41 protein-coding genes and 1 pseudogene (2 of these 42 running past the window's edge) are annotated in these 57,671 nt (G+C 60.2%); 19 read left to right on the top strand and 23 right to left on the bottom strand.

The genetic code is table 11. The annotated features are described in order from the left end of the window. Positions 1 to 1,512 carry the 5' portion of a RagB/SusD family nutrient uptake outer membrane protein gene (locus CLV84_RS10450; protein ID WP_104419741.1) on the bottom strand. The gene continues 168 nt to the left of window position 1, outside the view, so only the first 1,512 of its 1,680 coding nucleotides appear in the window; it begins with the start codon at positions 1,510 to 1,512; its stop codon lies off the left edge, out of view. Between the two features lie 21 nt (positions 1,513 to 1,533). Then, positions 1,534 to 4,818, bottom strand: coding sequence for a SusC/RagA family TonB-linked outer membrane protein (locus CLV84_RS10445; protein ID WP_146088778.1), 3,285 nt, complete (start codon positions 4,816 to 4,818; stop codon positions 1,534 to 1,536). A gap of 650 nt (positions 4,819 to 5,468) precedes the next feature. Here CLV84_RS10445 and CLV84_RS10440 point away from each other — a divergent pair. From CLV84_RS10440 to CLV84_RS10435, 3 genes are read left to right on the top strand one after another with little or no spacing between them, the layout of a single operon-like run. Continuing rightward, positions 5,469 to 6,509, top strand: coding sequence for an aldose epimerase family protein (locus CLV84_RS10440; RefSeq protein ID WP_104419739.1), 1,041 nt, complete (start codon positions 5,469 to 5,471; stop codon positions 6,507 to 6,509). A 15-nt stretch (positions 6,510 to 6,524) separates the two neighbouring features. Further along, a complete protein-coding gene (locus CLV84_RS21840) occupies positions 6,525 to 6,854 on the top strand; it encodes a hypothetical protein (protein WP_170067664.1) in 330 nt (109 codons plus the stop codon). Next, positions 6,769 to 7,443, top strand: a complete 675-nt coding sequence (locus CLV84_RS10435) for a TIGR04283 family arsenosugar biosynthesis glycosyltransferase (protein ID WP_170067663.1) — start codon at positions 6,769 to 6,771, stop codon at positions 7,441 to 7,443. Before CLV84_RS21840 ends, CLV84_RS10435 begins: the two co-directional genes overlap by 86 nt. Here CLV84_RS10435 and treS read toward each other — a convergent pair. After that, positions 7,432 to 10,716: a maltose alpha-D-glucosyltransferase gene (gene treS / locus CLV84_RS10430; protein ID WP_104419737.1), complete on the bottom strand. Its 3,285-nt coding sequence runs from the start codon at positions 10,714 to 10,716 to the stop codon at positions 7,432 to 7,434. The genes CLV84_RS10435 and treS overlap by 12 nt on opposite strands. 158 nt (positions 10,717 to 10,874) lie before the next feature. Here treS and CLV84_RS10425 point away from each other — a divergent pair, with 158 nt between their 5' ends. Beyond that, positions 10,875 to 11,216, top strand: a complete 342-nt coding sequence (locus CLV84_RS10425; RefSeq protein ID WP_104419736.1) for a hypothetical protein — start codon at positions 10,875 to 10,877, stop codon at positions 11,214 to 11,216. Between the two features lie 344 nt (positions 11,217 to 11,560). Here CLV84_RS10425 and CLV84_RS10420 read toward each other — a convergent pair whose 3' ends face one another. The 6 genes from CLV84_RS10420 to CLV84_RS10395 all read right to left on the bottom strand — a co-directional run bounded on the left by CLV84_RS10420 (position 11,561) and on the right by CLV84_RS10395 (position 22,890). After that, complete coding sequence (locus CLV84_RS10420; protein ID WP_170067662.1) at positions 11,561 to 14,098, bottom strand: T9SS type A sorting domain-containing protein; 2,538 nt, start codon at positions 14,096 to 14,098, stop codon at positions 11,561 to 11,563. Between the two features lie 313 nt (positions 14,099 to 14,411). After that, positions 14,412 to 15,782 carry a serine hydrolase domain-containing protein gene (locus CLV84_RS10415; protein WP_104419734.1) on the bottom strand — a complete coding sequence of 457 codons (1,371 nt, stop codon included), beginning with the start codon at positions 15,780 to 15,782 and terminating at the stop codon, positions 14,412 to 14,414. Between the two features lie 132 nt (positions 15,783 to 15,914). Continuing rightward, positions 15,915 to 16,229: a hypothetical protein gene (locus CLV84_RS10410; RefSeq protein ID WP_104419733.1), complete on the bottom strand. Its 315-nt coding sequence runs from the start codon at positions 16,227 to 16,229 to the stop codon at positions 15,915 to 15,917. Positions 16,230 to 16,453: 224 nt separating this feature from the next. Then, the gene (locus CLV84_RS10405) at positions 16,454 to 16,642 is read right to left on the bottom strand and encodes a hypothetical protein (RefSeq protein ID WP_104419732.1); all 189 of its coding nucleotides are present in this window, start codon (positions 16,640 to 16,642) and stop codon (positions 16,454 to 16,456) included. Positions 16,643 to 17,032: 390 nt separating this feature from the next. Next, positions 17,033 to 18,112, bottom strand: coding sequence for a PorP/SprF family type IX secretion system membrane protein (locus tag CLV84_RS10400; RefSeq protein WP_170067661.1), 1,080 nt, complete (start codon positions 18,110 to 18,112; stop codon positions 17,033 to 17,035). Next, entirely contained in the window at positions 18,112 to 22,890 is a 4,779-nt protein-coding gene (locus CLV84_RS10395) for a PKD domain-containing protein (RefSeq protein WP_104419730.1), read from the bottom strand. The genes CLV84_RS10400 and CLV84_RS10395 overlap by 1 nt, the downstream gene beginning before the upstream one ends. A 233-nt stretch (positions 22,891 to 23,123) precedes the next feature. Here CLV84_RS10395 and CLV84_RS10390 point away from each other — a divergent pair, with 233 nt between their 5' ends. From CLV84_RS10390 to CLV84_RS10370, 5 genes are all read left to right on the top strand, one after another. Further along, positions 23,124 to 23,801, top strand: a complete 678-nt coding sequence (locus CLV84_RS10390; protein ID WP_104419729.1) for a Rossmann-fold NAD(P)-binding domain-containing protein — start codon at positions 23,124 to 23,126, stop codon at positions 23,799 to 23,801. A 234-nt stretch (positions 23,802 to 24,035) separates the two neighbouring features. Then, the gene (locus CLV84_RS10385; protein ID WP_104419728.1) at positions 24,036 to 26,417 is read left to right on the top strand and encodes a TolC family protein; all 2,382 of its coding nucleotides are present in this window, start codon (positions 24,036 to 24,038) and stop codon (positions 26,415 to 26,417) included. Positions 26,418 to 26,456: 39 nt separating this feature from the next. Continuing rightward, a complete protein-coding gene (locus CLV84_RS10380) occupies positions 26,457 to 27,590 on the top strand; it encodes an efflux RND transporter periplasmic adaptor subunit (RefSeq protein ID WP_104419727.1) in 1,134 nt (377 codons plus the stop codon). Between the two features lie 25 nt (positions 27,591 to 27,615). Beyond that, on the top strand, positions 27,616 to 30,771 hold the full coding sequence (locus tag CLV84_RS10375) for an efflux RND transporter permease subunit (RefSeq protein WP_104419726.1): 3,156 nt from the start codon (positions 27,616 to 27,618) through the stop codon (positions 30,769 to 30,771). A 61-nt stretch (positions 30,772 to 30,832) separates the two neighbouring features. Then, positions 30,833 to 31,330: a GbsR/MarR family transcriptional regulator gene (locus tag CLV84_RS10370; protein WP_104419725.1), complete on the top strand. Its 498-nt coding sequence runs from the start codon at positions 30,833 to 30,835 to the stop codon at positions 31,328 to 31,330. Here CLV84_RS10370 and CLV84_RS10365 read toward each other — a convergent pair. Beyond that, complete coding sequence (locus CLV84_RS10365; protein WP_104419724.1) at positions 31,327 to 32,775, bottom strand: MATE family efflux transporter; 1,449 nt, start codon at positions 32,773 to 32,775, stop codon at positions 31,327 to 31,329. The genes CLV84_RS10370 and CLV84_RS10365 overlap by 4 nt on opposite strands. Before the next feature lie 394 nt (positions 32,776 to 33,169). Between CLV84_RS10365 and aroQ the strand changes: the two genes are divergently transcribed. The 4 genes and pseudogenes from aroQ to CLV84_RS22310 all read left to right on the top strand — a co-directional run. Beyond that, positions 33,170 to 33,580, top strand: coding sequence for a type II 3-dehydroquinate dehydratase (gene aroQ, locus CLV84_RS10360; protein ID WP_104421161.1), 411 nt, complete (start codon positions 33,170 to 33,172; stop codon positions 33,578 to 33,580). Positions 33,581 to 33,633: 53 nt separating this feature from the next. Beyond that, on the top strand, positions 33,634 to 34,401 hold the full coding sequence (locus CLV84_RS10355; protein WP_104419723.1) for a Bax inhibitor-1/YccA family protein: 768 nt from the start codon (positions 33,634 to 33,636) through the stop codon (positions 34,399 to 34,401). Between the two features lie 376 nt (positions 34,402 to 34,777). After that, positions 34,778 to 35,146 carry a four helix bundle protein gene (locus CLV84_RS10350; RefSeq protein ID WP_104419722.1) on the top strand — a complete coding sequence of 123 codons (369 nt, stop codon included), beginning with the start codon at positions 34,778 to 34,780 and terminating at the stop codon, positions 35,144 to 35,146. A 257-nt stretch (positions 35,147 to 35,403) separates the two neighbouring features. Next, positions 35,404 to 35,505: pseudogene (locus tag CLV84_RS22310) on the top strand (four helix bundle protein); the annotation flags it as partial. Between the two features lie 263 nt (positions 35,506 to 35,768). Here the strand turns inward: CLV84_RS22310 and CLV84_RS10340 are convergent. Genes CLV84_RS10340 through CLV84_RS10330 form a run of 3 tightly spaced genes read right to left on the bottom strand, consistent with a single transcriptional unit; the run spans position 35,769 to position 39,321 of the window. Continuing rightward, positions 35,769 to 36,821, bottom strand: a complete 1,053-nt coding sequence (locus CLV84_RS10340) for a M20/M25/M40 family metallo-hydrolase (RefSeq protein WP_104419720.1) — start codon at positions 36,819 to 36,821, stop codon at positions 35,769 to 35,771. Positions 36,822 to 36,846: 25 nt separating this feature from the next. Continuing rightward, complete coding sequence (locus tag CLV84_RS10335) at positions 36,847 to 38,220, bottom strand: sodium:solute symporter family protein (protein ID WP_170067660.1); 1,374 nt, start codon at positions 38,218 to 38,220, stop codon at positions 36,847 to 36,849. A gap of 51 nt (positions 38,221 to 38,271) precedes the next feature. Further along, a complete protein-coding gene (locus CLV84_RS10330) occupies positions 38,272 to 39,321 on the bottom strand; it encodes a hypothetical protein (protein WP_104419718.1) in 1,050 nt (349 codons plus the stop codon). A 243-nt stretch (positions 39,322 to 39,564) separates the two neighbouring features. Between CLV84_RS10330 and CLV84_RS10325 the strand changes: the two genes are divergently transcribed. Next, positions 39,565 to 39,807 (top strand): hypothetical protein, encoded by a 243-nt coding sequence (locus tag CLV84_RS10325; RefSeq protein ID WP_104419717.1) that lies wholly within the window; start codon positions 39,565 to 39,567, stop codon positions 39,805 to 39,807. Here the strand turns inward: CLV84_RS10325 and CLV84_RS10320 are convergent. Then, complete coding sequence (locus tag CLV84_RS10320; protein ID WP_104419716.1) at positions 39,804 to 41,480, bottom strand: DUF885 domain-containing protein; 1,677 nt, start codon at positions 41,478 to 41,480, stop codon at positions 39,804 to 39,806. The genes CLV84_RS10325 and CLV84_RS10320 overlap by 4 nt on opposite strands. Before the next feature lie 95 nt (positions 41,481 to 41,575). Between CLV84_RS10320 and CLV84_RS10315 the strand changes: the two genes are divergently transcribed. After that, entirely contained in the window at positions 41,576 to 42,322 is a 747-nt protein-coding gene (locus CLV84_RS10315) for a 3-keto-disaccharide hydrolase (RefSeq protein ID WP_104419715.1), read from the top strand. Positions 42,323 to 42,466: 144 nt separating this feature from the next. Here the strand turns inward: CLV84_RS10315 and CLV84_RS10310 are convergent, their stop codons facing one another. Further along, the gene (locus tag CLV84_RS10310) at positions 42,467 to 43,915 is read right to left on the bottom strand and encodes a TolB family protein (RefSeq protein ID WP_211295285.1); all 1,449 of its coding nucleotides are present in this window, start codon (positions 43,913 to 43,915) and stop codon (positions 42,467 to 42,469) included. Between the two features lie 131 nt (positions 43,916 to 44,046). Here CLV84_RS10310 and CLV84_RS10305 point away from each other — a divergent pair, with 131 nt between their 5' ends. Continuing rightward, positions 44,047 to 45,177, top strand: a complete 1,131-nt coding sequence (locus CLV84_RS10305; protein WP_104419713.1) for a cupin domain-containing protein — start codon at positions 44,047 to 44,049, stop codon at positions 45,175 to 45,177. A gap of 6 nt (positions 45,178 to 45,183) precedes the next feature. On the opposite strand, the gene CLV84_RS10300 is transcribed toward CLV84_RS10305, so the two are convergent. The 7 genes from CLV84_RS10300 to CLV84_RS10270 all read right to left on the bottom strand — a co-directional run bounded on the left by CLV84_RS10300 (position 45,184) and on the right by CLV84_RS10270 (position 53,645). Beyond that, positions 45,184 to 47,040, bottom strand: a complete 1,857-nt coding sequence (locus CLV84_RS10300; protein WP_170067659.1) for a T9SS type A sorting domain-containing protein — start codon at positions 47,038 to 47,040, stop codon at positions 45,184 to 45,186. A gap of 406 nt (positions 47,041 to 47,446) precedes the next feature. Continuing rightward, entirely contained in the window at positions 47,447 to 48,886 is a 1,440-nt protein-coding gene (araA, locus tag CLV84_RS10295; RefSeq protein ID WP_245911472.1) for an L-arabinose isomerase, read from the bottom strand. A 69-nt stretch (positions 48,887 to 48,955) separates the two neighbouring features. After that, on the bottom strand, positions 48,956 to 49,654 hold the full coding sequence (gene araD / locus CLV84_RS10290; RefSeq protein WP_104419711.1) for an L-ribulose-5-phosphate 4-epimerase AraD: 699 nt from the start codon (positions 49,652 to 49,654) through the stop codon (positions 48,956 to 48,958). Between the two features lie 52 nt (positions 49,655 to 49,706). Continuing rightward, complete coding sequence (locus tag CLV84_RS10285; RefSeq protein ID WP_104419710.1) at positions 49,707 to 51,458, bottom strand: ribulokinase; 1,752 nt, start codon at positions 51,456 to 51,458, stop codon at positions 49,707 to 49,709. 4 nt (positions 51,459 to 51,462) lie between these two features. Beyond that, positions 51,463 to 52,155, bottom strand: a complete 693-nt coding sequence (locus CLV84_RS10280; RefSeq protein ID WP_104419709.1) for an NUDIX hydrolase — start codon at positions 52,153 to 52,155, stop codon at positions 51,463 to 51,465. Positions 52,156 to 52,227: 72 nt separating this feature from the next. After that, a complete protein-coding gene (locus CLV84_RS10275; RefSeq protein WP_104419708.1) occupies positions 52,228 to 53,100 on the bottom strand; it encodes a nuclear transport factor 2 family protein in 873 nt (290 codons plus the stop codon). Between the two features lie 134 nt (positions 53,101 to 53,234). After that, positions 53,235 to 53,645, bottom strand: a complete 411-nt coding sequence (locus CLV84_RS10270) for an ester cyclase (RefSeq protein ID WP_104419707.1) — start codon at positions 53,643 to 53,645, stop codon at positions 53,235 to 53,237. A 123-nt stretch (positions 53,646 to 53,768) separates the two neighbouring features. Here CLV84_RS10270 and CLV84_RS10265 point away from each other — a divergent pair, with 123 nt between their 5' ends. From CLV84_RS10265 to CLV84_RS10255, 3 genes are all read left to right on the top strand, one after another. Then, entirely contained in the window at positions 53,769 to 54,116 is a 348-nt protein-coding gene (locus CLV84_RS10265) for a hypothetical protein (protein WP_146088777.1), read from the top strand. Positions 54,117 to 54,196: 80 nt separating this feature from the next. Next, positions 54,197 to 56,188, top strand: coding sequence for an alpha-ketoacid dehydrogenase subunit alpha/beta (locus tag CLV84_RS10260; RefSeq protein WP_104419705.1), 1,992 nt, complete (start codon positions 54,197 to 54,199; stop codon positions 56,186 to 56,188). A 426-nt stretch (positions 56,189 to 56,614) separates the two neighbouring features. Continuing rightward, positions 56,615 to 57,022 (top strand): DUF5606 family protein, encoded by a 408-nt coding sequence (locus CLV84_RS10255; protein ID WP_104419704.1) that lies wholly within the window; start codon positions 56,615 to 56,617, stop codon positions 57,020 to 57,022. An 11-nt stretch (positions 57,023 to 57,033) separates the two neighbouring features. Here CLV84_RS10255 and CLV84_RS10250 read toward each other — a convergent pair whose 3' ends face one another. Then, positions 57,034 to 57,671: the 3' portion of a glucosaminidase domain-containing protein gene (locus CLV84_RS10250; protein WP_104419703.1), read on the bottom strand. The gene runs 100 nt beyond the window's last position; only the last 638 of its 738 coding nucleotides appear in the window; its start codon lies off the right edge, out of view — the gene reads right to left on this strand; its stop codon occupies positions 57,034 to 57,036.

Genomic DNA, 57,671 nt, shown 5'->3' with positions numbered 1-57,671 from the left:
GAAGTAATCGGAATTGTCGATCAGGCCATACCGCTGCAGGTCAAAGAGCCGGCGTCCTTCCAGCGCAAACTCCAGGCGGCGTTCCAGGCGGACGGCCTCACGCGCCGCGACGGCATCGGTCCAGGGGCCGGGATAGGGCGACACCCGGTAGTCGGCCCAGGTAATCTGATCGCTATCGATCGGCACGGCGATCTCTTCAGCGCCCTGGGCGCAGTTGCCGGCGCGTTCCCGGATCATATTGACCTTAGCGCGGGCATCTTCCAGCCGGCCGGCATTTACGTCGATTTCCGCCTGGTAGAGCAGAACGTCGGCGTAGCGAATGATGGGAATATTCACCCCGCTCAGGTTCGGGCTCCAACCCACGTTGGAAGCTTCGCCCTCGGCGAACGAAAACTTCTTCGGGCTGTAGGGCCCCCCTAAAAGAGGATCCCGGATCCAGTCGGATTCGTGATTGCCCTGGTTGAGGTAGGGAACTCCGTCACGTCCTACGGTCCAGTCCAGCCGCGGATCTACCGGCATATCGGGCGTAGGGTTCGAATTCAGGGTATTTTCCCTCAGCGGGAGACCGTTGTCCGTAACCAGGTAGGCATTCACCAGGCTCTGGGTAGGTTGGTTCACCCCGCAGCAACCGTAGGGAGAACCGGCGTGCGGCATGGCCAGGCGCTCCAGGTGATTGGCGTTCGCTCCGTTAGGATCGCCATCGTTGATGGAGGACTGTACGCTGAAGATCATTTCGGGACCATTCTCCCCGACCTGGCTAAACATGTCGTGAAAGCAGTCATTGAGGCTGTATCCGGTAACCTTATTGAAGGCGGTTTCGGCGCTTCCGAGGTCGCCATTCAACATATGTAGCCGGCCTAGCAGGGCGTTCGCAGCTCCGGAGGTGGCCCGGCCGATCTGCGCCTGGTTTGCGGGAAGCAGACTGGCCGCTTCCTCGAAGTCCTGCACGATCAGGGGATAGATGTCCTGGTCGTTGGGTTTCCGGAGGTTCTCCTCCATTTCATCGAAGTAGGGGACCCTTTTCCATAGTTTCCATGCTTCCATATGGTAGTGGGCGCGGAGAAAAAGCGCCTCTCCCATGATGCGATTGCGGTCGGTTTCCCCCAACGATTCGTTGGCGGCTAGCAGGGTGAGGGTTTCGTTGGCTCGCCGGACACCATCGTATACCGCGGTAAACTTGTCCAGAAACAGGGGGTTATTGGCCCGCCACTGAAACCGCTCGAGCAGGATCTGATCGTCCTGGTCGCCGGGCTGGCTACCCTTGTGGGAGTCATCGGAGGCTACGCTGGCAAAAGCATAATTGGAAGCGGCGGCCCCCCACCCGTTGCCGTTGCCGGCATACCCGTCCAGCCGGGAGTAAGCGGAAACCAAAACGGCTTCGATGCCCTGCTCGGCGGTTAGGTTAGATGCGGACAGAACACCCTGGGGCGGAGTGACCAAAAAGTCTTCGCTACACGTCCAGATCAGCACGCTAAGCGCGAGGATCGCGGTAGTTTTAAAGAATAGTTTCATTACGTACGAAGTGTAATTTGTTTAGAATGCGGCATTTACCCCGATCATGATGATACGGGAGGTGGGATAGTTGCCGTAGTCGATTCCCATGTACAGGTCATCGGCATCGTTTCCGCTCACGTCAAAGCTCGACAGGGCCGGATCTAGTCCCGTGTAGTCGGTGATCGTGAAGAGGTTTTGCCCCTGCAGGTAGAAGCGCAGGTTGCTGATGACGTTGCCACCGATGGTGGAGGGAAGGGTGTAGCCGATTTGCAGCTGCTTGAGCCGGACATAACTTCCATCTTCCACGTAGAAGGAGGAGAGAACGCGACTTTGGGTGTCATCGATGTTGAGTGCCGGCAGCGATGCGTTCGGATTCTGCGGCGTCCAGCTATCGGTCAGCACACGCACGTCGGCGTTAGTGTTGAATTCCCGGAAAATAGTGAACTGCTTGGTCGTATTAAGGATGTCATTCCCGAAGCTTCCGAAGAAGAAGGCGGTAAAGTCAAAGCTGCCGTAGCGAGCTCCGAGGTTAAAACCGGCCGTGAAATCGGGGTGCGGATTTCCAATGACCGTCAGGTCGGCGTCATTGATGATGCCATCGGGTTGTCCGGTCAGTTCGTTGGTTTCGGGGTCGAAGCCATTCACATCCGCCCACCGGAAGCTGCCCGGCGCGGCGTAGTTCATAAAGGTGGTGGTGGGGTCATCATCCAGTCCGTTGTAGGTGTCGATTTCGAGCTGGCTCTGCCAGATGCCATCGAGTTGGTAGCCGAAGAAGGATCCTACGGAGCTGCCCACCTGGTTGACGATGTAGTCGGAGGGAGCGGTGCGGATACCGGGGGCGCCACGGGGAGAAAATACATCGGCGTCTCCGTCGATCCGTACGATCTCGTTGCGGTACCGGGAGACGTTCACGCCGACGTCAAACTTCACCTGGCCAAGGTTCGGGCGCCAGTTGAGTGCCAGGTCGAACCCGTTGTTGTCCATCTGGCCGATGTTTACGAAGGGGGGATTCACGGTACCGGCGGTAACCGGCAGAGCGGGGTTGAACAGCAGGTCGTTCACGCTGGACTGATAGACGTCCAGTACGATGTTGAACTTGTCGTCGAGGATCGACAGGTCGATGCCGAAGTTGGTCGTCTGCTTTTCCTCCCAACCGATCGTGGGGTCGCCAAGCGCGGTTGCGGTGTAGCCGGTCTGAAGGGTGTTTCCACCGCCGATCGCGTAGAAGGTACTGCCGAGTCCGCCACCGAACTGGTTGGTATAGCGGTAATTGCCGATGTTCTCGTTACCTACCGTACCGATGCCGAAACGAAGCTTCAGGTCGGAGAGCCAGTTGATGTCCTGCATAAAGGGCTCCGCGGAAATACGCCAGCCCAGGCTCATGGACGGGAATACGCCGTAGCGGTTCTCCTCGGCAAAGCGGCTGGAACCGTCCCGACGGATCGTTCCCCCGACGAGGTACTTGCCATCAAAGGTGTAGTTGACACTAGCAAAGGTGGACAAAAGGCTGTGCTCGTTGCCATTGGAGGAAGACTGCCGGGTGTCGGGATTAGCGAGCCCCGGGCTCAGGTAGCGTACGCTGGGGTCGGTGAGGAAGTACTGTCCGTAGCTTCCGCTGATCTGGCGGTACCGCTCCATGAGCGATTCGTAACCGACCAGGATACCCAGATCGTGACGGTCGTTGAAGGTGCGCTGGTAGTTCGCCGTGGTCGTCCATACCCAACTGAAAGCCCGGTTCAGGTTCTCGGAGAATCCGTTGTTGACGTTTGGCTCGGAGTTCTCGAAGGTGGGGAAAGTGAAGTTGGGGGCACCGCCAACGCTGTAGTTGATACCAAAATTCGTCTTGAGGACGAGCCCGTTCGTTACTTCCATCGAAGCGAACATGCTGCCGATTGCCGCGTCGTATTCCCCGACGTTGTCGCGGTTGCGCACCAGCATGGCCAGGGGGTTGGTACCGTTAGACAGCGAGTTGGCTTTGCCACTGGCGAAGTTGCCACCGATGTCGTAGACGGGAATGATGGATTGCTGCTTGATGATCTGCATCAGCGCACTCTGCTCGTTCTGCAGTCCGCCGGGAACCCCCACGTTCTCCACGCGCGACAGGTTCAGCGTCTCCCCGATGGTGATCTTACCTACCGTCCACTGCGAGTTGGCCCGTACGGCGAAACGCTTGAAGTAGGTTTCTACCATCGTACCCTGCTGGTTGAAGTAGTTGGCCGAAATGCGGTACGTACCGGCATCCGTTCCTCCCGAAATGGCCAGGGTATGGTCCGTAACGGGCGCGGGATCGAATACTGCGTCCCACCAGTCGGTGCCCGCGGTATTCGCCCGGGCAATGATGTTGTTGGGAAAGGAATAGTTCTCCTCGTTAATGGTGGGTTGCGAACCGTCCGCATTGCGCGGCGGGAAGATGTACGTCGGCAGTTCCGGATTCATGCCGGTTCCGTAAAGATTGGAAGGCGGCGTACGGCCCTGACTGGTGTACTGGTCGAAGAAGATATTGGCGTAATCTTCGGGATTCTGGATCAGGAAATCGTTGAAGCCCCGCTCGTGGTCCTGGATGCCGAAGTAAGCATCGTAGGTAATGCGCGGCTTGCCGGCAACCCCCCGCTTGGTGGTGATGATGATTACCCCGTTAGATGCCCGGGTACCATAAATAGAGGAAGCGGAGGCATCCTTCAAAATCTGGAGGCTGGCGATATCCTGCGGGTTGATGTTGTTCAGGAAGCTGTTCAGCTGCGGAACGCCATCCACCACGATCAGCGGGTCGTTGTTCGTAAAGGAGGATATACCCCGGATCCGGATGTTGGTTCCCGCGCCGGCCTGGCCGGAGGTGGAAGTCTGAATACCGGTAGCCCGGCCTTCCAACTGCTGATTGACCGAGGACGCCGCAACACCGGTAAGGTCTTCTACGTCCAGTACCGCAACCGCGCCAGTGATGTCGCCTTTTCGTTGCTGGCTGTAGCCGGTAACCACGATTTGATCCAGTATGGCTACGTTGGGTTCCAACGTAATATTCATTACGCTTTCACTGCCCACCGTGATGCGCTGGGGAATGTAGCCCGTGAAACTGTAAATAAGGACGTCCCCTTCTCCCGCGTTGAGGGAGTAGTTGCCGTCGAAATCGGAAACGGTACCCGTGGTGGTACCTTCAATTAAAACCGTAGCGCCAACCAGGCCGAGGCCGGTTTCGTCGTAAATGGTGCCCTGAATGCTCTGGGCGGTTAACCATCCGCAACTCAGTAGGGCAACCAGCGCCAGCCCGAAGGACCTGACGCTGCTTCCGTAGCCGACCGCAGGCAGTTTGGGGGTTGAACATGTCATGAAGAAGTGATTGAGTTTATTAACTAGATAAGTGATGGCGTTCCGCGTGGCTTCCGGCAATGGCCGAGAAGGTTATACGTAGGTAAAACGATGCATTCATGCCGCCGACAAGGAGGTATTCCGGCGAATGATTGCTATAAACAACGAATGATACCGGGCAAAGCGCACCGCTTCTACCACGAGTAGTTTCCGATCAGCACCGAAGGGGCGGGAGATTTTTTGCTTAATTGACTTTATAAATTCCGGTAACGATCCGGTCAGACTATCCTTCCGCTACCGTCCCCCAAATTGCACTATATCCCGCTAACAAACAAGGATTGCCAATAAAATTCTATTTATCATCACCGAAACCCCGTTCGACAATACCGGGAAATACCCTACGCGAAAGAAAGGCTAAAAGCATGTGACCGGCTAAATAAAGGGTATGACGCTGTTTTCAGCGGCCACTAAACGACCCTTCCTTGCGATCGCGTTGGACGCCTCATCCGAAACGGCTGCGACCGCAAAATGCCAAGCCCAGGCATACGGGAACCGGCGAAGCGATCCCGTACCCCTTGTTCTACGGTGCGGTGGGGTTTCCAACGGCGGGCAAGTGGAAAGCGATCCATCTCCCTATCGCATACCTTAGCGGTTAAAATTTACCGTATCCCGTGACTATTCCCCCAACTATCGCAAGTACCCCCTGGGGCCAGGCACCCGAAGGCCCCGTCACCCGCTTCACCCTAACCAATGCCTCCGGCAACACCGTCGCCATCCTCTCCTACGGCGCCATCGTACAGTCCGTCAAGATCGATGGTAAGGAGATGACCCTCGGCTTCGACAGCCTGGAAGGCTACCTTGGCGTCAATCCCGGCTACGGGGCTACTATCGGCCGCTACGCCAACCGCATCGGCGGGGCCGCCTTCACCCTGAACGGTACCCGCTATGAGGTAGACGCTAACGAGGGTAAAAACCAACTCCACGGTGGCACGGAGGGATTTAATTCGCGGGTATGGGACGCCGAGCCTTTCTCGCGGGACACCGAGGCCGGCGTAACGCTCCGTCTGGTGAGCCAAGACGGCGACATGGGCTACCCCGGCGAGCTTCGGGTACGCGTGACTTACACCTGGTCGGACGACAATGCCCTGCGCATTGATTATGCCGCGACCACCGACCAGGACACCGTGGTGAACCTGACCAACCACACCTACTTCAAGCTAGGCGAGGCGGAAACGGTGCTGGATTACATCTTGCAGGTCGACGCCGATCGCTTCATCCCGGTGAATGACGAGCAAATTCCGACCGGAGAAATTCTACCGGTAACGGAAACCCCCTTCGACTTCCGCAGTCCGAAGCGGGTGGGTGAGGACATCGACGCCGATCACCCCCAGGTACAAGCCGCCGGTGGGTTCGATCACAGCCTGGCCATCAGCCATTACGACGGTAGCCTGCGGGAAGTCGCCCTGGTCATGGACCCGCATTCCGGTAACCAACTCCGGTGCTGGACCACCGAGCCCGCGGTGCAGGTTTTCACCACGAATTTCCCCACCGGCAAGTATAAAATGCGGGGCGACGCACCAACGCCCCGCTACGGCGGCATCTGCCTCGAAACCCAACACTTCCCCGATTCCCCGAATCACGACGCGTTTCCGACAACCGTCTTGAAAGTCGGGGAAACCTTCAACTCCACTACTATTTTTCGCTTTGAGTAGTATAATCCATAGTTCGTGACCCAGGATCTGAAACAAATCGTTATTTACGGAGCCTTCGGATTGCTGCTGGGTGCCAAGATCGTCGAGGTACTACTCACCCGCAGCGATACCGGCATCATCGACTGGTGGTTGCTGTTGATCGGCGTCGGAGCGGCCGTAGTGCATTATTTTCCTACAAAAGCGAAACCCCAATCAGCGGATGCGCCTCGCCAAGCAGCCTTCGATGCCACCCGGGACGACGAAGACACCCTGGTGCTCCGTGATCATCCCAACGCTGAACGAGGCTCCGTACATCGGTCGAACCCTTCGCCGCCTGAGCGCGATGCGGCCGAACCCTTCGTTTGAGCTCATCATCGTCGACGGCGGCAGTACGGATGATACCGTCCGCATCGCCAGTGACCATGGCGCACGCATCGTACACAGCGCCAGAGGCAGGGCAACCCAAATGAATGCCGGCGCCGCGGCCGCCAGGGGCGCCAGTTTTCTCTTCCTGCACGCCGATACCCTGCTTCCCAAAAATTTCGTCCGCCATTTTCCCGCCGGGAACCACGCCCCACCGGCTTGCTTCCGCCTGCGATTCGAAGGCCAGCAATCTTCGCGGCTCCTACAGTTTTACAGCTACTGCACCCACTTCAATATCGATGCCTTTCGCTTCGGCGACCAGGCCCTGTGGGTACTGCGACGCGACTTCGAAGCCGTAGGGGGATACCCCGCCGACTGGCAGCTACTGGAGGATAATTATATAGTCAGAAAATTACGTCGGCATCGGGGCACCTTCCGGGTGCTACCGGACGCGGTAACCACCTCCCCCCGAAAGTACGTGCGGAACGGCTTTGCCTATACCCAGTTGGTGTACACCCTACTGTATACGCTGTACCGCTGCGGAGCGGGCCAGGCCTTGCTCCGCAGCGTGTACTTACGTTTACTCCACTAGTTCCAGCAGGCCGCGCAGGGGCACGGCGGCTTGTTGGGGCCGGTAGTTCAGGTCGTAGCGCAGCTCCTGGAGCCCCTTCTCGATGCGGAAAGCGTATAGCAGCACTTCCAGGTCGCCTTCGTCGGCGGGAAGCAGTCGAGTGCCCTGGGTAGCTTTGCGGTAGGCGGTGAGGTATTCGGCGGCCAGGTAACGGTTAGCCGTGCGTAGCCAGTCGGCCAGATGGGGCCGCGTGGATGAGCTGAGCCCATCGGCATTCTCCTCGTAGACCAACCCGGAAGCGTAGTCAATGCTGCGGATCATGTTGGCAATATCCTTGGCGGGGCTGCGGCGGAGCCGGCGCTGGCTGTAGCTGCGGTCGGGGTCACCGTCGAAGTTCCGGATCACGAATTGGTCTTCGCTGAGGATGAGCTGCTCAAGGGTGAAATCGCCGTGGATGCGGATCTTGTCGGACTCGATCTTGTGCTTGTAGATGCGCTGCAGCTTGGTGTGCATATGCTTTTCCTTGCCGAGAAGCTCGTTGGCCAGTTCTACGGTTTCTTCGTCCAGATCGTCGGTCGTCCGCTTGAGCAGATCGAAGGTGGAGCGCACGTCGGCCTTCAGTCCGGCGTAGACGCTGCGCTGGTAATGTAGGCTCAGGGCTTCCCGCTGGAATCCGTCGTCGTTCACGTCTGACAGCACCGTATGGTAGGCGGCGGTGGCCCGGCCGAGTTCGGCGAGTTTGATCACGAAACTCGGGCCCAGGATATCCTGAATGGTGGCCGGCATATCCTTGTACACGATGGTGTCCGTCACGTGGACGTCCTCCGGATGGGCTTCGTTGCCGTTGCGTTCGAGCTGTAGCTGGCTGACCAGCTTCTCGGCGAAGCGGCGCAGGTTGTTCAGCACGTACTCCCAGGCGTTGCCCTCGTTGTCGCGCCGCTCCTCGAAGATGGCCAGGGTAGCGTTCAGGCGTTGGGTGGGTGTGAAGTGCAGCGTGCCGACCACGGTGGGGGCGGAAGCATAGCCGCGGCGGTTCAGCATGTGCTTCACTTCCAGATCGGGCACGTCGTTGCCGTCGACCCGACGGTAGTACTTGATGTTGTAATCGCGGCTCTGGAGGGTGACGTATTCCGTTCCGGAGTGCACCATATTGGCGTCCTGTTGCTGCTTGTTGGCCATGCTTTCCTGGGCGAGAAAGCGGAAATCCTTCAGGTCGCCGTACTCCCGCAGTCCGTTGATCAGCCCGCGGCGGTAATCCTGGTCGTAGAGCGCGTCGATGAGCACCACTTTGCGGTCGCCGTTGTCGATGATAGCGAGTACTTCCTCCCGGGCGGAGTAGTCCGTATCGTCGTGGTGGCGATGGAAGGCCAGGGGCAACTGGAGCAGTTCCGGCAGTCCTTCCAGGTAAGTAACTTCCAGGAGCATCCAACCGAAGTGGCGTTCGCTGGTGGCCTGCAGGCGGTAATCGTAAATGTTAACTTGGTCGAGTTGGGGGGCTCGTACGCCCATCCAGGAGACGGAGCGAAGGTAATTGGGCAATACGGTCTGCTCCAGGGCCCGGACATTCGGCTTGCTGAAAAAGTTCTTCAGCTGGTCCGCCTGCAGCGTAGCCCGACTGAGTTCGCGGGTATCCACGTTGGGGCCGTGGGTCGGCTCCAGCTCCAGCCAGTAGTAGCCGTGGCCGGAGAGGGTGACCTGGTAGGGTTCGCGGCTCACCTCCTCGAAGTGGGTCCGGCCGAACACCTCCCGCACCCGGCTGCCTTCGTACTTCGACAGGTCGAGCCGGACGGCCTGGGGGTGGCGGCTCAGGTTGACCACCACGATCACCCGCTCGTCGTCGTACTCCCGGATGAAGGCCAGAATGCGGCCGTTATCGGGTTTGAGCCAGTGGATTTTTCCCCGTCCGAATACCTGGAACGACTTCCGCTTGGCCAGCAGTTTTTTGGTCCAGTTCAGGAGGCTGTTCGGATTCTGCTGCTGCCGCCGCACGTTGACCCAGCGGTAGCTGTATTCGGTGTCGCGGATGACGGGCAGGTACAGGCTGTGGGGGTTGGCCTCCGAAAATCCGGCGTTTTCATTATTGTTCCACTGCATCGGGGTGCGTACGCCGTCGCGGTCGCCGAGGTAGTAGTTGTCGCCCATGCCGATCTCGTCGCCGTAGTAGAGCACCGGCGTACCCGGCAGGCTCATCAGCAGCACGTTCAGCAGTTCGATCTTGTTGCGATCGTTGTCCATGAGCGGAGCCAGGCGGCGGCGGATGCCCAGGTTGATGCGGGCGGTGCGGTCGCTGGCGTAGACGTTGTACATGAAGTCGCGCTCCTCGTCGGTCACCATCTCCAGCGTCAACTCGTCGTGGTTGCGCAGGAAGGTGGCCCACTGGCAGTTTTCCGGGATCTCGGGCGTTTGGTCGAAGATGTCCGTGATCGGGTGGCGGTCCTCCATCTTGATGCTCATATACATCCGCGGCATCAGGGGGAAGTGGTAGTTCATGTGGCACTCGTCACCGTCGCCGAAGTAGCTGGCGCTTTCCTCGGGCCACATATTGGCCTCGGCCAGGAAGAGCACGTTGTCGTAATTCGTATCGACGTGGGTGCGCAGTTTTTTCAGGAACTGGTGGGTTTCCGGCAGGTTCTCGCCGTTGGTACCCTCCCGCTCGAAGAGATATGGGATGGCGTCCAGTCGGAAGCCGTCGATCCCCATGCCCATCCAGTAGTCGAGGATCTTGAAGATCTCGTCCTGCACCAAGGGGCTATCGTAGTTCAGGTCCGGCTGGTGGTGAAAAAACCGGTGCCAGTAATACTGCTTGGCAACCGGGTCCCAGGTCCAGTTGCTCGTTTCGGTATCGGTGAAGATGATGCGCACGTCCGGCCACTTCTCGTCGGTGTCGCTCCAGACGTAGTAGTCGCGTTCGGGACTACCCTTGGGGGCACGGCGGGCGCGCTGAAACCACTCGTGCTGGTCGGAAGTGTGGTTAATGACCAGCTCGGTGATAACCTGGAGATTGCGGGCATGGGCGGCTTCCAGGAAGCGCTTGAAGTCGTCCAGGTTTCCGTAGGGCTTGCTGACGTCGTAGTAGTCGGCGATATCGTACCCGTCGTCCCGTAGCGGGCTGGGATAAAAGGGAAGCGTCCAGATCGCGGTCACGCCCAGTTCTTCCAGGTAGTCAAGCTTTTGCTCCAGGCCGGCGAAGTCCCCGATGCCATCCCCGTTGGCATCGTAAAATCCTTTAATGTTCAATTCGTAAATGATGGCATCCTTGTACCAGAGGGGTTCGCGGCGGTAGCTTGTGTTCATAAAGTCAAATGTAGCGGTTAGGCGGTAGGGTTAGTGAACGGTGAGGGGGTCAATTTGTGCGGCCGTGCTTTTTGATTTTGGCGCCGGAGCGCGGGTGCCGGGCATACCGGCCTTCAAGAATATTCTCCACCCGGACGGGACACGGCCCAAATTACGCCATGCCAGGGAACGATTATTTCGGATGGGATAGCCGCCCCGTTCCCCAGGCCAAACCCGGCAGCTACCGCAGCAAGTACGGTACCGGTGGTGGAGAAAACGGTTGCTCGCCACCCGCGAGCGGATGGATCACTCCGGCCGCCTCGGACGTGGCAAAGCCTACGCGAACGAGGGGCCCGTGGAGCAGCTGGAGCATGCCCCGCCCCTGCCGATTCACCGTCGACCGGCAGCCCTGGACCGCCCGGCAGACGGCGGACATGCTGCGGCATATTCAGGCTAATCCCGCCCGTTTCGCAAGTAGTTTACCGGAAGCGCTGCTGGGCCCGCTCCAATCCCGGGCCTGACTATCTGCCCCCGCGGAGGCCGGGAAGAAGCACGAATCGACCCAGCTCGCCGAACTCCTACAGCCGGTCGCCGCCCTTCGCCCGGGACGAGGCCTGGTACCTGGCCGTCGACTTCACCACCATCACGGCTACCGGCTGGATGCATGTAAGCAAACTGTCGGCAACGGTCTCCGCTCCGCATAAATTCCGGCGGCAAGCGGGCCGTAGGAAGTTTAGGGCAACATACGATTGGCTGCTGCAGTCCCTCTACCAACTTCGGAGTGTAAGTCGGAAGTATGGGTAACCAAAACCGATATTAACCCCTGATGGAGGGTTTACCTACCCCAAAAACAATACCGATCCATTTACCGCACCATCACCCGGCGGCGGGCCACCGGGCGTCCCTTATCACTAACCACGAGCAAGTAACCACCAGCGGGAAGATCTCCCAGCGACAGCGTGTGGCCATCACGCACCCCCCGCACCGTCTGTAAGCGTCGACCGGAAATATGGTATAGCGCCAGGTCATAAGGCCCCACCGACGTCGGTAGCGTAACGGTCAGTTGATCGCTGGTGGGATTAGGATATATCTCGATGGGTATCCCGTCAAAACCTAGTGGGGTCTTATCGGATAACAAGATATCGGCTTGCCTTAAATAGGTGCCACAGCGGTGCGAATCCGACCCCAGATACTGCAACGTCACCGCCTGGGGGCCAGACTGGGTGTTGATCGAGTCAAGGTGAAACGGTACATCCTCCACGTAGACGGGTCCAGGCGTTGCATCCAAGCCGGCCTCGTCGAAGCCGCAAGCGTCATTTCCCTGAAAACGCGCGAAGGTAGACAGTCGTTGACGGAACAGCCCACAGCTGTCGCGAAAGCCCTTCAGCACATCCGATGTTTCCGATCCCGAGGTATTGCTATCCCGGCGGGCGCCCGGTTGCCGGACCATCTCCGCGGGGAGCCGTGAATGAGCAAAGGTGAAGACCGTGTCCAGCGCAAAGGGTACGGTAAGGCCCTGCTCCACCCGGTAGAGATCGGCCGTCACTTCGTAGCTGTATTCTCCCGCCCGGGAGGAATCCACCGTCAATATGACCACGGTGGCAAAACTCGCGGCAAAGCCTCCCCGGCCAACGAAAGGTTCACCCAGGTAGCCCGGATTCGAGGCCGCGATCTGAAAGGTGTCTCCTACCTGCGCCAGGCCGTAGCTGCTGGCGGAAGGTAGTTGGACACCCAGGGCCGGTTCGCTCACTCCCGCCAGGGTGAGGGGTGATCCTGCTTGTCCGATTCGGTAGAAACGGCTACCGTCTACCAGTCCGGTACGTTTCCCGATGGTCACCGTGGGGCCGACGACCTCCCCGTCTTCCGAAAAGAAGCCGATGGACTTCAGGGTATCGGTCATGCCCAGCACCGTAGCCGGTGTTACCGACAGAACCTCCGCGTAGAGGTCCGTCCCGGCACTGTCCCGGGCCAACCAGCGGGTGCCCACCGCGGCGGAATGGTAAAGGACGAGTTGAGAACCCGGACCAAAGTGCATGACCGTGCTGTCCGGTGTCTGGCAGACGCGGTAGCCGAAGGGTGAAGGCACCTTGACGACACATATTCCATCCGCAACCTGCACTTCCTCCAGGGAGCCGTACAAATCACCACAGCCGAGGCTATCGAGTCGTACGCCATAAAACTGGCTGTCGAATCCATAGGTACGCGAACGAAAATCCGGATTTTCATATAGATACTGTACACCGGGGCGGAACAGCTGGTAATCAGTCGGCAGGTTCGTTGGCGGGGGTGCCACAACATTGATGGATACGGTACGCAGCGTGGCCAGTGCCGGAGGGCCGTTATCCTCCGCCCGGAGCACGACGAAGTAGGCCTGGTTGCTGATGTCGGCGGTGGTCGTGGCCCAGCGGAAGGTTTTCCGGATACGGTCGGGCTGCTCATCAACTTCTTCGGATAGGAAAGTAGCCGGGTTGTTGGCCAACTGGAAGGGGCGGCCTCCGGCCGTCAGCTTCACCTGCTGATCCTCGGAAACGGGCGCCGTAGCAACCACTTCAAAGGCTACTACCTCACCGGCTACCACGTGGATCGCTTCCCGGACCGATTCAATGACTGGGGGGGCATTCGCGCAATCGTCAATGAATACCTGCATGTCGCGGAGGAGGGTATCCAAAGGAATGCCGTTGCGGAACGACTTGACGAGGTAGGCCAGGGTGTACTCGCCGGGTACCGTGGGAGTATCCCAGGTAATCTGTCCGGTACGGGGGTCGATTTGCAGACTGCCGTTGCCCCCGTCGATCCGGTCGGGTAGAACGTAGCTGGGGATGGGTATACCGGGTCCGACGGTCGGCGTGGTGAATTCGAAGGCCAGGCTGTCTCCGTCCACGTCGAAGGCCCCGGGATTATGCGTCCACACGGAACCGATGCAGCCATTGTCGACCGGGTCCTGCGTCAATTCGGGTGAATTGTTACACCCGTTGAGGGTCGGATCGACGAGGGCGAAGGAAGTAAGTACGCTGAACGGGATGTTTACCGACGGAGCCCCGATATTTCGCACGTTCCGGACGCGATTCACGTCCTGGAAGCTTAGCTCGTAGCGGCCGAAGGAGGGGTACCGGTGGCACATGCGGTATTCGTTGCGTTGGATTCCGGGTGTAGCGGTAGGACGGATGCTGGTCCGCCGGATCATTTCCTGCGCTCCGTCGCCCCAGTTGAGTAGCATGCTGTCACGGTCCACTTCCGTCTGAGCGACGTCGGTGTAGGTGATAACCGTAGCGCAGGCCGTAAGCGGATCGGAGGCCGTTCCACAGCCGGTGGCGCGTACGATGATCTCGCCGGCGCGGTTATGAGTAGCCGACAGTAAGGAAGGGAGCAAGGCTAAGGCGGGGAGCAAAAAGCGCAGGTTCATTGAAATTCGGGTATTAAGTGCTGGTGGGGGGATGGAAGACGGAGGCGACATCCCGAAAATAAGCCTTTTCCCCTATGGGGCGAGGGCCAAAATGTGGTAAGCGTACCGTGGGATCCGGTCCGCAAACTGCTGGGTCGACCTGGAATTTACAAGGCTTTGCTATACGCCTCGACCATTGGGGATGGTGCAGCCAGGTCAATAATCGCGGTTGCCCTCCTGCTCAAAGTGAAGCATGACGCAGAAAACTACTACCCTCCGAAGGTAAGCGGATTTACCTACGCCTCATGTCGGTTACCCCCCTTGAACCCAGGATTTAGGGCACCCTTCGGAACGCGAACGCCCCACCCTGGTAAGCGGTAAAACCCACCACGGCGCCCTGCTCCCGCGCAAAGACCATGCTGAGATCGACCCGCGGGGAGGAAAAGGTGTCGGGGCCGTCGCCGTAGACCGATACGTCACTTGCGGGATTATCGGGGAAGTGGACAACCAGTACGCCTTCGTGTAGCTTAATGTCGATCTGCTTTTCGGTGGGCCCTTCGAGGATATACCGCCCTACGTAGTCCTGCAGTACGTGGGGAGCGAGTTGTCGGTAGTAGGCAATGGGTGCTTCGAGGAGGTGACCGGCGACGAATCGGGCGATGTTTTCCGTGTTGGCAAAGGCGCTGTTGGCCAGCACGCAAACGAAGACGTCCGGTTTCGGCAGGTACATCGCTGCGCTGGTGAAGCCGTACATGTTGCCCCCGTGGTGGATTAGGCGGTGACCGTTCCACTCGCCGACAAAGAACCCGTAGCCGTAGCCCGTGCCGGCTTTGTCGGTCGTCTTCTTCTCCCGGATCAACTGACTGACGATTCGTTTGGAGAGGTGGGTCGGTCGTTTTAACTCGTTATTCCAACGGTATAGATCTCCCAGGGTGGAGACGATGCCTCCGGCCGCGTACACCGTCGAGCCGTCGATTGGGGGGGAGCGCACCTGTTCGCCGGCAGCATTCAGCCGGTACCCTACCGGGACGGGGGGGCGCTCGCTCGAATACCATAGCGAGGTATGGTCCATCCCGAGCGGCGTGAAAATAAAGCGTTCGAAGTACTCGGCCAGTGGTATGCCAGTTACGCGCTCAACGACCAATCCCAGTAGCGGGTAATTCGAGTTGCTGTAGGCAAATTCCGTTCCCGGCTCGAAGTCGAGGGGGCGATCGCGGTAGTAGTCGATCAACTCCTCCGGGGTGTGCACGGTAGCCAGCTTATCAAACTCACTCTCGTCCACGTCGAAAAATTCCGGTATACCGGAAGTCTGCGATAGCAGCTGGTGAATCGTTATCGGGTATGGCTTTTCGGGAAACCCGCTCACGTAGGCCCGAATGGGATCGTCAAGCCTGACCCGCCCTGCTTCTACGAGCTGGAGTACCGCGGCGGAGGTGAACTGCTTGGTCATGGAGCCGATCTCGAAAATCATCTCCGTCGATAGCTCGACGTTGTTTTTGATATCGGCCAGTCCGTAGCTTTTTCTGAATACGATCTTATCCCCCTTGCTGGCCAGTACGGCGATCCCCGGGCCGGTCGGGGGATATTCAGCGGCAAGGAGACTGTCGACGGAGCCATAGCCACCCGTAATGGCTGTTTGTCCGGAGACCCGGATAGCGGATATGCTCACCAGGAGGCAGATAAGCAGGCAGTGCCGGAGCATCATGGTTTTCTTCCCAAAGTAGGGTTCAAGAGGCAGCTACGTCGATTCTTAACACCACTTTAAGCCGGTTCCGGCTTCGCTCACCGACGGGGATCGTAGGAATCGAAACCCAAGTCGCGGGAGAACGATGCAGTTTTACCCGTTATCGTCAGGCTCCTTGTCAAACATCCGGCGCACTTCCTCCATGTACTGGTCGGTTTTCGGGTTGAGCCAGACGTTGTTTTCGTCGAATCGCTCCCGGAGCGTAGGTGCGCACAGCGACATCATCAGGCGCTTTAGGTGGCCGAGGACGATGCTCCGGTCCGAAAGCTCGCTGTCATCTTGATAGCGGCAATGAATGACATGGTACAAAGCTTCGAGTTCTTGCCGACAGTGGTGCAAGGGATGGTCATCGGACAACTCGCTAACGGCAAGGGGGTGAGGGTCGGAAGTCACGGGATTTTCTTTCATGCTTTCGGGGGTATAGGCGCAGTCGCAATGGTTTTGGATACAGATACGGCGGCTGTAAGGTATCGAGATGGCCAATGTTGTGTTTTGTCCCAACATTTTCACCGATTCCATTTATTTACTCCTCCGGTTCGGGTAATACAAGTGCGCACTGTCAACCCGATACTTCCTTACGCTTTCGCAGGTGAGCTGATTAATCCGGGAAGTCGACATTTTCGACAATTGCTTCATCGGTGAAAGCCAGGTCGGGGCGTGAGTTCCAGCTGGTCCGCATCCTCGATGGAAAACTCGGCTTCCAGCGGAGAAGTGTCGGTCGGTTGATCGGCAATGGCTAGTTGCGGCTCTTCCCGTTCGCAGGCGGTTAAGGACAGCAAGCCCACCAGACTGGTGCGGGTGAAAATTTTGGGAATACGCATCGTGCTTTGGATTAATGTGTGAAGAAATGTTCCACAAAGCACGGTTCCAACCTTCCTGAAATCCTCCCGAACGTTCACGGGATTCTAACGGCGGTATCGTGATTACGTAACAGCTTTGGATGGCCCGCACCTCCCCGATCCACAGTTGCACCCGGTCCGTTACCCGCCTAAACGTCCATGGGGTAGATCCCATCCGGACCGGAGTAGCCCGTGGCACGGTAGCGGCGTCGGATTGGATTCCGTAGCGGTAAGTCCCTCACCAGCCGGGCACGGATCAGTCCTCGATCCCGCTTACTGCGTGATCTTCGTTCCCCCTGCCGCAGCAGTTTTTTCCGTTGTCGTGGCCCGGATACTTGGACTTGGTACGGCACCGCTTGCGATTCCCCCTCCCTAAAAACTAGGACAAAGCAAGCAATCCGATGCTCCGAACACCGTAGTCAGGGAAAGCTCGATCGCGCCCGCCCCGCGGGATGAGGCGCGAAGGGAGGAAACGTTGACGTCGTAATTTATGCCCAGTTGAAAATTGCCGGCCGTTACGTGGGCGCTGGCCACCAGGGCTTCGGAATTGAATCCGGTCACGCCACGCGTGGTACGGTAGCCGCCACCAAGACTGAGGAAGGTGTCCGGCAACCGGTTGCCCCGCCCCGGTCGGTTGAAGTTGAGCATGCCCTGCAGGAAGAGCTGGTTGTGCGGGCGCTGGTAGCTGTACATCGCGAAGCCGGAAAGGCTATAGGTGGGAGAGAGCGGATAGGTAGCGTTCACGTGGGGGGTCCACCGCGCCGATAGTTGGGCGGACGAGTCGGAAGCGATCGAGGCGGGCCGGCCGTCGTCCACGAAGGTGGTCGGCGGGCGCCCAAGGTGCTTGATGCTCAGTCCGCCGGAAACGCTGGGGGCATTGCGGGTGTCCTCCAGCCAGGTAAACAGGATACCCACCCCGTAATCGAGAAAGCCGATGTTGTAGTAATCCAGCCGTTCTCCCGGAGCCGTGGGGTTACCGAACTGGTGGTCGAAGGTGAGCTGGGAGGCATCGAGGTCGTACTGTACGAAGCCTGCCTCGGCGCCCAGACTAATGGAGGTGCCACCGTAATAGCTACCGCTGAGGTTTTTGGTAAAGGCGGCACTTACCAGTCCGTCAATTCTTCGAAGCGTCGGATCGCCCTGCCAGTCGGCCAGTAGGTTGAGGCCCAGCCCGAAGTAATCCCCCCGATTATTGCCACAGATGCGGTGGTCTACGGTAGCGGCAATCGTTCGGTAGCTGGCCGTCTCCAGGAAGCTCCGCCATTGCTCCCGCGCAACGACGCCCACACGCGTCGTTGCCTGCCCCGGAATGAATCCCGTCAATGCGGGATTGAGCTGGGGCGCAACGGGGGAATAATCCGAGACGAAAGGATCCTGGGCCCGAAGCGGGCCAGTAACGAGGAGGAAAAAGACCAGCCCCGTCCAGCCGTAACGCGTAAAGAATTGCTTCATCATCGAAGGATTAAAATGCTGCCACTGATCGTTTTCTCGAAGCCGTCCACAAAGCGCACCCGCACCTGGTAGACATACTGCCCGCCCGCCACCGGCGCGTCCTGGAAGGTCCCGTCCCAACCGAAGGACGGCTCGTTCGGCGGGAAGGACTGTCTTGCGTGCAACAGCAGCCCCCACCGGTCGCGGATCTCGAAACTGACTACCTCGGCGATCGCGTCCGGGTAGGCGCTCCGCACGCGGAACACGTCGTTGCGCCCGTCACCATTGGGCGTGAAGGTGTTGGGGAGGTAGACCTCCCGATTGATCTCCACCGCCACGACCACGGTGTCCCGGTCGCTGCAACCCCGGGCGTCGGTCACGAGCGCCTCGTACCGCTGGGTGTAGTGGGGCCGGGCCACCGGGTTCGGACAATTATTGCAGCTCAGTCCGTAGGCCGGCCCCCAGCTGAATACCGGCTCGGTCGCGTTGTAGCGGGTGGTTAGTTGGACGGTATCCCCGAGTTTGAGGTATACGCTGTCCTGCAGGATGTCCAGATCCACCCGGTCCGGCTGGGCGACGACCAGGTCACGCTCCTCCAGGCAACCCAGGGCATCGGCCACTTCCAAAGTATAGACATCGGGCGCCAGGCGGTCGAAACGGCTGAGGGTGGTTCCGGTTTCCCGGTAGCCGGTACCGGTGAGCGTAACGGCGTACGGACCGGTTCCGCCACGGATCTCCACCAGGTCGACGGCCGCGTCGTTCTCCCCGTAGCAGGAAATTCCGGTGATGGAATCGATCACGACCAGGGGCGGGTTTTCGGGGACTTCCAGGCTAAAGGGAAGCACGCAGCCCCGACCGTCCGTGACGGTGACGGCGTATGCCCCGGCGGCCAGCTCGCTCCGGCGGTTACCCGAGCCACCGTCCTCCCAGCGGATCAAATACGGCGCGGTTCCCCCGGAAACGTCCAGGTCCAACGCGCCGTCCGACCCGCCAAAGCAGGTAACCGTGGTCGCCTCGGCGCCCGGCAGTACGGCCGCCGGTTCGCTAACCGTAGCGGAATCGGTCCGCACGCAACCGTTGGCGTCGGTAACGGTGATGGCGTAGAAACCCGCCGGTAAGCCCGGGTTCCGCTGGGTCACCGCCCCGTCCGACCAGGCGAAGGCGAAGGGTTCGGTGCCGCCGCCGGGCTGCCACTCCAGACTAGCGGTCTCCTGGCCATTACAGGCGATCGCATCGGGCTGGGCCAGTTCTCCCGCCACGGGCTCGTGCACGACGATCGTTTGGCTGGTCGAGTCCGCACACCCGGGACCGGTGGTCACCCGTAACCGCACCAGGTAATTTCCCGCGGCCGGAAAGGGGTGATCCGCCGCGGCGGAAAAGCCCGTCGTCCCGTCTCCATAGTCCCAGATCCGCGTTGCGACCGGTCCGGAAGAGCCATCCGCCAGCACCGCGGGTTCCCCGAAGCAGACCGCGGTATCCGCCGCCGCAATCAGGGCTACCGGGCTTTCGTGGACGATCGCCCGCTCGCTGTGCGAATCGGAGCAGAAGCCATCGGAGGCCGTGAGCGTCACGGTATATTCACCGGGACCGTCGTAGGCGTGGGTGGGTTCCATCGTGGATTCCGTACGGGAGTCACCGAAGTCCCACTGGTAGGTCACCGCCCCCGTGGTCAGGTTGACGATGTCGATCGAGTCCGGAGAACAGACCTCCGGCGACCGGATCCGAAAATCGGCTTCCGGCAAGTTGCGCACGAAGACCGGCAGCCGGGTACTATCGCGGCACCCCCGGCTATCGGTGACCACCTGGGTCACGTTGTAGGCCCCGGCCGCCGCGTAGTTGTGCACGGGCGAGCAGTCGGTCGCCGTGGCACCGTCGCCGAAGCGGTAGGTACAACTCAGGCCGTCACCCACGGCCGTGGATTGGATAGCCAGTTCGGACCCCAGACAAAGGCTATCCGTGTACGTGAATCCGGGACGGGGTGCAGGACTGACCTCCACCTCCATACAGACGGTATGGTCGCAGCCGTCCGGCCCCATACTCGTGACGGTAAGGCATACCTCGTAGCGGCCGGCGGTATCGAAGGCGTGGCTTGGGCTGTATTCCGCGAGGGGGGCGCTGCCGTCGCCGAAATCCCAGCTGGCGCGCAGGCTATCCCCGCTCAGGTTTAGGAATGTTACCGGCGCTCCGGCACAGATGGCCGCCGGAGGCTCGAAGCGGGCCGTGGGCCGGGGTACTACGCTTACGGTCTTCTCGAATACATCGGAGCCGCAGCCGAAGGCCCGTTGTACGATGCGGTACGTTCCGGGCTGCCGGTACACCACCGTAGCGTTGGGATCGCTGCCGCCGTTACCGTTCCCGAAATCGTAGCGCACCGAGACGCCCGGCGTGGCGAAGCTGGTCAGCCGCACGGTATCGTCAACGCAGACGACGGTAGGCGCCACGTTAAAGAAGGCTTCCACGTCGGTGGGCGTGAAGACGATCGGCCGGCAGGTAGTCGTGAACCCGCAATCGTTGTAGGTGGTCAGGCAGACCTCCAACGTATCGCGGGTGGCCGTTTCGTGCACGATGAGCGGGGGCAGAGAATCGGTGCCGATGATCCGCCCCCCCAGTGTCCATTCGTAGGCCGTCGGCTGCCCGATGGCGTTGTTGGCGAGCAGCACGGTATCCCCCGAGCAGTAACTGTTCTGGTCGGTGCCAAAATCGGAGGTGGGGAGTGGGCGCACCAGAATCCTTTCGCTGCTGCTACTGGTGGTACAGCCGTTCGATACCTCCAGGGTAATCTCGTACAGCGAATCCCGCATCCGGGAGGTCAGCAGCAACTCCCCGGGGTCGGTGGTATCGGCGAAGGTCACCCCGTTCAGTTGCCAGTTGTACACCAGATCGCTCCCCAGGGAGGTGTTCGTGATGATCACCGGCAGGTCGGAGCAGCGGTCGGGGTCGTAGTCCAGGGTAAATCGGGCGACGGGCGCGGGTGCAATGCTAACCGAACGCGTGAAAGTTGCCACACAGGGACCCCGGCCAACGCTAACCGTTACGTCGTAGGTACCGGGACCGGAAAAGGTATGACAGGGTGCGGGCCCCGTGGCATTGCGGCCGTCACCGAAATTCCAGGAAACGCTTTCGTAGCTGGCCGGGTCGTCGACGGAGAAGCATACCTCGTTTCCGGCGCAGGAGAGCGTTTCGAAGGCGGCGCTCAATTCCGACACCGTGACCCGGAAGGTATTCGCGCCCCCGCAGCCGGCCAACTCGCCGTCCGCCCATTCGTAGGTGATTTCGTGCTCCCCCAATCCCGCGGTCAACGGGTCAAACCGGCCGGTGGAGTCGATGCCCGTGCCGAGGAAGATCCCGCCGGCGGGCGTGGCCGTGAAGGTGACCGGACCGGCGTCGATGCACACCTCGGTGTCGTCGGGTACCGTAACCGCCGAGCTGACGATCTCCAGCGTAATGGCGTCGGAAAGCAGGCAGGGCTCGTTGCCGTAGGCGATCCGGTGGGTACCCGCAGCCAGCGTGGCGGGATCGACGGTACCGTCGAAGGGCTGACCGTCGAGGGTCCACTGTCCGCCGGGGGGAGTAGCCGTTAACCTTAACGGGCCGTCCCGATCGCAAAGCGTGGTGTCGGATTCCGCGATCACGGCGGTAGCCTGAGCGCTAATGGTAAAAGTGTCCCGCTGGGTAGCATCGCCGCAGAGTTCGTTGGCCAGGAAGGCTTCCACGAAGTAGGTCCCTTCCTCCAGCACGGGCGAGCACCCCGTTAGCGGCTGACCGTTCAGCGTATAGGTGGCCCCTTCGACGGTCGGCGTCGGGCAGTAGGCAAAGGCCTCGCAGACGTCCGGCTGGCGGTCCAGTCGGAGTACGGTTGCCGTGACCACCTCCACCTGGAAGCTGTCCCGGGCCTCGGTGGCACAGTTTTCGTTCTGACCGCTCAACCATACGGTATACCGCCCCGGCTGGGTGAAGCTGATGCGGCCGACGGCGCTGCCGCCGCCCGCGATGGTGGTACCCAGGGCGGGCTCTACGGACCACCTGCGGGAGGCGAGGCCCACCGACGCGCTCCCGTCCACGCGCAGGGTAGCCGTGCCGTCCAGGCAGATCCGGTAGGGATCGTCGTAGCCCCTCACGAAGCCGGAATCGGGCTCGGCGCGCGCGACCGGCTGGTCGATGACCCGGATCCGGCGGGTGGCCTCGTCCGTACCGCAGTCGTTTTCGACCAGGAGCTTGACGGTGTATTCACCGGTCGTAGTAAAGGTATGCCAGCCGAACTCGGTGATTGGGCTGCCGTCGCCGAAGTCGTAGGTCTTGAGGAGTCCGCTGACCGGACAGGATTCGTCCTGGAGGTAAATTTCCTCGTTGACGCAAACGACGGAGGGGAAGTTGTCAAATTTGGCTTCGGGGGGATTAAGGGCCGTCAGGGGGAAGATGCTTTCAATCGGCCGTAACTCGCCTTCGATGTAGGTGCTCAACGACACCAGTTTGCGATCGCTGACGTAGCTACACGTACCGAAGAAGCCGGTGAAATCGTAGCGGTGGTTGACGTTGAAGGAGGTGTTCGTACCGGCAAACTTTTCCGGGAGGCTACCGTCGTCCCAGTTGATTTCAAAACTGTCGATCTTCTCCGGGTAGGCCGGGTCGACCGCAACCGTCACGCAGAGGTTGATGGTCTCCGATTCCAGGCAGACGGTCTGCCCGCCCCCACACACCTGGATGGCGGGCGCGCCGGACTGGGCGTAAATCGGAACGGACGGTAAAAAGAAGAGTAGGGTTACCCAAAACAGGGGCCAACCGGAGGCTCCAGGGTTCATAGTGAGTGGTTTTCGGGGAGGCGAGCTAGGGTCCTATCGCCCTTTATGTCGTATACCACTATGAATGTAACCTGCGACGAACTATTTTCTCACCGATTGCCGCCATTTTCGTCGACGATCCACGAACCTGACCTCCGTACTCGCCCGTACCTGGCTCAAATCCACCGATTCGGGCTACCTTAAACGGCCGCTGGAATCCGGTCCGTTTTCGCACCCCCTAAACCCATCACCGCATGTCCTTTTCCACCATTCTTACGGGTTCTACCGGCATGGTCGGCCGCTCGGTGCTTCTACAGTGCCTGGAAAGCGACGAGGTATCGGGGGTGCTGGTCATCAACCGTCATCCCATCGATCTGAGCCACCCGAAGCTGAAGGAAATTATCCACCAGAACTTTTCGGACCTCTCCCCCATCGCCGAGCGGCTACGGGGGTACGATGCCTGCTTTTTCTGCGCCGGGGTATCATCGGTGGGCAAGGACGAGACCGAATACACCCGCCTCACCTACGACCTCGTAACCGCTTTCGCGCGTGATCTGAACGCCGTCGACGCCGACCTGGTCTTTACCTACGTATCCGGCCTGGGAACGGACCCGAACGGCCGGCAAATGTGGGCACGCGTGAAGGGCCGGACGGAAAACGCGCTCTTAGAAATGGGCTTCCGGGCCGCCTACATGTTCCGCCTCGGGTTGCTCCTACCCCAACGGGGCTTACCCACCCAAACCGGCTGGATCAAGGTATTGTACCGACTGCTCCGACCCGCCTTCCCCCTCCTGCGGCGGACCAGCTGGTCGGTGACCGATCGGGAGCTCGGGCTGGCCATGATCAACTGCGTCCGCACCTTGCCCGCGAAACGCATGCTCGAAAGCCGAGACATCGGTCGGCTTGCCTACGCTACCGCCGACTCCGCCTAGCCTGCGCTTCCCAACCCGTTCATAAACGTTTTTTTTCGCCTTGCGCATCGGTGGATAATTTGGCCGCGTGGGCCGTACTGGAATTTCTATGAGGGATCAGCGCGACTCCCCACAGGTCGTTTCGTCCCCGCGGGTATGGACGCAATGTGAAAGTTTATCAAAAACTATTTGGTTCTGTTAATTCCGAACTAACTAGATATGTGAGTCGTTCTTACTCCTCACACAGCCCGCATTATGCACTTTTCCGCCCCTTACCACTTTCTACCCGCCCGGTTCCATCGTGCCACGGGACCGTCCGTATTCCGCTCCTTCCTGTTGTTGGCGGGTCTGCTTTTGCTGGGCGGGGCCGCCGCCGCACAAACCCCGCTTCGCATTACGCTTGTATCAGATGCCGCCCCCACGGCAGGTGTAGGTTTGGATAGCCTGATTGGCGAGGAATTGCAGTCGCTACTGGGTACCCGATTCAAACTGCAACTCGACCGGCGGGCGCTCGGCCAGGCCGGGGATTCCGTGATCGACCGAGCGTACGCGGAAGCCGACCTAGTGATCGGTACGGGCATCGCCAGCAGCCAGGCGTTACTGGACCGAAGCAGCTATCCCAAACCCACCATTGCCGCCATTGTAGTGGACCCCACCGCCCCGGCGGACTCCGTGGGAACGGGCGTCCCTAACCTGACCTACGTGCGTTCTCCCTTCGACATCCGGCGCGACCTGGATACCCTGGCCACCCTGCACGAATACGACCGCCTCACCGTGGTGACCACCGAAAATTTCCGCGAACCGCTCGCCCTTCAGCTCGCCGATTATCCGGGGGCCGAGGTGACCGTGATCGCTGCCCAGCCTACCGCCGCGGCTACGTGGTCGCATATTCCTACCGGTACCGACGCCGTTTATTTCACGCCAGTAACGGAGGTACTTCCCGCCGCTGAGGCCCGCGAATTGCTCGGGTTGTTGAATGACGGCGGCATCGCCACGATGAGTCTGCTCGATTATCCCCTACTCGAACTCGGCGTACTGGCGGCCTACTCTTCCGAAGACAACATCAGCCGCCTCCCGCGGCGGGTAGCCCTCGATGCACTACGCATTACGGACGGGCTCGACCCGGCTACCTTCTCGACCCGCATCGAAGGCAATAACCAGAGCCTGATCATCAATATGGCCGCGGCGCGGGCGTCGGGCATTTATCCCGCCTTCGACGTGATGCGCCGGTCGGTGCTCCTGAATCCGGTTGCCGTGGAATCCGGCCCGGTACTCACTCTGGAAGGAGCCATCGTAGAAGGGCTGGCCCGTAACCTCGGCTACCGCATCGACGAGTACGAAGTGGCCCTCGCCCGTACCGACGTCGAGGTGGCGGAGGCGAACCTGCTTCCCCAGCTGGGGGTAGGGACCTCGCTGACCCTGCTCGACCCCCAAACCACGGCCTCCAGCTTCGGGCTCCAGGGCCGCTACAACTGGACCGGCTCGGCCACCCTCAGCCAGGTCATCCTCTCCGAACCCGCCTTCGCCAACGTCGCCATTCAGCGGCTACTCGCCGAAGGACAGGAAGAAGCGTTGCGCTCCAGTCAGCTGGACGTCGTACTCGACGTGAGTACCGCCTACCTCAACGTTCTTCAAAGCAAGGAGTTCCTCCGGCTCCAGAACGAAAACCTCAACGTCACCCGCGCCAACTACGACCTAGCCGTCAACCAGCGGGAGCTGGGTGCCGCGGCGGCCACCGACGTGTACCGCTGGGAGAGCGAGCTGGCCCTGGGCTCCATCAACGTCAACGATGCCGAAGCCCGGCTGGCGCAGGCCCGTTACCAGCTCAATCAGCTGCTCGACCACGACATCGACGCTGAATTTCGCCTGCCAACCTTTACCGGCCAGGATTCCCTGCTCGGCATTATCGGGGAGACGCTCCTGCCCCTGCTGAAAACCCCCCGCGACATCGACCGGCTGGCCGACTTCCTCGCCGATGAGGCCCGGCGTAACTTGCCCACCCTGCGCCAGCTCGACCTGGCCATCGCCGCCCAGGAAAGACAAGCCAAGGCCCGGGAGCGAGCGTTCTACCTCCCCGAAATCGGCGTGGAAGGCCAGTTGGGCTACCGCATCGGCAACTACGCCACCACCCCCCTGCCCGAGGAGTTCAACTTCGACTTCGCGGCCGCCGACCGGCCCTGGGGTACCTATACCATCGCGGTAGGCGCGAGCATTCCCATCTTCCAGGGAGGACTGCGCCGCGCCCAGCTCGAACAGGCCAAACTAAGCGCCCTGCAAACCGCCACCCAGCGCGAGAACACGGAAAACCAACTCGTCCAACGGCTTTACTCCAGCGTGGAAACCCTGGTCGCCAGCTACCGCAACCTCCGTCTCGCCCGCGAGGCGGCAGCGACCTCCGAACGCAATTTCGCGATCATCGAGGACCTCTACCGCAGCGGCGCCGCCAACGTGACCTCACTCGTCGACGCCCAGAACGTGGTGCTGCAGTCACGCGTCAATGCGACCAATCTCGGCTACCAGTTCGTGGCCGACTTCCTCACCGTGCAGCGGTCCACCGGCAGTTACCAGTTCCTGGCCGAGCCAGCCGAGCAGACCGCCTTTCTCCAACGCTTCCTCTCTTACCGCAACGACCAGTAATCCGTGATCTATCCCCTTTCCACCCCGAACCGCCTTACGATGAGAACTTCTCTGTATTTCAGCCTCCTGCTCCTCCTCGCCGCCTGTGGCGGCACCACGGAAGAAGTTGCCGTCGATCCCCCCGTCCGGGCCATACGGGCCGACCGTGTCACGATCAGCGACGGCACCAGCGTCCAGACCTTCAACGGTGTAGCGGAAGCCGCCGGTCGCACACCCCTCTCCTTCCGCGTGGCGGGAACCCTGCGCTCGCTGCCGGTGAACCTCGGCCAACGCGTGAACCGCGGCCAACTGATCGCCACCCTCGACCCCGCTGACCTCCAGGTGCAACAATCCCTGGCAGCCGCCCAGCGGCAGGCCAGTCAGGCCCAGGTGGAGAGTGCCGAAACCCAACTCATCGCCGCCCGGGCCGCCTATGACCGCACCTCCCGCCTCTACGAAAACAACAGCGTTTCCCTGAGTCAATTTGAGCAGGTCCGCAGTGAGTTCCAGAGCGCCCAGGCGCAGGTGGAGGCCGCCCGGAGCCAACTCGAAGCCAGCGGGGCCCAGGCACGGGCCGCCGGTAACCAGGTTGCCTACACCCGCCTGACCGCCCCCTTCTCCGGTGTCATTACCGAGAAGCACGTGGAAGAAAACGAGTACGCCGGCTCCGGCAAGGCCATCGTCACCCTCAGCACCGAGGAAAATCCCGAAGTGGAGGTGAACGTACCCGAAGATTTCGTCGGCCGGCTTTCCTCCGGCCAGCGCGTGGAGGTAACCTTCTCTTCCATTCCGGGCCGGACTTTTCCCGGTACCATTTCCGAGGTGGCCTACGCCGCCGCGGGGTCGCCCAGCTATCCGGTGACGGTATCCGTTAGCGACCAGACCGAGGCCATCCGGCCGGGCATGGCCGCCACCGTTCGCTTCCACCTGGGGGAAAGCACCGGCCCGCGCGACAGCCTGATCGTGGCCCCAATCGCCTCGGTTTCCGAGGGCCCCGACGGCCGCTTCGTCTTCCGGCTCGAGCCCGGCGCGCGCGACGACCAATACGTAGCCCGCCGCGTACCCGTGGATATCGGTGACTACACCACCGCCGGCTTCGTAATTCGGGAGGGGCTGCGCCCCGGCGACCTGGTCGCTACCGCCGGACTCAACCAGCTTATCGACGGCATGCCGGTCCGTCTCCTGACCCAGTAATCCCTTCCCGACCAACTCCTTACAGATGAATATCTCCAAACTCGCCATCGAAAACAACCGGGTCACCATACTGGTGGTCCTGATGGTGGCCGTCCTCGGTCTGACGGGCTACAACAACCTCAGCCGCAACGCCATGCCCCCGTTCACTATCCGGGTGGCCACGGTCGTCTCCTCCTTTCCCGGCGCCAGCCCCGAGCGCATCGAGGAACTCATCACCGAACGCATCGAGCGGGTCGCCCAGGAGTTGCCCGAGGTGAAAGAAATTACCAGCGAAAGCCGAACCGGGCTGAGTATCGTCAGCGTGGAACTCGACCCAAGTATCCGGGCGGAGAATATGCAGCCTGTCTGGGACCGCTTACGGCGCAAGATCGACATCCTGCGTCCGGACCTTCCCGACGGCCTGCGTAGCATCCAGGTGAAAGACGACGATATCGGCGTGGAGTACGGAATCCAGGTGGGGCTATCCGGCCCCGGGTATGCACTCAGTGAACTGGAAGACGCCGCCGAAAATATCCGCGACAACCTGGTCACCCTCCCCGATGCCGCGGAGGTGGAAATCACCGGCATGCGGCAGGAGCAAATCTTCGTGGAGTTTGATAACGCCCGCCTGGCCCGCTACGGGCTCTCCGCCAACCAGCTGCAGCAGACGATCTCCGCTACGAACATCGTCTTCGCCGGCGGCGACGTCACCCTCGGCGACCAGCGCATCGTCTTGGAGCCCAGCGGTAACTTCGAGAGCCTGGATGACCTGGCTAACACTGTAGTCAGCCTGGGCAACGACCAGACGGCCAAGCTCGGCGAGATCGCCCGTATCAGCCGCGGTTACGCTTCCCCCGCAGAGCGGCTCGTGCGGCTTAGCGGCGAACAGGGACTGGTAGTCGCCGTAGCCGTCCGCGAAGGCGCTAACCTCGTCGAATTGGGCGAGGATATCGACCGCCGCCTGGAAGTGTTCAACCAGACCCTGCCGGTCGGTATGGAGGCCCGGCGAATCGCCAGCCAGGACACCTTCGTCCAGGCCAGCGTCACCAATTTCGTTTCCAACGTGGTGCAGTCGGTGGCGATCGTACTGGCCGTCATGTTCCTCTTCCTGGGTTGGCGCACCGGACTGGTGGTAGCCAGCCTCATCCCGCTGGCGATCGTCATGACGCTCATGCTCATGAATATTTTCGACGTCGGCCTTAATAAGGTGACGTTGGCCGCCCTCATCATGGCCCTGGGCATGTTGGTGGATAATGCCATCGTGATCTCTGAGTCCATGATGGTGGGTATGGAAGACGGCCTCTCCCCCAAAAAGGCCGCCTACCAGGCCACCTCGGAGCTCGCCACCCCCCTGCTGATCTCCTCGCTGACCACCTCGGCGGCCTTCCTGGCCTTCTTCCTGGCCGAGAATACCATGGGCGAGATCATGGGTAACCTCTTCATCGTGATCTCCTTCGCGCTGTTGAGCAGCTGGATCCTTGCCATGACGGTGGTGACCATGCTCGGCGTGGCCCTTATTCGCGTTAAGCAGCGGGGCGCAGGTGTAGCGGACGATCCGGAATCAGCAACCGTCCCCGAAGCCGAAGCCACTCCTCCCAAGCGCAACATCTTCGAGCGGCTCAACGAGCAGTACGGAGGCATGATCTACTGGTCGCTGAAACATCCCTGGATGGTACTGACTTCCGTGATCGTGTTGTTCTTCTGTAGCCTGTCCCTCTTCGGGCGGCTGCCGTTCATCTTCTTCCCCGATAGCGACCGGAACCTCATCACCATGAACATCGAGCTGCCCCAGGGCACCGATATTCAGCGCACCACCGAGGTGGTCGAGGGCATGGAAGCCTACATCAATACCGAATTACTGACGGACGACCCCGAGGCCAACGGTATCGCCAGCTATACCAGCTTCGTAGGCGAAGGGCCCAAGAGCTACGACCTCGGCTACCAGCCCGGTGAGGCCAACAGCGGCTACGCCCACGTGCTTCTTAATACCACCCGCTTCGAGGCCAATAACCTGATGATCGAGCGACTGGAGCAATACGGCAGGGAAAATTTCCCGGACGCCGACATCAGCGTCAGTCCACTATCCGGGGGTGGCGGTGCCGCCGCTGACGTAGAGATCCGCATCACCGGACCCAGCGCCGACGAGCTCTTCCGCATCAGCGACAACGTCAAGGCGGAGCTCTACCAAATCCCCATCGCGACCAATATCACCGACAACTGGGGGCCGAAGAGCAAGAAGGTCGTCGTCAACATCGATCCCGATAAGGCCAGCGCCGCCGGGGTGACCAACCAGGACATCGCCGTATCCCTACGTACCAACGTAAGCGGCTATACCGCCGGCAGCTACCGCGAGGGCGACGAATCCATCCCGATCGTCATGCGTGGCCGCGGAGCCGAAGAGTACCGGGTCGATGACCTGCAGGGCCTGAACGTCTTCGCCCAGGGCAGCGGTGCCAACGTGCCGCTACCCCAGGTGGCCGACGTATCGGTCGACTGGCAGTACGCCAAGATCAACCACCGCGACCTCATGCGCACCCTCGCCGTACGGGCGGACGCCGTGGTAGGCTACACCGCCACCGACGTTACCCAGCGGCTCATTCCCCGCCTCGATTCGCTGGCCGCCGACTGGCCCGTCGGTTATGACTACTCCCTCGGCGGCGAGTCGGAGCGGAGCCGCGAAGCCATGGGCGCCGTTGCCGCGAAATTACCGCTGGCCGGATTCATCATCATCGTGCTACTGATGCTACAATTCAATAGTTTCCGCAAAACGGGTATCGTACTGGCCACCATTCCGCTCGGCATTATCGGGGTCATCCTGGGACTGCTACTGTTCCAGAGCTACTTCGGCTTCATGGGCTTCCTGGGGGTCATCTCGCTGTCCGGCATCCTGATCAACAACGCGATTGTGCTCATCGACCGCATTGAAATCGAGGAGAAGGCCGGCAAGACGGAATTCCGGGCCATCGTTGACGCCTGCCAGCAGCGCTTCCGGCCGATCCTGCTGACCACCTTCACCACCGCGCTCGGCCTTATCCCGCTCTACCTCGGAGGTGGCTTGATCTGGGAGCCCATGGCCATTGCCATCATGGTGGGGCTGCTGTTCGGAACGGTCATCACGCTGATCTTCGTTCCGATTACCTATAAGCTGCTGTTCGGCATCCGGGAAAAACAAGCCCCCGCGGAAGACCCAACCTACGTGTAACCACCCGCCCTTGCCCACGGCTCCGGCGTATCTTTAACCGCGTTCCCCCACCCCAACCATCATGCCCCCATCCGCTTCCCAGGCCACTACGAATCCAAACATTCCCGACATCAAACGCCGGGTGGAGGAGATCGGCGTCTTTTTCGAACAAACTTCCCTGACGCCCACCGAAGCCAGGGTATTCGCCCTGTTGCTGCTCGCCGATCCACCGGAAATGGAATTTTTCGCCATCCAGGAGTTTCTCCAGGCCAGTAAGAGCTCCATCAGCAATGCCCTGCGCCGACTGATGGACGACGGCCGCGTCGACTACATTACCAAACCCGGCGATCGCAAGCGGTATTTCCGGGTATCGGGGGAAAAGTGGCTGGGGCAAATGCGGGAGGGACTCGCCAAGCTGGGACCGTTCATCAATACCCTCAGTAAGGTGATCGACCTGCGCGAGGGCACGGGAAGCGCCGAATTCAATCGGGAGCTCGAGCACATCAAGGAATACTTCCTCTTCCTGAAACAGGAGCTTCCCCTCCTGCAGCAAAAATGGGACGAGCGGCGCAAAGCCTAAGGGCGGTACCCCTCCCGATCCCGCAGCAGTAAGGTGAGTTCGGAGGGGTTCAACAAGCCCAGTAGGGGCAGTAAGGCCGCCCCCAGTACTAGGGACAACCCGAGTTGCCATACCCAGCCGTCCCCCAAACTGGCCACGGTCACCACGACTACGGGTAATAGTCCCGCCAGAATACCGAGCCGTACCCAGCGCACCGAATCGCCGGCCATCTCCAGCCAACGGTGCGCCAACCCCGCCTGAAGTACCGCGATAAAGCTTTGCGTAAGCAGTGTCATCGCCGCGGCACCCGGTGCCCCGTAGCGGGGAATGGCCCAGTAGTTGCCTGCCACGTTCACCATGATTCCGGCTACGAATACATAATTCATCCGACCGATATAGCCGGTCCCGGCGAGTAGGGCACCGTAGACGTAACTGAGGCACTGGGCGGTGAAGGTGAGCGAAAGAAAGAAAAGGATGGAGGCGGTACGCGGCTCGGCAAAATCGTACAGCAGTTGAACCACCGGCGCAGCGTAGGCCGCGAGGGCAATGCTCACCACGGCCGCGCCACCGACCAGCAGTTGGGTACTCAGCCGCAGTAAATCCGTGAGCCGTTCGCCGCGGGCGTGGAGGCGGGCGTACATCGGCAGCAGCAGTCCGGCGGTCAGCCACCCTACCGTATTTAGCGCGTCCAGCAGGCGGTAGCCGGCCGCGTAGTGGCCCGCGGCTTCAGCTCCGTCCCGGAGTAGCCGCTCGATCATCACCGCGTCCGTGCGGGTGTAGGCGGCCTGTAACAGGATAGCCAAAGCGAAGGGGGCGCCGCCGCGCAGGAGGAGCAGCAATTTCTCTCTACGAAAGCGCGGCCGAAGACCTACCAGCTTATCCCGCAGGACCCAAGTGATGGTCGTTGCCGTTACCAGCCAACACAGCACCTGCGTCCCCGCAAAAACTTCAATGTTTAGCAGGTCCGGACGGTAGCCGAGCAACCCACCAATCAGCGCGATCATCAATAGCTTGTCCAGGATACTGAAGGTGCTGTCGAGGGCGTACTTCCCCAGGCCGGCCAGGTTGGAACGTAAATAAATGACAAGGCTATTTAAGAACTGCCCCGCCCCGACGAGGAGCAACAGGCCGATCTGACCGCTGCCGTAACCCAAAATGAAACCCGCTAAGAGCACGGCCGCGAAGTAGAGCCCGCCGAGAATCAGCTTGAGCCCGAGAAAATAGGGGAAGTACTTCGTGAGCAACTGTCGGTGTCCACTGATCGTGCGACTGCTGTAATGCTGTAGTCCGAAGTCGGCGACCACCTGGAGGATGAGCCCGATACCGAGGAAGGAAAAATACAAGCCGTAATCCCCTTCCGGTAGGACGTTCTGCACGGTTCGTTCGATCACGAAGAGGTAGACTCCCTTTACCGTCAGGTTGAGGACCAGCACTAGGACGGCGTTGCGGAAGAAGGCGGATAGCATTTAGTCGGATAGTCTTTTAGTTCGTTAGTCTTTTAGTCTTTTAGTCTTTTAGTCTTTTAGTCGGCTGGCTTCGCCATCCGGGGTAGTACGGTAGTCTTTAGTCGGCTGGCTTCGCCATCCGGGTAGTCGGGTAGTCTTTTCGTTGGGCTCTGGGAACGTGCTGGGAACGGTGATGGGTAGCCGGGGGATTTTTTGGTTTGGAGCGAAAGCATAGCTGAGATTTCAACGGATTACCGTAGTAGGCGACGTCGTGGCCGGTTAGGCAACAGGCGGATCGGGTAGCTTTTGGCGGTGGAGGAAAATTTTTACCTTGCTCGTCTTCGCTAACCGGCCGGGGCGCGGCGGACAAGTTACTTCCGTACCCGGTGCTACCGTACTCATCTTGCTGCGCGTCATGATCATCAACGGCCCCAACCTGAACCTCCTCGGCAGGCGGCAACCGGAAATTTACGGGGAAGATACTTTCGAGGACTTCATGCTGCACCTCAAAGGGAAGTTCGTCGACTCCGATATCGAGCTGGAGTACTTCCAGAGCAACCACGAGGGGGAGTTGCTCGACAAGCTGCACGAGATCGGTTACGACTACGACGGAATCGTGCTGAACGCCGGCGCCTATACCCATACCAGCGTGGCGCTCGCCGATGCCATCGCGGCCATCGAAACGCCGGTGATCGAGGTCCACATCAGCAACGTCCACAAACGCGAGGCTTTCCGCCACCACAGTTACCTATCTCCACATTGTGAGGGGGTGATTGTGGGGTTCGGTCTGCGGGGGTACGAGCTGGCGGTACAGTATTTCGTTTAAACCGCAACGACATTTCGTTTCAGGCGTTTTATTTACCAACCAATCTTTATTACATGTCCTTATCCGATCGCTTCAGACAATCCAGCAACCCCCTCCTCAGTGAGGAACGGCTGGCCAAAGCGTCTTCGCAACCCCTGGACGGAGGCGTCATTCAACGTTCCGGCAGTGAAGTCATGACCGTCGACGGAGCCGTCAATAAGACCTTCCTCCTCGGCGCCCTGTTGCTGGTTACCGCCGTTTACTCGTTCTTCTTCCCCAGCCAACTGTTCATGTGGGGCGGCGCCCTGGGTGGATTGGCGATCGTGCTGGTGATGTCTTTCAAACCACAGATGTCCGGAACCCTGGCACCGATCTACTCGCTGCTGGAGGGGCTCTTCGTGGGCTCGGTTACCGCGATTTACGCGGCGGGATTCGGTACCGGGCTGGTGTTTAACGCAATTCTCGGCACCATTTCGGTGCTGTTTATGATGCTCTTTATCTATAAGGCCGGCATCATCACCGTCAATCAGAAGTTTCGCTCGGGCATGATGATGGCCCTCGGTGCGGTGTTCCTGGTCTATATGATCAACATCGTGCTCGGCTTCTTCGGCATGAGCATTCCCTTCCTGCATCAGGGCGGACCCATCGGGATCGGCATCAGCGTCGTGATCATCGGTATCGCCAGCCTCATGTTGCTCCTCGACTTCGATAGTATCGAGCGCGGCGCGGAGATGCGGGCACCGAAGTACATGGAGTGGTTCACGGCCGTCGGCCTGATCGTTACCCTCGTATGGTTGTATCTGGAAATTCTTCGCCTCTTGGCCGTCCTGAACCGGGACTAGTAACTAGTCTCCGGAACCTAATAATCTAAAAGCAGCAGGGGAAAACGGACGTGTCCGTTTTCCCCTGCTTGCATGTACAGCCTAGTTGAGAACTAGTGAGTATAAAGTGAGGCTGCTGTTATTCCATCATCAAAACTAATGGGGTAACGGTGGGGGGTTGGGGTTCGCTGCCTGGGGGTGGAAAATTTTTCTGCAAGCAGAAAAATTTGGGGGGGTAGGGGGTAGTAGGTAGGGGGTAGTAGGTAGGGGGTAGGAAATAGGGGGTAGGGGGGTAGTTAGGGGGCATAAGCGTTTGTAGACGTCTTTATTCGAATATAAATGAGTAAAAACGGGTATTCTGGTGAAAGGGGCAGATCATTGTCGCAAAACCACTGCTATGAGCTTACCACACTTTACTACCTGGCTGGCCTTCATTAAGGGGCGCCGTCTGGCTGCTTCGGTGTACCGGATGTCGGCAACCTTTCCACGCGAAGAAAAATATTCGCTTACGGACCAGATTCGGCGATCGTCGCGATCCGTGTGTGCAAATCTTGCGGAAAGCTTCGCTAAACGACGGTATCCGAAGCACTTCATCGCCAAATTAACCGACGCAGCAGGCGAGAATTACGAGACCATGGCTTGGCTGGCCTTTGCCCTGGACCATGGGTACATCCGTCAGGCGGATTTCGAGCAGTACGTGACGGCATGCTCCGAAGTAGGCAAACTGCTCAGCTATATGCAAAATCATCCCGATAAATTTCGGTGACTGCAGGTGGAATAGTTCAGGCAATCCACAAATTCCTGATGCGTGAAAGTGGTAGTGGCCACTGCCCGGCAAGTCGAAAACGTCGGCAGGCATGCGAGGAGGTAGGGTGATAGCTAGTTTACCCACAACGCTACCCAGAATTTCTCCCGGCTTTGTGGAAAAGCTACTGCAATAAATACTTCCCCCTTCACTACCTGGCTGGCCTTCGAGAAAAGAAGAAAACTAGCCTCGTCCAGCTATCGACTTACCAGGACGTTTTCCCCGATGAGAAACGCTGGTTAACGGATCAGATAGGTCGGTCGTCAAAGTCCGTTTGTGCTAGCCTAGCCGAAGCTTATGCGACGCGAAGGTATCCTGGAGTGGTTTACCGCTAGGCTTACCGATTCGGCGGGAAAAAATACAAAACCGAAGGCTGGCAACTGGTCGCTTTGCCCCACCAATACATCCCCATGGCATACCATGCCGGCTACCAACAGGCTTGGGAGCTGGTCGGGCGACGGTCAAGGTATTGGTGGCACTACCTAGATGAAACTACCCCCCGTGTGGCATAAAGGAAGCGCGAATAACTACGCGACACCCTACGACCTAAGCCCTGTGCTCAATGATCCATGACCCGAACCACTCAGCAGTTCCGAAGCACCGCCAAGTACCCTTCCACGCCCGCCCCAACCTCCTCCACCCAGATAAACTCGTCCGCCGAATGGCTACGGGCGCTATTTCCCGGACCGAGCTTCAGGGTCGGGAAGGGCATCAGGGCTTGGTCGCTCAGGGTCGGGGAACCATATAACTTGGCGTTCGGAAGGGCCCGACGGGCGGCCGCGATCAGAAAGTGATCCTCGGCAATACCGCTCGATTGCAGGCGCAGGCTCCGCGGCTTTAATTCCGCGTGGCGGCAGACCAACTGTAATTCCGCCACCGCCTCCTCGTTGGTGTAGGCTTCGTTGACCCGTAGATCCACCACGAAGGTGCAACGATCGGGTACGACGTTATGCTGGGTACCCGACTGAATGACGGTCACCGCGGCGCCGGTAGGCCCCAATCGCTCGCTGGACCGGGCAAAGGCGTGGTCGCGGATGGCGGCAATATCGTCGAGCGCCAGGTAAAGCGCATTCACCCCTTCCTTCCGGGCGGCGTGGCCGCTTTCCCCGCGGGTCTCCCCGTCGATGACGACCAGTCCGCGCTCGGCAACGGCCAGGTCCATCAGGGTAGGCTCGCCGACGATGCCGCAGTCGATCTTCGGTAGGAGTGGCAATAGAGCCGCAATGCCGTTCGGACCGCTTATCTCTTCCTCCGCGGTGGCGGCAACTACCAGGTTGACGGCTAAATCCGGATCGTTTTCCAGCGTAAGGAAGGCGGTGATCAGACTCACCAGCGCCCCACCGGCATCGTTGCTGCCCAGCCCGTAGAGCTTACCGTCCTCGATGTCCGCCCGGTGGGGATCGCGGGTATACCCGGCGGCGGGCTTCACGGTGTCGTGGTGGCTGTTGAGTAAGACGGTCGGGCGCCCGTCCTGCCAGTTCCGGCTTTTGGCCCATACGTTGTGCAGGTGGCGTTGGGGCTCGACTCCCCCGTTTTGCAGCCAAAGGGCAATGGCATCCGCCGTACCGCTCTCCTCCCGACTCAGGGACGGGATGCTAATGAGTTGTTTCAACAGTTCGATCGCGGAGTCGGCCATAGGCAAGGGGTGGTGTGGTGCAAAGCTACGCAGTACGACCCAGGAAGCTCCCCGCCCCCATACCGGCAAAACTGGCGAGGGTACCGTAGATCGTAGGGTCGATAACGGTATCGAAACGATCCGTCATAAACCAGGTGACGGCTCCAAGTCCAATAGCGGCCCACGCCCCGTTCGTGGTGGCGCCCTTCCAGTGCAGGCCCAGGGTGAGCGGGGCCAGCAGACACACCATCAGCAAGACCGCCGAATCCACCACCAGGCCGTGAATGTGGCTGTCGTTGAGGGCGAAAAGGCAGGCAACGGCCGCTACCCCGACCACGCTCATGCGCGTCCACCACAGCAGCTGCCGGTCGGTAATGCCTTTCCAACGGGGCCGGATCAGGTTCTCGCCGATCACCGTAGCCGGGGATAGCATCGCCCCGCTCGAGGTACTGAGGATGGCGGAGATCAGCGCACCGAAAAAGAGGATTCGTACCGGAAGGGAGGTATAGCGACTTACCATGTTCGGAATCAGGCTCTGCCCATCCCCCGCCGCCACCAGTTCCGGCTGCAGCTCCACGGCGGCCAGCCCGATTACCAGCGGCAGGCAACCGATCAGGAAAAGGAGTACACCAGCCAGCACGACGCCGCCGCGCCCCTGCTCCGCCGACCGGGCCGAAAATAAACGTTGGTAAATCTCCTGCGACGGGATCGCCCCCAGCCCGAAGGCCATCCACATCGCCAGATAATCGCTCCAGGCTGCCAGGTTCGGCGCGGGGAGGAGAGCGTAAAAGCCCGCCGGCCGGTCGGTCACCAGGGCCAATATGCCATCGGTTTCGCCCACTACCTCCACCAGCACCCAACCCAGGCCCGCCACGATCAGTACGCTCTGGAGGAGATCGGTGAGCGTCACCGCCCACATACCGCCGATGAAGGTATAGATCACCACCACGGTAGCTCCCAGCAGAATTCCTTCCGGGACGCTCGTGCCCAGTACCACGCCGAAGAGGTAGGCCAGCGCCACGAACTGCGCGGCAATCCAGGGAAAGTAAGAAAGCACCTGGATCAAGCTGGTGGCGGTCTCCACCCGTTCCCCGAAGCGGATACGGAAAAAATCGCTCAGCGTGACGATCCCCATCGCATACAGCCGCCGCGCAAAGAAGCCCGCCACCAGCAGCAGGCACAACAGGGTACCGAACTGGTCGGTGATCGTGCCCATCACGCCCTCCTCCACGAAGTAGCCCGGCACCCCCATGATAAATTCCGGTCCGTACCACGTGGCGAAGATGGTGACTCCGACCAGGCCGGTCGAAAGCCTCCGGCCCGCCAGGGTGAAATCCTGACTGGAATGAATTCGGCGGGAAGCCCACGCGCCAATGCCCAGGGTAAATACCAGATACAACAGGATACACGTGGCGAGCAAACGGGGGGAGATTAGCCGTCCGAAGTTACACCACCGAAGTAAAGCCCGCGACTATAGCAGATAGCGGAATCCGAAATTGAGCCCGTACGTCCAGTTTTCCCCCGCGAAGTTGTACTGCACGTTCGGGCCGACTTCCAGGGCCAGATTCTCGCGGACGAAGCGCTGCATCCCCCCACCGAAGAAAAGATACTGCTGAGAAGTGGCGGGAACGTCGACTAAAATATCGGATCTCAGCGCCGAACGCCGGTGTCCTGCGCCGGCTTCCGCGAACCAAACACGGCGGCTTGGGGCGGTCAAATAGTAGCGGGCGGCCAGGGCAGCGTTAAAGGTGGTATAGGTAAGCGAAGTTCCATCGCCCGTTCCGCTCCGCAGCCGGGCGTAGTCGCCGCGGTACCCGATCTGGGCGCCGAGGGCCAGGCGATCGAGGACGAAGTAATGGCCACCCAGTTCTACGCCCAGCGCGCTATCGTCGTCCCGCAGCGTGAATCCGACGGATTCGGCACCGATCATTACTCGCCCTTTGCGGATGCCGGCCACCACTTCGTCGGTGGCATCGTCGGAGTTCATCAGCAGTTCGAGGCCGACGGACAGGGCGAGCACGTTTGGCCCTTCGTTGACGGTGTAGGCCACTTTCGGGGTGAGCAGGGCGCCACTTCCCAGAGGATAATGCAGGCCGGCGGTCAGGTCCAGGGTCTCGAAGTAGGTGTTTTCCTCACCGATTCTGGTGAGCGAGCTGCCTACCTGGCCGAACACCATCAGGCTCGGGGCATTGACGGCGTAGTACCGCACGCTTGGCCGCAATACGATCACGTTGTCGGCATCGGAGGAAAAGTCAATCAACCCCAGGGAACCAATACCCAACACCAGCCGGTCGCGTAGCGCATAGCCGTAATCGCCACCGAAAAACAGGCCCACCGACCCGGACTGACCGTCGTAAAGAAGTCCGGCGTTGTAGGCGGCCTGAGGTCGAGACACCGGCGCGTCGGCAAAGGCGGAAGGAAATGCGGAAGACAGCGAAAGTAGCTTGTCGCCGCGGGCAATCTGGGCGCCGAGCTGATTACAGCACAGGGCGAAGAGGAGGAAGTAGATGAATTTTTGCATGGGAATCGGGGGATTAGGTGTAAAAATGGCAGGCAAAAGATAGGGTGTACCCCACCACCCAAAATCTTAAATTAATGCGATTTGGCCTCTCCAGCCACGTAGTAGCCCCAGCCACGCCGAATATTTGCCGCGGCCGTCCACATCCCGGGAAGTTTATTGTTATTCGATTGACATTGCTCCCGCGCTCCGCCGCGATTAATCGCGTCAGCCCGGGGGTACTCCTTTCCCTTCAATACACCCACAATGAAGAAATTACTGTTTTCCTCCCTGTTTGCCATCGCTCTTTTCGCCTGCGGTGAGACCGCCGAAGCCGTAGAGGTACCCACCACCGTCCAAAGCGCCTTCAACGCTGCCTACCCCGGCGCCACCGACGTGGAGTGGGAAGAGGACGGCGACGCCTACGAAGTCGAGTTCATGCTCAACGGCGAGGAAATGGAAGCCGAATTCTCCGCCCTCGGCGAGGAAATGATGGTGGAGGAAGACTAATCCTCCGTTCGTTCCGCGACGTACCGCCGCACGATCCGTTCGAGCAGCGACATAGTTACCGATCCGTTGGCCAGCACGAGGTTATGGAATTCCGCCAGGTCGAATGTTTCGCCCAGCGCCGCTTCCGCCTCCTGCCTCAGCCGACGGATCGTTAATTCCCCCATTTTATAAGAGACCGCCTGCCCCGGCCAACCGATGTAGCGGTCGATCTCCGAGTTCACCTCCCGCATCGAGAGGGCCGTATTTTCGGCCATGAAGGTCACGGCCCGTTCGCGCGACCAGCCCATATAATGGATTCCCGGGTCTACCACCAACCGGCACGCCCGCCACATTTCGTAGGTCAGCCGGCCGAAATCCTCGTAGGCGGTCTCGTACATCCCCGCCTCCTTGCCCAGGTACTCGCAGTAGAGCGCCCACCCCTCCCCGAAGGCCGAGAGGTACAATCCTTTCCTGAAATTCGATTGCCCTTCCTGCTCCTCGGCCAGCATCATCTGGGTGTGGTGACCGGGTACCCCCTCGTGCAGCGCCAGGGCCGGCAAGGTGTAAAATGGCCGGCTCGGCAGGTCGTAGGTGTTGACCCAGAAGGCCCCCGCGCGGCGTGACCGGTAAGAGCCGGGGCTGTACCGGCCACCCGTATAATTGGGCGCTAGCGATGCCGGTACGGGACTGACCGTCAGCGGCATGCGCGGTAATTGCACGAAGTAATCCGGTAGTTTGCCCTCCATCCGCTTGGTGATCCAGGCGGCCCGTTCCAGCAGCTCGGCCGGCGATTGAGCGTAGAATTGGGCGTCGGTGCGCAGGAAGCGGAGAAACTCGGCAAACGATCCTTCGAATCCCGTTGATTCCATCACTTTTTCCATCTCCGACCGGATCCGTTCCACTTCCCGCATCCCGGTCTCGAATACTTCCTCCGGCGTCATTTCCTCCGTCGTGGTGAAGTAGCGGATCAGGTGGCGGTAGTAATCCTTGCCCCCTTCGATCGAGGAAATACCGGGTTCCCGGGGAAGCTGGGGTAAGTATTCCCGCTCGAGGTAATTGCGTAATTCCTGGTAGGCGGGCAACACCTCCTGCTGCAGGACAGCATTCACCGAATCCACCCCTGGGTTGTAGTCGGCCACGGGCTGCAGGAACAGCAACCGGCCGGTTTCCGGGTCGAGGGTGCGATCGATGAGGGCCAGTACGCGGTCGACCACCAGTCGGGGATTGGTGCGTTTGCCCGCCAACCCATCTTGCATCGCCGCCTGCTGGGCGCGGAAGTGAGCCGGGATGGCCCGTAGCTCCCGGAGGTAGCGGTCCAGTTCCCCTTCCGACCGGACGCGCCGATTGCCGAAGCGGTAAACGATGTCGGTGAGGAAGCCCCCCTCGGCGTTGAGCGGAAACTGGTAGGTGCCGAAACGCAGGCGGTAGATGCGGTCTTCCAGGACGAATTCGAGCAGCTCGCGGTCAATATTTAAGGAGTCAGCCGTTTCGGTAATGGCAGCCAGCCGGTGCTGGAAGGCCTGCATGGCTTCGAGCTCCTCTTCCACCTGGCCGGCCGCGCGGCTCCCCCAAAGGTTGGTGGTATCGTAGCGTTCGTAGGCTTGGTAGTCGGCAAGCAGTACCTGCAAGGCGCTTGAATCGGCTTGTCCAAAGGCTAGCAGGGGGAAAAGGAGGAGGAATAAAACGGAGCGCATCGGGAGGTATTGATCTCGAAAAGATACTACGCCCTTTTCCAAGCCGACTTCGCAGGTAGTTAGCTATCATTCGGATACTTCGTACTTTTCACATCATGTCGATCCACCGCTACGCCTTACTGCCCTACCTCGTACTCAGCTGTACGGCGCTTTCCGCTCAGGGAGAACCGTTGCTTTTCGATGCCACGTTCTCTGGTTGGCGAATACTGGTGGCCGATCGGGGGGAGGTCGACGTGGACGAGCAGGAGTACTTCGTTTGGGAAGATAGCCTGCTGCACGTTTACCCCACGGCCACGGCGGGTAGCCGCCAACCCTTCGCGGCACTGACCACTGACAGTAGCTACAGTGCCTACCGGCTGCACCTGGAGTACAAATGGGGAGAGAAACGATTCGCACCACGGGACGCTTCGGTGCGCGATGCCGGCGTACTATTCCACGTTTACGAAACGGATGTATTCTGGCCTTCGGGCCTGGAATGCCAGATCCAGGAGGGAGATACGAGGGACGCCTGGCTGATCGGTGCGCGCGCGACATCTCCGATCCATGGTGATGCCCGCAATTTCTCCCCCTCCGGTCAGCCGGAGGTCCGTACCGGCGAGCGATATACTAAGTTCGCCCGCAGTTTTAGCTGGGAGCAAGAGGGATGGAATAGCATTGACCTGGAAGTAAGCGGCGACAGCGCCAGTTTCTACGTCAACGGCCACCTGGTTAATGCCCTTTCACAGGCCCTACGACCCGGTACCGGTAGTGACTGGGCACCGCTAACGGAAGGTTTTATTTCCCTGCAGGCGGAAGGGGCGGAATTGTACTACCGCAACGTGCGGATTAGTCTCCTGGAATGACAGACCCCTTTCGACTTTGATTTCAAGTTGCTTCCGGTTGTATACTTCGGGCACCGATACCATGGTAACCAGTGGTGCCGCCCACAAACAACTATAACCGAACGTCTATATCCCGATCAACAATAACCTATCCTCGTAAGGAAACTACCGCCCCGTATTACTGACGAAGGCCACGTACTTCCCGTCCGGCGACCAGCTCGGTACGTTGATGGTGCCCTGGCCGCCGTAGATGTAGGCCAGTATCTTCGGTTCCCCGCCGGCCACGGGCATGGTGCGGAGGGTAACGTGCTTATAGAACGGATGCTGGGAGGATTCCACGTCCGTGCCGAAGCTTAGGAAGATGATGTCCCGGCCGTCCGGGGAAAGGTGGGGGAACCAGTCATTGTACTCGTGGTCCTCGGTCAGTCGGGTGGGATAACTACCGTCCGGCTCCACCCGCCAGAGCTGCATCATGCCGCTACGGTTGCTGTTGAAGTAGATGTAGCGGCCGTCGGCGCTGAATTCGGGACCGTCGTCGAGGCCGGGCGTGTCGGTCACGGCGGTTTCCTCGCCGGTATCGACGTCGGCTAGGTAGATGTCGTATTTGTCGTTGCGGCCGCCGGTAAAGACTACCTGCTTCGCGTCCGGGGAGAAGCCGTGGAGATAGGAATGACCGACGTTCGGCAGCGTGATCCGACGGGGGGCGTCGCTGCCTTCGACCGGCAGGACGAAGATGGTGCTCGCGCCGTCCTCCTCCGCTACGTGATGGCTGATGCCGAGTTGGCTGCCGTCGAAGCTGAGGACGTGGTCGTTGTTATTGCGGGTGGCGAAGCCGGTATTGAGCATATCGACGTAACCGTCCGACAAGCGGTACCGGTAGAGGAAGCCATTGGAATTGTAGAGGAGATACTTACCGTCCGCCGTCCAGTTGGGCGCCTGGAGGGAGTGGTCGCTGTTGAGGACTACGGTACGCAGGCCGGTCTCCACGTCCATGAGTTCCAGGCGGCTGCCGAGGTAATCCCGGTAGGGGACCAGCGTTTCGGGAGCGGGATGGGTGATCCGGACGTTACGGTATTGCACCTGCGCGCCGGCGCCCCCCTTTACCGTTAGTCCCGCGAACAGCTCGTTCCGCAGGGTATCTTGCCGCGTCCACTGCAGTTGGAGAGGTTCGCCGAAGCGGGCGGTGCGGAAGGAAAGGCTATCCCCGGTCCGGGCCAGTTCCACGACATGGGGCTCATCGGCTACGGCCTCGGTGGCGCTAACCATTCCTTCCACCTCAGGAGCCTGGAGCCCCAAGTGATCCCGTAGGGTCCAACCGGCTGAGCGGGACGCGGTCTCCTCCGGAAACGTTATCTCGGCCCGGAGGATAAAATCGCCCTGCAGCGTCGTCCACAGATAGCGCCGGGCACCATCATCCGTCGGTGCCGCGAGTCGGTATGTTTGCGTCACGGCATCGTACTGGGTGGTCCCACTCGCTCCCGAACCCGTTCCGAGGTCGACGGAACGATCAAATATACCGGTGGACGATTGAGCCGTAAGGGTTGCCATAAGCAAAGAGAAGAGGATGAAGGACAACGTTCTATAGCCGGAGATAGACGGAATGTGCGATGGCATGGGTAGAAATTAGTGAATTGACGCGGATAGCGGGGCGCTGACGCGCAAGGTAGTGGCCGGTGCGCGGGGCCGCTGTGGTATCTTACTGGCGGCGCCGACAAAAGGCGGCAAATGACGATCAAGCTACGCATATGTACCGGTACCTACTCCCTATTTTCTTCTTGCTGACCCTACCCGTGGTGGCCCAGCAAGCCAGTCCGAACGGCCGGTATTACGAAAATCTTCCGCACGGAAAGGTGCTACGGGACGTCGCGGGCGCCCGGGCCGTCTACCTGCCAGCGGGCCGGGATACCCTTCATTCGATTGTAATCCTGACCACCCCCGAACGGTTACTGGATTCGATTGGCGGGGTCTACCTACCCTGGATCCTGGACAACCTGATCGCGCAGGGTGCCATCCGCGCTACTGCTGCCGTGTTACGCTCCGACCCGGATACTTCGGACCGGAACCGCATCCTGGCGGAGATAAACCGCATGGGCGTTCCCGTGGCAGCCACGGCAAGGTGGGAGCCAGTACCGACCGCCAAAACGACCGCCGCTATGCTCGCCGCGCTCCTGGCCGGCGAGCAGCACCTGCCCGAACACGTGGACGGGGGATCGTATCCCTTCCCGGAGAATACGGAGGATGCCGTTTTATATGCCGGTCCGACGGCGCACTTCCCGGACCTCGTCATGGAACGGTGGGATCTGGCCATCGAAGCAGCCCCTACCCTGGTGAACAGCGCCGATCGGGAACAAATATTCATCCTGCGCGAAGGAAACGGTACCGTCGAAGTAGGAGACAGCAGCTGGTCGCTTACCCCGGAAAGTGTGCTCCTGCTTGCGGCCGGCGACTCGGCTATGGTGCGCTCGACCGGTGAAGCAGCCCTCGTCGCTTACCGCATGCACTACCCCAATTCCGGCCCGGTGGGCTCGGGAGCATCCTTCGTCGTACCGTACAAAACCTTGACCTTTCAGCCCCACGACCGCGGCGGACAGTGGAAATACTTCGAACGCTCCACCCCCACCTGCCCCTACTACGAGATGCACAAGACGCAATTGAATCCCGGCATCAAAAGCCACGAGCCCCACGTCCACGCAGCCGCCGAGATCGTCATCATGATCGAAGGAACCACGGAAATGGAGATCGGTGACCATCGGTATACCGGTCAGGCGGGGGATGTGTACTACCTGCCGTCCCAGGTGCCGCACGCGATCCGCAACACGGGGGAAAGCAGCGGTACCTACCTCGCCTTTCAGTGGGATAGCCAGTCAGGGCACTGATAAAAACTACGCGCCCGGCTTACCCCCCACGACGAGCTTGGCGACGGCGGTGCGTCCTTCCGTCCGGAATTTGGCGATGTACACGCCGGTGGGCTGGTTGCTCAGGTCGAGGCGAAACGGCACGGCAGATTCCGATACCCGGCCGCGCTGAATGATTCGGCCCGACAGGTCGGCGACCAGGTATTCGGCAGCCTTCCCCTCCGCGAAGGAAAGGTCGACTTCGAAATTACCCGACTGCGAAGGATTCGGAAACGTGCGCAAGGCCGATACTGCCGGATCATTTTCACCCCGCAGGCCGGAAAGTAAACAGTCCGATTCGCCGGCAACTAAGTCGTGCGAATAGGTGATCAGGGCCAGCCCCACCGTATCCCGACCGGGCGCCACGGCCATAGGCACGTAAGCGGAGCCTTGCCGCGGATCGAAATCGATCGTTTGCGGCAAGGGGACGTCGGCCATGAGGACATAGTCGCCACATACATTGGACGGGGCAATTTTGAACCAGATGCCCGCATCTGAGATGTTGTCCTCCGTCGTATCGCCGAGGGTGTACCCGAAGCGATAATTGAGGTCCGAATCGTAGCCGGCAATCAGGGCGCGTTCCCCGTAGGCTCCCTGGCCGCTGACCAGGGCTTCGTTCTCCGAGGGGTCCAGGTCTAGGTTTTCGCCGTACATCCGCCCGCTGAGGTAGATATCACCGTCGTCGCTCAGGGAATAATCCACGAATTCCTCCAAAGCGAAGGTGTCGGCTTTTTCTTCCAGGAGGAGGGCTCGCACCAGCGCACCGTCGCTGGCGTACTTAGCCAGGAAGTAATCGTGGTCCGCGTAGGTGGCATCTACTTTGAGCAGAAAGGTTTCCGCGCTGAAGTCGAAGTCCGCTTCCCCGGGATGCATGGGTCCGGCCATATAAAGGTTACCATCCTTATCGCCGTCAAGGAGATAGGGAAAAATTTGGCGGCCGACCATCGGGTGGACGAAGTTGAGCTTTGCCTCATTGGTAAAGGACAGGACGACGTGAGCCAGGGGTGCATCCGATTCGGGCAAGAAATATTCCGAATCCGGCTGGGGATCGAGGTCCCGGGCGAAGTCTTCCGACCGGTACTCCCCGCCGAGGTAGAAATCGCCCATCTTGGCGACACCAAGCACGTAAGGGGCATGGATGGTTTCGAAGGCGAAGCGGAAGGCGCCCGTCCGGTCGTAGGAGGCGATGACGGGGCGCTTGCCGTCCAGAATGAAATCCGCTTCGCCCGGATCGTAGTCGAAAGCATCGGAGAAACCGATCAGGGAATAGCTGTTGCCGCCGCCGTCTACCCCGAATTGCCGGACGCGACCGCTCGGGTAGATGGACGGCTGGTAATCCGGCAGGGTAATCACAAACCGGAACTCCCCCGTCTCGGTGTAGGAGGCGAGGTAGGTCATCCGGGGGCGGTCTTGGGGAGTAGCTACGATGTATTCCGCTTCCCCAGGGGCGAAGTCTACGCTCCCGGAGAAATTACCCTGCAAGTAAATGTTACCGTCGTAGTCGGTATCCACGAAAAAGGCGCGGACATCGTTCGCGCCGCGGGAGGTATCGGCCAGTAGGAGGGCAAAGTTTAGGTCACCGTTTGGCGCATAGGACGCCAGGTAGGCCGCCGAACCCGAATCCGCCCTGGTGAGCGTACCCGGGAAACGGGTCTCCCCCCGGCCCGGATCGAGGTCGAGGCCGATCACCGTATCCAGCGCTACCCTACCGGCCAGAATGCGGTCGCCGGTGGGGCTGACGCACAGATCCCGCTCGAAGTCGGCCGCGGCTACGGGAAGGAGGAACCCTTGCTGGGCGGTGAGGAAGGAGGAAAGGAATACTAGGGGTAGGTAAATTTTCTTCATGCGGTGTAGTTGGGGTGCCGGAAGACGGTGAGCACGAGGCTTCCCCCCGGCACGAAAAAGCACCGGGTATACCGGAGCAGCCAATTGCCGATGCAGGACTGGCGTACGCCCCGTAAACGTTTTCCGGAAGGCTGGCATATCCCTTAAGGGAATGTCGGGCCCCGTAATTTGCCGGGAGGAGGCGCCAAGTTGCCCGGTTCGTGAGCTCCGGCTCGCGGCCCTACCCGAGCAAAGCAAGGGGCAGACCGATACGTAAGCCCCACTACGTTTTCCCCAAATTCACCGAATGCAACCAACCGTAAAAGCGCGAGCCGGAGCTCGGGAACCAATCGGTTCTAAGCTCCGGCTCGCGCAGGTTACCGTAAGTACTTTAGGTGGGGCACGAGCCGGAGCTCGAATACCGCCCCTACCCGATCACCAATGCCTCCACGCCACTAACCTCCGCGTAATCCACCAACTGGCGCACGCTCAGGTTCTGGCTGTAGCAGGTATGGTGAGCCCCACCGGCCTTGATCCAGGCCTCGACGCCGGTCGCCATATCGGGCTTGACCTGCCAGAGCACGCGGGCTACGGGCAGCAGCGGCAGATCGGCCTTGGGCTTGATCGCCGTTACCGGGTTGATGAGCAGCCGGAAGCGGTCGCCCATATCCACCAGGCTGGCGTTCAGGGCCTCGCCGGCCCCTGCGTTGAAGACCAGGCGGCAGGGATCCGCCTTACCGCCGATACCGAGGGGGTGGCATTCGATGCGCGGCTTGTCGCCGGCGATGCTCGGACAGATCTCCAGCATGTGGCTGCCCAGTACGGACTCGTTGCCGGGCTCGAAGTGGTAGGTATAATCTTCCATGAAGCTGTTGCCGCCTTCCAGGCCGGTAGCCATCACTTTCATGGTGCGTACGAGGGCGGCGGTCTTCCAGTCGCCTTCGCCACCGAAGCCGTAGCCGTCGGCCATCAGCCGCTGTACGGCCAGGCCGGGCAACTGCCGCATACCGGTCAGGTTCTCGAAGGTATCCGTGAAAGCGGTAAAGCCACCGTCTTCCAGAAAGGCGCGCATCCCGATCTCCAGGCGGGCACTATAGCGCAGGTTCGGGTAGCGGTCGCCGTCGGGCAGGAGATTATCCGCCAGGGTGTAGAGTGAACGGTACTCCTCCAGGAGGTCGTCGATCTGCGTTTCCTTCACGTCGTCCAGCCGCTCCACCAGGTCGCCCATGCCGTAGCCATTGACGCTGTACCCCAGGGTAATCTGGGCGGCCACCTTGTCGCCTTCGGTGACGGCTACCTGGCGCATATTATCGCCGAAGCGGGCCACTTTCATGTTGCGGTCGGCATCGCGGGCCAGTGCCACGCCACACCACTCCCGGAACTGTTGTTGCACCTGCGTCGCCGCCCAGTGTCCGACGATGACCCGGCGGGGGATGCCCAGGCGGGTGCAGATATGGCCGAACTCCCGCCCGCCGTGGGCGCTCTGGTGGAGGTTCATGTAATCCATGTCGATGTTGGCGTACGGGATATCGCGCAGGAACTGGGTATGCAGGTGGCACATGGGTTTGTGAAGCACCTGCAATCCCTTGATCCACATCTTGGCGGGCGAGAAGGTGTGCATCCAGCAGATGATGCCGATGCAGTCGTCGTCGGTTTCCACGAGCCGCAGCTGGCGATAAATCTCGTCTGGCGTAGTCAGGACCGGCTTCCACTCTACGCGGACGGGCAGCCCCGCAATACCATTCAGGGCGTCGGCGACCTGCCGGCTGTCTTCGGCGACCTGCCGCAGGGTTTCTTCGCCGTACAGGTGCTGAGAGCCGGTGAGGAAATAGAGGGTCTTGCCCGTAATGGTTAATGGATTACTCAAGGGAGGAATAGATTTTCGGTAAATTGTTATTTGTTGGTGCCCCGGTGGCAGCTACCTGCTACCCGGTCCTTATTGTCCGTAGTAAGCGCCGGTGCCGTGCTTCCGCTCCCAGTGCTTCTTGATGAGGCTGTCCTTCAGTCGCGGAGCCTTGGGTTTAATCTGGCGGGCCAGGTAGGCCATTTTGGCCACTTCTTCGCACACGGCGGCGTTGTAGACGGCCTTCTCCACGTTCTTGCCCCAGGTAAAGGGGGCGTGATTGCCGACCAGCACCATCTCCACCTCGGAGGGGTCCAGCTTCAATTCCTTGAAGTGGTCGATGATCTGCCAGCCGGTCTCGTGCTCGTAGTTGCCGGCGATCTTGTCGTCGGCCATCGGTGGGGCACAGGGGATGTCGACGGTGAGGTGATCGGCGTGGGTGGTGCCCATGATCGGAATGGCCGCCTGCGCCTGGGCCCAGGCGGTCGCGTAGGTGGAGTGGGTATGCACGATACCGCCGATCCCCGTCCATTCCTTGTACAGCAGGGCGTGGGTTTTCGTATCACTGCTGGGGCGCTTGTCTCCCTCCAATACGTTGTTGTCAAAATCGAGGACGACCATGTCCTCCGGCTTCAGCTCCGCGTAGGGCACGCCGCTGGGCTTGATGGCGAAGACGCCGCGCTCCCGGTCTACCGCACTCGCGTTACCAAAAGTGAAGAGCACCAGGCCCAGCTCGGGCAGGCGCATGTTCGCGTCGTAAGCCGCCTGCTTTATGTTTTTATACTGACTCATACATTCATTTTTTTTGCGCCGGGGCGCGGGAGCAACGGAGGTACCGTTTCCTTTAGGCGTTGTCGCTTACCGCGGGCTCGGCTACCGAGCGCGTATCCGGCTTCGGAGAGGCGGCGTCGTCGCGGTCCTCGTGGGTTTCTTTTTCAATGGCCGCACCCAGGCTGATGTAGCGTTGGTAGAGCCCTTCGTATACGGCGGCCCGGTCGGCGTCGGGCTGGTATTCGGCATCGAAGCCGCCGCCCATTTTTTCCATGGCTTTGGAAACGTTGTCGTACTTGCCGGCACTGACGGCGGCAAACATGGCGGCGCCGAGGGCGCAAGTTTGCTCGGATTTAGCAATGCGGATCGGCCGGTTCATCACGTCCGCCATCGTTTGCATGATGAAGGGCGATTTCTTGGCCACGCCACCGAGTCCGATCAGCCCCTCCACGGGGATGCCCTCGTCGATGAAGCGATCGACGATGCGACGGGCACCGTAGCAGGTGGACTCCACCAAAGCGCGGAATACGCGGGGAGCGTCGGAGCCGAGGTTCAGGCCCATGATGGCACCCTGCAGGGACTGATCCGCGTCCGGCGTCCGGCGTCCGTTGAACCAGTCGAGGGCGAGGATGTCGTCGCTGATGGGCAGGGCTTCGGCGGCACGGCTCAGTTCGGGAATGATGGCCGACCGCGTTTCTTCGATCAGGCTTCGGCGGGTAGCATCGTCCAGTGAGGTATTCTTGGCCAGTACGTTCTCGAGCGGCCAGGCGACCAGGCGGGCGAACCAGGCGTAGACGTCACCGAAGGCGCTCTGCCCGGCCTCCATGCCCATCATGCCGGGTATGACGGAGCCGTCAACCTGTCCGCAAATGCCCTTCACCTGCGTCTCGGCGCCCGCGTGGCCTTCCGGTACGACGAGCATGTCACAGGTGGAAGTGCCCATGACCTTCGAGAGATGGAAGGGCTCGATCTCCCCGCCCACGGCACCCATGTGGGCATCGAAGGCACCGACCGAGATGGGGACGCCGGCGGGTAGCCCCAGCTTGTCGGCCCACTCCGGGCTCAGTTGACCGGCGATTTCGTCGGAGGTATAGGTTTCATCGAACAGCCGGTCCCGCAGGCCGGAAAGGACCGGATCCAGCCCGGTGAGAAAGGATTCCGGTGGCAGTCCGCCCCACTCCGGGTGCCAGAGGGCTTTGTGGCCGGCGGCGCAGCGGCTCCGCTTCATGTCCATCACCTTGCTGCCGCCACTCAGGAGGAAAGGAATCCAGTCGCAGTGCTCTACCCAGGAATAGGTAGCTTCGGCTACCGCTTTGTCCTCGCGCATCACGTGCAGGGCCTTTGCCCAGAACCATTCGGAGGAATAGATGCCGCCTTCGTACTTCGTGTAGTCGGTATCCGCCGCGCGGCAGGCTTTATTGATCTCGGCGGCTTCCCCGATGGCGGTGTGGTCTTTCCAGAGCACGAACATGGCATTGGGGTTTTCGGCGAAGGCGGGCAGCAGTGCCAGCGGGGTACCCGATTCGTCGACGGCCACGGGGGTCGACCCGGTGGTGTCGACCGCCAGGCCGATCACCCGTTCGGCAACGCTCTCCGGCGCTTCGGCAATGGCATTCCGTACCGCCTGGGTCATGCTTTCGGTATAGTCGAGGGGGTGCTGCCGGAAGCGGTTGGCCGCCGCATCGCAGTATTGCTGCTTGGCCCAGCGGGGGTAGTAGGCTACGCCGGTAGCGACTTCCTCGCCGGTGGCGACGTCCACGATCAAAGCCCGAACGGAGTCGGATCCGAAATCGATACCAATGGTGTAATCTTGGGTGGCTTGCATAATCTTATGGTTTAAGGAGGAAGTCAACCCCCTCCGATTTGGCGGCGGCGTAGCGTTCGGAAACGAAATGATAGTACCAGGCGCCCTTGCGCGATCCCGAGGTGTCCTTTTCAGCCAGTCGCTCGAGGTAATCCATTTTGCGGAGCCGGCGGCGAAAATTCCCCGCGTCGATGATCGTCCCGAAGATTCCTTCGTACAGCGACTGGAGTTGGGAAATCGTGAATTTGTCGGGTAATAGCTCGAAACCGACGGGTTCGTGGGTGGCGCGGTGGCGCAGGCGGCGCAGGGCGGCGTCCACCATGGCCCGGTGGTCGAATACGAGGGACGGAATCTCGTCGACCGGCACCCAGTGGGCGGCGTAGTCCGGACTTAGCTGCCGGTCCACTTTTTCCTGTTCTACCAGGGCGTAGTAGCCCACCGAAACGGTGCGTTCCGCCTCGTCCCGATCCACCTCGCCGAAGGCCCGGAACTGTTCCAGATAGACGTCCTGCAGGCCGGTAAGTTCGGTAAGTACCCGGGCTGCGGCTTCATCCAGGCTTTCGTCCGCCCGCAAGAACCCGCCCATCAGCGACCACTCTCCACGGCGGGGAGTAAAGTCGCGGCGGATGAGCAATAGGTTTAATTTTCCAGCTTCGAACCCGAAAATGATGCAGTCGACTGCTACCAATAGGCGATCCTGCTGATCGTAGGCCTTCATAGGGCAAAAGTAGGTAATAAATGTCAGGCTGACTATTGGTAAAGAACGGGTTTGCTCCCCCACGCTTCGCGTTTACCGGCCATCATCCACTAAGTCGATGTAAGTCTGGATGGCGTCATTGGGTACCGCCACGCTGAGGGTATAGTGCACGATCTCCCAAATATTTGCGGCATTGCGTTTCACTACCGCCGTGCCCCGGCACGGGCCCATCCAGGTATCGAGCAGCTCGTCCCAGTAAGCTATATTTTCGTTTTCATCGTAATAGACGTGCCGTTCGGTAGCCACGAAGCTCCACGCCTTGCCGGCGGCAAAGTAGGGAGCGGCGAAGGAGAGAAATTCGGCCTTGGTCCAGTGCTCCCCCGGATCGGTACCGATGTAAATGCCCTCCTCCGCCATGGCGCCGAAAAAGGCCGCGCTGTCGGCCGCAGCGGCGGCGGCGTGCCAGGCGGTGGCTAAAGCTTCGATACGGGCTACGGTGGCTACGGTGTCGACCCGTTCGCATTCTTCCCGGCGGCGGGTATCGACGATGTTGAGAATTCGCCAGTTCCCGTCCGGACCGTCCTGCACGAACTGGAAGGCGTTGGTACCGCAATGGCTTATTTGCCCGTCGAGCACGAAAGTGTAGGGCGTCCACGCCGTGGCCAAGCGGCCGTCGGTCCGGATGCTGGTGTAGTGAAGCTGTTCGTCCAAGGTGCCGGCCCGGGCTCCCGCGATCCCCGCCATCCATTTGTTAAGGTCGCCGGCCTGTACGACGGTGGTGCCGGAAGCGTCCGTACTGACGGAATGGAGATCGGCGGCGGGGTGAAACAGGGTGGCGAGACCAGTGGTATCGGCCCGGCGCATTGCGTCGAAGAGGCTGGATAGTGTTTCCCGGGGAGTTTGCTGCGCGGGGAGCGGCGCGACCAGTCCGATCGCGATCAGTATAAACAAAACACGGTGCGGCATAGAAGCGGATTACAGTCGATGAAACCGGCAAATGCGCCGGGTTTACGCGGCAATTTACCTATCTCGGCTTAAATCTATTCGGGCCAAGGTCTTATTCCTGGCGTTTCACTCCTATCTCGCCTGCTGCGTCAAGATCAACCGGGAATCTTATCCGCTCCCAGCTGTTTTAATATCCCCAGTTCGTCGGAGCTCCCCCAGCGTTCTATCAACTTCCCGTTTTCGAAGCGCCCGATCTGCAGACCGCGCGCCTTGAATCGCTTCCCGGTCGGTGCAAGCCCCATGAATTCGCCCTTGTGGGTGCCGGACACGGTATAGGCGAACCCGACGTTGTCGTTGTCGGTGACCATATGCTCGACTTCAAGCGTTAGATCGGGAAACGCGGTGCGCATCATGGTGAAGAAATCGATAAAGCCCTGGGGCCCGGGGCCCTGGTCGGGAGCGGGGTCATGATCTTTGACGTCCGGTGCCACCACCTCGCGGATGAGGTCCAGATTACCGGTGTTAACGGCTTCGCCGAATTGTTTTTGTGCTTCCACGTTGGTCATAGTAGTCGTTTGTCTGGGGGTGGTACGGTGGAATCAAGCTGGTTGTTCGACTTAAGGTGGGGGCCGGAGCTACTTACAGACCTCCTTACCGCGTTTAGCGTACTTACCAACCAGATTTGTTCCGTGTTTACGACCAAGTACGTTACCTGCCCTTCCTGCCACGAAAATTCGTCGGTGCCTACGGACGCCGTCGACCGGGTGGACTTGGAGCGAGCAGTCGGGGAGCGCTTTACTGCCAGCTGTAAGCACTGCCATAAACCGAGATCGATACACGTAAACGAGGTACACGCTACCCCAAATCGCGCGATTACGGTGGTTGCCGGCGGCATTGGGCTGGTGGCGATCGGGGCGCTGTGGCACATCGGCTTCATCGCTTACGCGGCGGGAGCGTTCCCGGTGCTAGTGTACCAGGCCCAGGTGAAGTCGGCAGCTACTTTCAACGGCTACCAACTGCCCCTATCGCGGCCATGACCGAAGCCAAAGGGTGACGGGGAGAAGATATTTGGCTTGAACCGATTCAAAATCATGGGCGTCCCCCTTACCTTGCTGCCATGACCGCCACCACTGCTCCGCTGTCCTTTTCCGGCCATTCTCTCGACGAGGCAACCTTGCTCCGGCTCTACGAGCAACTGCTCCGGCCCCGCCTTATCGAGGAGAAAATGCTCAAGCAGTTACGCGGCGGGGTGATCTCCAAGTGGTTCTCTGGTATCGGTCAAGAAGCCATCAGTGTGGGGTGTACGCTGGCCCTCCAGCCCGACGAATTCGTCTTCACGATGCACCGGAACCTGGGCGTGTTCACCAGTCGGGAGGTACCCCTGGACCGGCTCTTCGCCCAGTGGCAAGGCAAGCCCGGTGGATTCACCAAGGGGCGGGACAGAAGCTTCCACTTCGGCTCCCGCGAATACCACATCGTTGGCATGATCAGTCACCTCGGTCCCCAACTGGCCCTGGCCGCGGGCGTGGCACTCTGGCACAAAATGCAGGGGGAACCAAAGGTTAGTTTGGCCTTCACCGGCGATGGAGGCACGAGCGAGGGTGATTTCCACGAGGCGCTGAATATCGCCGCGGTGTGGAAGCTCCCGGTGATTTTCGTGATCGAGAATAATGGGTACGGCCTGTCAACCCCCGTGAGCGAGCAGTATGCCTGCGACAGCCTGGCAGACCGCGGGGTCGGTTACGGGATGCGGAGCCTCTCCATCGACGGTAATAATGTCGTTGAAGTATTCGATACGGTGCGTCAGCTGGCCGCCGAATTGCGAGCGCATCCGGAACCGGTACTCATCGAATGCCGGACGTTTCGGGTACGCGGCCACGAGGAGGCCAGCGGCGTGAAGTACGTCCCGACCGAACTCATCGAGGCTTGGCAGGACCGCGATCCCGTAGTGCGCTTTGCAGCTTACCTCCACGAGACTGGCGTCCTTACCGCCGAGTTCGAGGCCACGCTTACCGCATCCATCAAAAGCGAGATCGAAGCCGCTCTGGCCCGGGCGGCCGACCTGCCCGACGTCGCCGCGGATCCGGATATGGAGTTGAGTGACCTGTACGCAGCGGTGCCGGGCTTGCAAACCTTGCCGGGAGAAATACGGGAATTGCGGTTCATAGATGCCATCAGCGACGGACTGCGGGAAGCTATGCGCGCCTATCCCGATCTAGTGCTTATGGGACAGGATATTGCCGAGTACGGTGGTGTTTTTAAAATAACGGAAGGCTTCGTCGAGGAATTCGGTATCGACCGGGTGCGGAATACCCCCCTCTGCGAAAGCGGTGTCGTCGGTGCGGCGTTGGGGTACGGCATCGCCGGCGGCAAGGCCATGGTGGAGATGCAGTTCGGCGACTTCGTCAGTTGCGGCTTCAACCAGATCGTCAACAACCTGGCCAAGCTGCATTACCGCTGGGGGCAAAACGCCGATGTGGTGATCCGGCTCCCCGTCGGCGGTGGCGTCGGTGCCGGACCATTTCATAGCCAGACCATGGAAAGCTGGTTCACCAGCGTCGCCGGCCTGAAGATCGTCTACCCCAGCACCCCGGAGGATGCGAAGTCGCTCCTGCTGGCGGCCCTCGCCGATCCCAACCCCGTTCTATATTTCGAGCATAAAGGCCTATATCGGTCCCTTAGCGGCCCGGTGCCCCAGGGCTTCACCCCCGGAGAGCTAGGAAAAGCCCGAATTGTAAAGGAAGGCGAAGCCCTTACCATCCTTACTTACGGTGCCGGGGTACACTGGGCCATGGAAACGGTAGCATCCCTGAACCACGATATAGAAATTATCGACCTCCGCACCCTAGCTCCCCTCGACTACGCGGCGATCCGCCAAAGCGTGGCCAAGACGAGCCGCGTACTGGTCCTCCACGAAGCGTCCCTGACCGGTGGATTCGGAGGAGAGCTCGCCGCCTGGATCGGGGAACACTGCTTCGAATTACTCGATGCGCCGGTCCGTCGCCTCGCGAGCCTGGACACCCCCGTACCTTTCGCAGCTGCGCTGGAACAACAATACCTGCCTAAGGGACGGCTGGAGGAGGCTGTTTTGGCGTTGTTGGGGTATTAGTTCGTTAGTCTTTTAGTTTTTTAGTCTTTTAGTCTGTAAACAACTGTTTATCAATAAGTTGTAGCCTGTTAGAAATTTAACTACAGCCTGTAGAATGCCATGCAAAGGCCACCCTACCTTGCTCCCCGCCAAGGAATTCGCTGAAAAGTATGTCGAATGCGGGCATTGACTACCTGGCCAACCAGAAGGCGAAGCCAACTGACTAAAGAACTAACCAAATGGCGGAAGCCGTTCGACTACCCGACTAACCAGATGGCGAAGCCAGCTGACTAACAGACTAACCGAATGGCGAAGCCAGACGACTACCTGACTAACCAGATGGCGAAGCCAGCTGACTAACAGACTAACCGAATGGCGAAGCCGTTCGACTACCCGACTAACCAAATGGCGAAGCCAGTCGACTAAAATACTAACTACCTTCGCCCCATGAAATTTGCAGAGATCATCGCCGTCACCGGATTACCCGGACTCTACACCGTCGTCAAAGAGCGCAAGGGAGGAGTAATCGTGGAAGAAATGGAATCCGGCAAGCGTCGCTTCGCCCCGGCCCGTAAGCACCAATTCGCCCCCCTCGAAAGCATGGCCGTTTATACCGATGACGGGGACGCCGAGCCCCTACGCAAGGTATTCGACCGGATGCTGGAACAGCAGGAGGATAACCCCGCCCCGGCCGCCAACGAAACGAGCGAGCGGCTCTTCGATTATTTCGAGGACGTATTGCCGACCTATGATAAGGAGCGGGTCCACAGCAGTGACGTTAAGCGTCTGCTCAAGTGGTACCATTACCTGCTTGCCAACCAACTGTTTGAAAAGCTGGGAGAAGAGGAAGAGTAGTCACCTCCCGACTAATCGAATCGGAACAACTGGTAGCGATCGATCGTCCGCTGAATTTCGGAAGCGAGCCGGTCGTTGCCAAGCAAACCGAGCTCTTGCATACCGGCCGACCAGCGGCGGTAATCGCGCGGACCAAACTGCGCTAGCTGGGAAAACTCGCCCCCGGTGAGCGTCAGGCTGAAGTCGCGGAAGCTCGTCCAGGCACTCTCGTAGCGTCGCAGGCATTGTCCTTCCGACTGGCCCGTCGCGCCCTGCCAGTCCGCCCCACAGGAAAGGTAAAAATAGTTGTTTAGTTCCCGCACCGGAGCCGACTGCCCCCCCCGGCTATACAGCAGCCCCGTAGCCAGGATAACGCTCGCCGGGATACCGAATTTTTCCTGTTCGGCCTGGGCGACATGGGCAAAGCGGGTCAAAAAGGCTTCCACTTCCGCATCCGGCACTCCGGTGAGTCGGTCGAACAGGTCCGGCTCGTCGCCTCCGAAGAAGTTGAAGCGGGAGAAGAAGCCCCCCGACCGGACCGCCGCCCCACCCTCGTCGGTATAGTAGGTGACGGGGGCATCGGTTGGTGCCGGCACCGTCGGTGACTCCGGACTCAGGGCCGGAACTGGTTCGCTACCGTCCGGATGCCCGAGTTTTACGTTGAAGTTGA

Origin of the sequence: Neolewinella xylanilytica, from assembly GCF_002934605.1 — a bacterium.
Lineage (GTDB): Bacteria > Bacteroidota > Bacteroidia > Chitinophagales > Saprospiraceae > Neolewinella > Neolewinella xylanilytica.
Note: the sequence above shows the minus strand (reverse complement) of the source record. Positions and strands in the feature narration are given on the sequence as shown.

Excerpts from the sequence above, each read along its gene's own strand:
- CLV84_RS10305 (WP_104419713.1), top strand. The coding sequence starts at position 44,047 with ATGTACCGGTACCTACTCCCTATTTTCTTCTTGCTGACCCTACCCGTG.
- CLV84_RS10405 (WP_104419732.1), bottom strand. The coding sequence starts at position 16,642 with ATGCGTATTCCCAAAATTTTCACCCGCACCAGTCTGGTGGGCTTGCTG.
- CLV84_RS10395 (WP_104419730.1), bottom strand. The coding sequence starts at position 22,890 with ATGAACCCTGGAGCCTCCGGTTGGCCCCTGTTTTGGGTAACCCTACTC.
- CLV84_RS10255 (WP_104419704.1), top strand. The coding sequence starts at position 56,615 with ATGAAATTTGCAGAGATCATCGCCGTCACCGGATTACCCGGACTCTAC.
- CLV84_RS10365 (WP_104419724.1), bottom strand. The coding sequence starts at position 32,775 with ATGCTATCCGCCTTCTTCCGCAACGCCGTCCTAGTGCTGGTCCTCAAC.
- CLV84_RS10270 (WP_104419707.1), bottom strand. The coding sequence starts at position 53,645 with ATGACCAACGTGGAAGCACAAAAACAATTCGGCGAAGCCGTTAACACC.
- aroQ (WP_104421161.1), top strand. The coding sequence starts at position 33,170 with ATGATCATCAACGGCCCCAACCTGAACCTCCTCGGCAGGCGGCAACCG.
- CLV84_RS10280 (WP_104419709.1), bottom strand. The coding sequence starts at position 52,155 with ATGAAGGCCTACGATCAGCAGGATCGCCTATTGGTAGCAGTCGACTGC.
- CLV84_RS10445 (WP_146088778.1), bottom strand. The coding sequence starts at position 4,818 with ATGACATGTTCAACCCCCAAACTGCCTGCGGTCGGCTACGGAAGCAGC.
- CLV84_RS10385 (WP_104419728.1), top strand. The coding sequence starts at position 24,036 with ATGCACTTTTCCGCCCCTTACCACTTTCTACCCGCCCGGTTCCATCGT.
- CLV84_RS10410 (WP_104419733.1), bottom strand. The coding sequence starts at position 16,229 with ATGAAAGAAAATCCCGTGACTTCCGACCCTCACCCCCTTGCCGTTAGC.
- CLV84_RS10275 (WP_104419708.1), bottom strand. The coding sequence starts at position 53,100 with ATGCCGCACCGTGTTTTGTTTATACTGATCGCGATCGGACTGGTCGCG.
- CLV84_RS10325 (WP_104419717.1), top strand. The coding sequence starts at position 39,565 with ATGAAGAAATTACTGTTTTCCTCCCTGTTTGCCATCGCTCTTTTCGCC.
- araD (WP_104419711.1), bottom strand. The coding sequence starts at position 49,654 with ATGAGTCAGTATAAAAACATAAAGCAGGCGGCTTACGACGCGAACATG.
- CLV84_RS10420 (WP_170067662.1), bottom strand. The coding sequence starts at position 14,098 with ATGAACCTGCGCTTTTTGCTCCCCGCCTTAGCCTTGCTCCCTTCCTTA.
- CLV84_RS10285 (WP_104419710.1), bottom strand. The coding sequence starts at position 51,458 with ATGCAAGCCACCCAAGATTACACCATTGGTATCGATTTCGGATCCGAC.
- CLV84_RS10415 (WP_104419734.1), bottom strand. The coding sequence starts at position 15,782 with ATGATGCTCCGGCACTGCCTGCTTATCTGCCTCCTGGTGAGCATATCC.
- CLV84_RS10375 (WP_104419726.1), top strand. The coding sequence starts at position 27,616 with ATGAATATCTCCAAACTCGCCATCGAAAACAACCGGGTCACCATACTG.
- CLV84_RS10400 (WP_170067661.1), bottom strand. The coding sequence starts at position 18,112 with ATGAAGCAATTCTTTACGCGTTACGGCTGGACGGGGCTGGTCTTTTTC.
- CLV84_RS10350 (WP_104419722.1), top strand. The coding sequence starts at position 34,778 with ATGAGCTTACCACACTTTACTACCTGGCTGGCCTTCATTAAGGGGCGC.
- CLV84_RS10390 (WP_104419729.1), top strand. The coding sequence starts at position 23,124 with ATGTCCTTTTCCACCATTCTTACGGGTTCTACCGGCATGGTCGGCCGC.
- CLV84_RS10300 (WP_170067659.1), bottom strand. The coding sequence starts at position 47,040 with ATGAAGAAAATTTACCTACCCCTAGTATTCCTTTCCTCCTTCCTCACC.
- treS (WP_104419737.1), bottom strand. The coding sequence starts at position 10,716 with ATGAACACAAGCTACCGCCGCGAACCCCTCTGGTACAAGGATGCCATC.
- CLV84_RS10320 (WP_104419716.1), bottom strand. The coding sequence starts at position 41,480 with ATGCGCTCCGTTTTATTCCTCCTCCTTTTCCCCCTGCTAGCCTTTGGA.
- CLV84_RS10330 (WP_104419718.1), bottom strand. The coding sequence starts at position 39,321 with ATGCAAAAATTCATCTACTTCCTCCTCTTCGCCCTGTGCTGTAATCAG.
- CLV84_RS10370 (WP_104419725.1), top strand. The coding sequence starts at position 30,833 with ATGCCCCCATCCGCTTCCCAGGCCACTACGAATCCAAACATTCCCGAC.
- CLV84_RS10380 (WP_104419727.1), top strand. The coding sequence starts at position 26,457 with ATGAGAACTTCTCTGTATTTCAGCCTCCTGCTCCTCCTCGCCGCCTGT.
- CLV84_RS10315 (WP_104419715.1), top strand. The coding sequence starts at position 41,576 with ATGTCGATCCACCGCTACGCCTTACTGCCCTACCTCGTACTCAGCTGT.
- CLV84_RS10260 (WP_104419705.1), top strand. The coding sequence starts at position 54,197 with ATGACCGCCACCACTGCTCCGCTGTCCTTTTCCGGCCATTCTCTCGAC.
- CLV84_RS10340 (WP_104419720.1), bottom strand. The coding sequence starts at position 36,821 with ATGGCCGACTCCGCGATCGAACTGTTGAAACAACTCATTAGCATCCCG.
- CLV84_RS10425 (WP_104419736.1), top strand. The coding sequence starts at position 10,875 with ATGCCAGGGAACGATTATTTCGGATGGGATAGCCGCCCCGTTCCCCAG.
- CLV84_RS10310 (WP_211295285.1), bottom strand. The coding sequence starts at position 43,915 with ATGCCATCGCACATTCCGTCTATCTCCGGCTATAGAACGTTGTCCTTC.
- CLV84_RS10355 (WP_104419723.1), top strand. The coding sequence starts at position 33,634 with ATGTCCTTATCCGATCGCTTCAGACAATCCAGCAACCCCCTCCTCAGT.